General features: G+C 54.8%; 53 protein-coding genes (1 of these 53 running past the window's edge). 26 read left to right on the top strand and 27 right to left on the bottom strand.

Annotated elements, in window-relative coordinates; genetic code table 11:
• Positions 1-991 precede the first annotated feature (991 nt).
• Positions 992-1,711 carry a DUF1499 domain-containing protein gene (locus ACTUJZ_RS12080; protein WP_463636580.1) on the bottom strand — a complete coding sequence of 240 codons (720 nt, stop codon included), beginning with the start codon at positions 1,709-1,711 and terminating at the stop codon, positions 992-994.
• Positions 1,712-1,831: 120 nt separating this feature from the next.
• Here ACTUJZ_RS12080 and ACTUJZ_RS12085 point away from each other — a divergent pair, with 120 nt between their 5' ends.
• Complete coding sequence (locus ACTUJZ_RS12085; RefSeq protein WP_463636581.1) at positions 1,832-2,449, top strand: DNA-J related domain-containing protein; 618 nt, start codon at positions 1,832-1,834, stop codon at positions 2,447-2,449.
• On the opposite strand, the gene ACTUJZ_RS12090 is transcribed toward ACTUJZ_RS12085, so the two are convergent.
• A complete protein-coding gene (locus ACTUJZ_RS12090; RefSeq protein WP_463636582.1) occupies positions 2,446-3,066 on the bottom strand; it encodes a TetR family transcriptional regulator in 621 nt (206 codons plus the stop codon). The two genes, ACTUJZ_RS12085 and ACTUJZ_RS12090, sit on opposite strands and share 4 nt — an antisense overlap.
• 105 nt (positions 3,067-3,171) lie before the next feature.
• Here ACTUJZ_RS12090 and ACTUJZ_RS12095 point away from each other — a divergent pair, with 105 nt between their 5' ends.
• The 4 genes from ACTUJZ_RS12095 (at position 3,172) to ACTUJZ_RS12110 (ending at position 10,369) form a co-directional block, all read left to right on the top strand.
• Complete coding sequence (locus ACTUJZ_RS12095; protein WP_463636583.1) at positions 3,172-4,302, top strand: efflux RND transporter periplasmic adaptor subunit; 1,131 nt, start codon at positions 3,172-3,174, stop codon at positions 4,300-4,302.
• 32 nt (positions 4,303-4,334) lie between these two features.
• Complete coding sequence (locus ACTUJZ_RS12100; RefSeq protein WP_463636584.1) at positions 4,335-7,448, top strand: efflux RND transporter permease subunit; 3,114 nt, start codon at positions 4,335-4,337, stop codon at positions 7,446-7,448.
• Positions 7,449-7,586: 138 nt separating this feature from the next.
• The gene (locus ACTUJZ_RS12105) at positions 7,587-9,428 is read left to right on the top strand and encodes a GNAT family N-acetyltransferase (RefSeq protein WP_463636585.1); all 1,842 of its coding nucleotides are present in this window, start codon (positions 7,587-7,589) and stop codon (positions 9,426-9,428) included.
• Entirely contained in the window at positions 9,425-10,369 is a 945-nt protein-coding gene (locus ACTUJZ_RS12110; RefSeq protein WP_463636586.1) for a histone deacetylase family protein, read from the top strand. The genes ACTUJZ_RS12105 and ACTUJZ_RS12110 overlap by 4 nt, the downstream gene beginning before the upstream one ends.
• A gap of 46 nt (positions 10,370-10,415) precedes the next feature.
• Here ACTUJZ_RS12110 and ACTUJZ_RS12115 read toward each other — a convergent pair whose 3' ends face one another.
• On the bottom strand, positions 10,416-11,279 hold the full coding sequence (locus ACTUJZ_RS12115) for a mechanosensitive ion channel family protein (RefSeq protein ID WP_463636587.1): 864 nt from the start codon (positions 11,277-11,279) through the stop codon (positions 10,416-10,418).
• Between the two features lie 102 nt (positions 11,280-11,381).
• On the opposite strand from ACTUJZ_RS12115, the gene ACTUJZ_RS12120 reads away from it, so the two are divergent.
• Both ACTUJZ_RS12120 and ACTUJZ_RS12125 read left to right on the top strand, forming a co-directional pair.
• A complete protein-coding gene (locus ACTUJZ_RS12120; RefSeq protein WP_463636588.1) occupies positions 11,382-11,900 on the top strand; it encodes a hypothetical protein in 519 nt (172 codons plus the stop codon).
• A 9-nt stretch (positions 11,901-11,909) separates the two neighbouring features.
• Positions 11,910-12,764 (top strand): ATP-grasp domain-containing protein, encoded by an 855-nt coding sequence (locus ACTUJZ_RS12125; RefSeq protein WP_463636589.1) that lies wholly within the window; start codon positions 11,910-11,912, stop codon positions 12,762-12,764.
• A 6-nt stretch (positions 12,765-12,770) separates the two neighbouring features.
• Here the strand turns inward: ACTUJZ_RS12125 and ribA are convergent, their stop codons facing one another.
• The 4 genes from ribA to ACTUJZ_RS12145 form a co-directional block, all read right to left on the bottom strand.
• Positions 12,771-13,385 (bottom strand): GTP cyclohydrolase II, encoded by a 615-nt coding sequence (ribA, locus tag ACTUJZ_RS12130; RefSeq protein ID WP_463636590.1) that lies wholly within the window; start codon positions 13,383-13,385, stop codon positions 12,771-12,773.
• 83 nt (positions 13,386-13,468) lie between these two features.
• A complete protein-coding gene (locus ACTUJZ_RS12135) occupies positions 13,469-16,333 on the bottom strand; it encodes an EAL domain-containing protein (protein WP_463636591.1) in 2,865 nt (954 codons plus the stop codon).
• Positions 16,334-16,409: 76 nt separating this feature from the next.
• Complete coding sequence (locus tag ACTUJZ_RS12140) at positions 16,410-16,718, bottom strand: DUF3630 family protein (RefSeq protein ID WP_463636592.1); 309 nt, start codon at positions 16,716-16,718, stop codon at positions 16,410-16,412.
• Complete coding sequence (locus ACTUJZ_RS12145) at positions 16,706-18,142, bottom strand: protein adenylyltransferase SelO (RefSeq protein WP_463636593.1); 1,437 nt, start codon at positions 18,140-18,142, stop codon at positions 16,706-16,708. Before ACTUJZ_RS12145 ends, ACTUJZ_RS12140 begins: the two co-directional genes overlap by 13 nt.
• A 151-nt stretch (positions 18,143-18,293) precedes the next feature.
• Between ACTUJZ_RS12145 and ACTUJZ_RS12150 the strand changes: the two genes are divergently transcribed.
• Complete coding sequence (locus ACTUJZ_RS12150) at positions 18,294-18,956, top strand: glutathione S-transferase (protein ID WP_463636594.1); 663 nt, start codon at positions 18,294-18,296, stop codon at positions 18,954-18,956.
• A gap of 8 nt (positions 18,957-18,964) precedes the next feature.
• Here the strand turns inward: ACTUJZ_RS12150 and recQ are convergent, their stop codons facing one another.
• Positions 18,965-20,821 carry a DNA helicase RecQ gene (gene recQ / locus ACTUJZ_RS12155; RefSeq protein WP_463636595.1) on the bottom strand — a complete coding sequence of 619 codons (1,857 nt, stop codon included), beginning with the start codon at positions 20,819-20,821 and terminating at the stop codon, positions 18,965-18,967.
• A gap of 156 nt (positions 20,822-20,977) precedes the next feature.
• On the opposite strand from recQ, the gene ACTUJZ_RS12160 reads away from it, so the two are divergent.
• Both ACTUJZ_RS12160 and rarD read left to right on the top strand, forming a co-directional pair.
• A complete protein-coding gene (locus tag ACTUJZ_RS12160) occupies positions 20,978-22,315 on the top strand; it encodes a magnesium transporter (RefSeq protein WP_463636596.1) in 1,338 nt (445 codons plus the stop codon).
• A gap of 51 nt (positions 22,316-22,366) precedes the next feature.
• On the top strand, positions 22,367-23,296 hold the full coding sequence (gene rarD / locus ACTUJZ_RS12165; protein WP_463636597.1) for an EamA family transporter RarD: 930 nt from the start codon (positions 22,367-22,369) through the stop codon (positions 23,294-23,296).
• Here rarD and ACTUJZ_RS12170 read toward each other — a convergent pair.
• The 3 genes from ACTUJZ_RS12170 to ACTUJZ_RS12180 form a co-directional block, all read right to left on the bottom strand.
• On the bottom strand, positions 23,293-24,579 hold the full coding sequence (locus ACTUJZ_RS12170; protein ID WP_463636598.1) for a GGDEF domain-containing protein: 1,287 nt from the start codon (positions 24,577-24,579) through the stop codon (positions 23,293-23,295). The two genes, rarD and ACTUJZ_RS12170, sit on opposite strands and share 4 nt — an antisense overlap.
• Positions 24,580-24,632: 53 nt before the next feature.
• A complete protein-coding gene (gene uvrD / locus ACTUJZ_RS12175; RefSeq protein ID WP_463636599.1) occupies positions 24,633-26,804 on the bottom strand; it encodes a DNA helicase II in 2,172 nt (723 codons plus the stop codon).
• 130 nt (positions 26,805-26,934) lie between these two features.
• Positions 26,935-27,126 (bottom strand): CsbD family protein, encoded by a 192-nt coding sequence (locus ACTUJZ_RS12180; protein WP_463636600.1) that lies wholly within the window; start codon positions 27,124-27,126, stop codon positions 26,935-26,937.
• Positions 27,127-27,488: 362 nt separating this feature from the next.
• Here ACTUJZ_RS12180 and cysE point away from each other — a divergent pair, with 362 nt between their 5' ends.
• Positions 27,489-28,325: a serine O-acetyltransferase gene (gene cysE, locus ACTUJZ_RS12185; RefSeq protein ID WP_463636601.1), complete on the top strand. Its 837-nt coding sequence runs from the start codon at positions 27,489-27,491 to the stop codon at positions 28,323-28,325.
• On the opposite strand, the gene ACTUJZ_RS12190 is transcribed toward cysE, so the two are convergent.
• From ACTUJZ_RS12190 to ACTUJZ_RS12225, 8 genes are read right to left on the bottom strand one after another with little or no spacing between them, the layout of a single operon-like run.
• Positions 28,308-29,024 (bottom strand): HAD-IA family hydrolase, encoded by a 717-nt coding sequence (locus ACTUJZ_RS12190; protein WP_463636602.1) that lies wholly within the window; start codon positions 29,022-29,024, stop codon positions 28,308-28,310. The two genes, cysE and ACTUJZ_RS12190, sit on opposite strands and share 18 nt — an antisense overlap.
• A gap of 9 nt (positions 29,025-29,033) precedes the next feature.
• Positions 29,034-29,936 (bottom strand): tyrosine recombinase XerC, encoded by a 903-nt coding sequence (gene xerC, locus ACTUJZ_RS12195; protein ID WP_463636603.1) that lies wholly within the window; start codon positions 29,934-29,936, stop codon positions 29,034-29,036.
• Positions 29,936-30,637 (bottom strand): DUF484 family protein, encoded by a 702-nt coding sequence (locus ACTUJZ_RS12200; protein ID WP_463636604.1) that lies wholly within the window; start codon positions 30,635-30,637, stop codon positions 29,936-29,938. Before ACTUJZ_RS12200 ends, xerC begins: the two co-directional genes overlap by 1 nt.
• Complete coding sequence (dapF, locus tag ACTUJZ_RS12205) at positions 30,634-31,464, bottom strand: diaminopimelate epimerase (protein ID WP_463636605.1); 831 nt, start codon at positions 31,462-31,464, stop codon at positions 30,634-30,636. The genes ACTUJZ_RS12200 and dapF overlap by 4 nt, the downstream gene beginning before the upstream one ends.
• Positions 31,465-31,498: 34 nt before the next feature.
• The gene (gene lysA, locus ACTUJZ_RS12210; RefSeq protein ID WP_463636606.1) at positions 31,499-32,749 is read right to left on the bottom strand and encodes a diaminopimelate decarboxylase; all 1,251 of its coding nucleotides are present in this window, start codon (positions 32,747-32,749) and stop codon (positions 31,499-31,501) included.
• A complete protein-coding gene (gene lptM, locus ACTUJZ_RS12215; RefSeq protein ID WP_463636607.1) occupies positions 32,749-32,910 on the bottom strand; it encodes an LPS translocon maturation chaperone LptM in 162 nt (53 codons plus the stop codon). The genes lysA and lptM overlap by 1 nt, the downstream gene beginning before the upstream one ends.
• Positions 32,911-32,960: 50 nt before the next feature.
• On the bottom strand, positions 32,961-34,028 hold the full coding sequence (locus ACTUJZ_RS12220; protein ID WP_463636608.1) for an MJ1255/VC2487 family glycosyltransferase: 1,068 nt from the start codon (positions 34,026-34,028) through the stop codon (positions 32,961-32,963).
• Between the two features lies 1 nt (position 34,029).
• Positions 34,030-34,548 (bottom strand): phosphatase PAP2 family protein, encoded by a 519-nt coding sequence (locus tag ACTUJZ_RS12225; protein ID WP_463636609.1) that lies wholly within the window; start codon positions 34,546-34,548, stop codon positions 34,030-34,032.
• Positions 34,549-34,804: 256 nt separating this feature from the next.
• Here ACTUJZ_RS12225 and rraA point away from each other — a divergent pair, with 256 nt between their 5' ends.
• Positions 34,805-35,290, top strand: a complete 486-nt coding sequence (gene rraA / locus ACTUJZ_RS12230) for a ribonuclease E activity regulator RraA (protein ID WP_463636610.1) — start codon at positions 34,805-34,807, stop codon at positions 35,288-35,290.
• A gap of 6 nt (positions 35,291-35,296) precedes the next feature.
• On the opposite strand, the gene ACTUJZ_RS12235 is transcribed toward rraA, so the two are convergent.
• Genes ACTUJZ_RS12235 through mpl form a run of 3 tightly spaced genes read right to left on the bottom strand, consistent with a single transcriptional unit; the run spans position 35,297 to position 38,104 of the window.
• Complete coding sequence (locus ACTUJZ_RS12235; RefSeq protein ID WP_463636611.1) at positions 35,297-36,109, bottom strand: S1/P1 nuclease; 813 nt, start codon at positions 36,107-36,109, stop codon at positions 35,297-35,299.
• A 5-nt stretch (positions 36,110-36,114) separates the two neighbouring features.
• Positions 36,115-36,738, bottom strand: a complete 624-nt coding sequence (locus ACTUJZ_RS12240; protein ID WP_463636612.1) for a flavin prenyltransferase UbiX — start codon at positions 36,736-36,738, stop codon at positions 36,115-36,117.
• Positions 36,731-38,104, bottom strand: a complete 1,374-nt coding sequence (gene mpl, locus ACTUJZ_RS12245) for a UDP-N-acetylmuramate:L-alanyl-gamma-D-glutamyl-meso-diaminopimelate ligase (protein WP_463636613.1) — start codon at positions 38,102-38,104, stop codon at positions 36,731-36,733. The genes ACTUJZ_RS12240 and mpl overlap by 8 nt, the downstream gene beginning before the upstream one ends.
• Before the next feature lie 232 nt (positions 38,105-38,336).
• Between mpl and ACTUJZ_RS12250 the strand changes: the two genes are divergently transcribed.
• The 4 genes from ACTUJZ_RS12250 to ACTUJZ_RS12265 all read left to right on the top strand — a co-directional run bounded on the left by ACTUJZ_RS12250 (position 38,337) and on the right by ACTUJZ_RS12265 (position 41,586).
• Complete coding sequence (locus ACTUJZ_RS12250; RefSeq protein WP_463636614.1) at positions 38,337-39,314, top strand: class 1 fructose-bisphosphatase; 978 nt, start codon at positions 38,337-38,339, stop codon at positions 39,312-39,314.
• A gap of 168 nt (positions 39,315-39,482) precedes the next feature.
• On the top strand, positions 39,483-40,016 hold the full coding sequence (gene ppa, locus ACTUJZ_RS12255; RefSeq protein ID WP_463636615.1) for an inorganic diphosphatase: 534 nt from the start codon (positions 39,483-39,485) through the stop codon (positions 40,014-40,016).
• A 77-nt stretch (positions 40,017-40,093) separates the two neighbouring features.
• A complete protein-coding gene (locus ACTUJZ_RS12260) occupies positions 40,094-40,570 on the top strand; it encodes a DUF3299 domain-containing protein (protein ID WP_463636616.1) in 477 nt (158 codons plus the stop codon).
• Between the two features lie 179 nt (positions 40,571-40,749).
• The gene (locus ACTUJZ_RS12265; RefSeq protein WP_463636617.1) at positions 40,750-41,586 is read left to right on the top strand and encodes a patatin-like phospholipase family protein; all 837 of its coding nucleotides are present in this window, start codon (positions 40,750-40,752) and stop codon (positions 41,584-41,586) included.
• A 4-nt stretch (positions 41,587-41,590) separates the two neighbouring features.
• On the opposite strand, the gene ACTUJZ_RS12270 is transcribed toward ACTUJZ_RS12265, so the two are convergent.
• The 3 genes from ACTUJZ_RS12270 to uvrA form a co-directional block, all read right to left on the bottom strand.
• Complete coding sequence (locus tag ACTUJZ_RS12270) at positions 41,591-42,298, bottom strand: 2OG-Fe(II) oxygenase (RefSeq protein ID WP_463636618.1); 708 nt, start codon at positions 42,296-42,298, stop codon at positions 41,591-41,593.
• On the bottom strand, positions 42,291-42,710 hold the full coding sequence (locus tag ACTUJZ_RS12275) for an acyl-CoA thioesterase (protein WP_463636619.1): 420 nt from the start codon (positions 42,708-42,710) through the stop codon (positions 42,291-42,293). The genes ACTUJZ_RS12270 and ACTUJZ_RS12275 overlap by 8 nt, the downstream gene beginning before the upstream one ends.
• A gap of 77 nt (positions 42,711-42,787) precedes the next feature.
• Positions 42,788-45,619, bottom strand: a complete 2,832-nt coding sequence (uvrA, locus tag ACTUJZ_RS12280; protein WP_463636620.1) for an excinuclease ABC subunit UvrA — start codon at positions 45,617-45,619, stop codon at positions 42,788-42,790.
• Between the two features lie 171 nt (positions 45,620-45,790).
• On the opposite strand from uvrA, the gene ACTUJZ_RS12285 reads away from it, so the two are divergent.
• Genes ACTUJZ_RS12285 through ACTUJZ_RS12295 form a run of 3 tightly spaced genes read left to right on the top strand, consistent with a single transcriptional unit; the run spans position 45,791 to position 48,703 of the window.
• Complete coding sequence (locus ACTUJZ_RS12285) at positions 45,791-47,149, top strand: MFS transporter (RefSeq protein ID WP_463636621.1); 1,359 nt, start codon at positions 45,791-45,793, stop codon at positions 47,147-47,149.
• Positions 47,150-47,172: 23 nt separating this feature from the next.
• Complete coding sequence (locus ACTUJZ_RS12290; protein ID WP_463636622.1) at positions 47,173-47,781, top strand: HAD family hydrolase; 609 nt, start codon at positions 47,173-47,175, stop codon at positions 47,779-47,781.
• Between the two features lie 55 nt (positions 47,782-47,836).
• Positions 47,837-48,703 carry an alpha/beta hydrolase gene (locus ACTUJZ_RS12295; protein ID WP_463636623.1) on the top strand — a complete coding sequence of 289 codons (867 nt, stop codon included), beginning with the start codon at positions 47,837-47,839 and terminating at the stop codon, positions 48,701-48,703.
• A 9-nt stretch (positions 48,704-48,712) separates the two neighbouring features.
• On the opposite strand, the gene ACTUJZ_RS12300 is transcribed toward ACTUJZ_RS12295, so the two are convergent.
• On the bottom strand, positions 48,713-50,116 hold the full coding sequence (locus tag ACTUJZ_RS12300) for a M20/M25/M40 family metallo-hydrolase (protein ID WP_463636624.1): 1,404 nt from the start codon (positions 50,114-50,116) through the stop codon (positions 48,713-48,715).
• Positions 50,117-50,223: 107 nt separating this feature from the next.
• A complete protein-coding gene (locus ACTUJZ_RS12305; protein ID WP_463636625.1) occupies positions 50,224-50,823 on the bottom strand; it encodes an RDD family protein in 600 nt (199 codons plus the stop codon).
• Between the two features lie 130 nt (positions 50,824-50,953).
• Here ACTUJZ_RS12305 and ACTUJZ_RS12310 point away from each other — a divergent pair, with 130 nt between their 5' ends.
• The 7 genes from ACTUJZ_RS12310 to ACTUJZ_RS12340 form a co-directional block, all read left to right on the top strand.
• Positions 50,954-51,847 carry an SMP-30/gluconolactonase/LRE family protein gene (locus ACTUJZ_RS12310; RefSeq protein WP_463636626.1) on the top strand — a complete coding sequence of 298 codons (894 nt, stop codon included), beginning with the start codon at positions 50,954-50,956 and terminating at the stop codon, positions 51,845-51,847.
• 24 nt (positions 51,848-51,871) lie between these two features.
• Positions 51,872-52,939, top strand: a complete 1,068-nt coding sequence (locus ACTUJZ_RS12315) for an aldose epimerase family protein (RefSeq protein ID WP_463636627.1) — start codon at positions 51,872-51,874, stop codon at positions 52,937-52,939.
• 145 nt (positions 52,940-53,084) lie between these two features.
• The gene (locus ACTUJZ_RS12320; RefSeq protein WP_463636628.1) at positions 53,085-54,647 is read left to right on the top strand and encodes a sodium/sugar symporter; all 1,563 of its coding nucleotides are present in this window, start codon (positions 53,085-53,087) and stop codon (positions 54,645-54,647) included.
• A gap of 262 nt (positions 54,648-54,909) precedes the next feature.
• Positions 54,910-55,476 (top strand): single-stranded DNA-binding protein, encoded by a 567-nt coding sequence (gene ssb / locus ACTUJZ_RS12325; protein WP_463636629.1) that lies wholly within the window; start codon positions 54,910-54,912, stop codon positions 55,474-55,476.
• 251 nt (positions 55,477-55,727) lie between these two features.
• On the top strand, positions 55,728-57,128 hold the full coding sequence (locus ACTUJZ_RS12330; protein ID WP_463636763.1) for an alpha-amylase family protein: 1,401 nt from the start codon (positions 55,728-55,730) through the stop codon (positions 57,126-57,128).
• A gap of 130 nt (positions 57,129-57,258) precedes the next feature.
• A complete protein-coding gene (locus tag ACTUJZ_RS12335) occupies positions 57,259-57,447 on the top strand; it encodes a hypothetical protein (RefSeq protein ID WP_463636630.1) in 189 nt (62 codons plus the stop codon).
• Between the two features lie 66 nt (positions 57,448-57,513).
• Positions 57,514-57,671, top strand: partial view of a hypothetical protein gene (locus tag ACTUJZ_RS12340; RefSeq protein ID WP_463636631.1) — the 5' portion only. 7 nt of this gene lie beyond the right edge of the window; the window shows 158 of its 165 coding nt (coding positions 1-158); its start codon is at positions 57,514-57,516; the stop codon falls past the right edge of the window.

The raw sequence follows: 57,671 nt of genomic DNA on the forward strand, positions 1-57,671 counted from the left end.
CGGGTCGTTGAGTCAATGCATTCGGAAACATCCATGTTAGTTAGTGCCAGGGCGTACGTCCTGTACGCCCGTTCGTTCCTTTTAAGGTGACGTTAAGTCACCTTAAATTTGCGTTGCAAACCGGAGCCTCACCCATCCCTGGTGCATTGTCCAGCTCGGCATCCATGCCTCGCGCTCTTCACTTTATTCACCACATCCATGTGGTTCACCTGCTTACGCAGGCCAGCTAAAGCTGTTCAAACTGGTTCCAAACCAGTTTGTTAGCGTGCCACTGGCACCCCTCGCTCGCTACGCTCACCGCTCATCGCCCAGTGTGGGCCCAGCCCCATGTGAGAGCTTATCTGGCTTTATACTACTAAGTTTCATCCACAAATTAGGGCGGTCATCGCGGCGCAGGCCGCGATCTCCTACAGTACTTAGGGTGTTTAAAATATCCTCGTCATCGCGGTGAAAACCGCGATCTCCCTCAATACTTATGGTGTCTCAAATAACAAGAGGACAGGGTTGGTCATGGCAGTAGCCCAAGGAGATCCCGGCTGTTGCCGGAATCACGGAGCTGTACTTAGGGTGTTTTCAAGAATGGGAGGACTGGCGGGCCATGCTATTAAACGCAAGGAGATCCCGGCTGTTGCCGGAATGACGGAGCTGTACTTAGGGTGTTGTCAAGAATGGGAGGACTGGCGGGCCATGCTATTAAACGCAAGGAGATCCCGGCTATTGCCAGGATGGCAGAGCTGAACTTAGAGTGCTTTCAATAAGAAGAGGATGTAGCAGGTTATGCCTGCAACCCCAAGGAGGTCCCGGCCTGCGCCGGGACGACTAAAATTATAGCCGGAATGACAAACATCCTCGTCATCGCGGTGAAAACCACGATCTCCTGCAGTACTTAGGGTGCTTTTATTAACAAGTGGACGTGGCTAGTTATGCCTGCAACCCCAAGGAAGCCCCGGCGTCCGTCGGGATGACTAGCCTTTAAGCACATCTTCGCGGTTTAGTTGGCAATATCTGTGGCTTTGCGTAATTCGGTAAAGAAGATGTCGATGCGTTCGGCATTTTTACCTAAATCGCTTTTACCTACACGGGATTTGCTGCGTACATCCACCAGGGTGTCATCCTGTTTGGCGGTCAGGCGGATGACCACATCATCCTTAAAGCCAAACCAAAGGGTGGTGTCGGTGGCTTCTATTGTATTGCTTGAGGCATCGGCTTCAACCAGTTCCCAGCCTAAATCCTCAACCACATTTTTAGCTGCCTGATATACCTCGCCTACCGGCTTGGCAAATAATTGCGTTTTAATCTGCGGATAAGCTTCTAACTGTTGTTGGGTGATTTCACCACCAGCGTAGTTAATATCATTGGGCGCAGCTTCGCGCAGCGGAGCGATAGCCACAAACTTCGGTGGATTAGTCACATCGGTGGTGATGTCATGAATTGGTGGCACCGCAGAGGCTTTGCCCATCATACTTAGCGGCATAATTATCGCTACCAGTGAGAGCACGGTATATAGCAGGGTACTGCCCCACTGAACCGTCTTACGGGCCACTATCACTTGTAAAATTATCAAGATCAGCGCCGCGCCGCCGACATAGACCCCATAGCGAATGGTGGCAAAGGCCAGGCCTAAATCTAAACCAAAAAATTGATACAATGGGCCGGGCAATACCACCATCAAAAAGCCGACTAGGCTAAGCAAAGCAATAATGGGTCTCATGGGTGTTCCTTTGTTTATTGTTGTAAGTTAGTACACTATAAAGACTTAATCGGAACAGCGACAAGTTATCTTTGTTATCAGCCGCTGCGGATGATTCTTTATTATTAATCAGGAGCGCCAATGTGTGAGCCAGCCCACCCGTTGATAGACCAAATCCTCACCTGGCTGGAAGCCAATATTACATTGTTGAAGGAAGGTACCAGCGAATTTGCGCTGATCCAGCATTTGCAACGCCCGCCACAACCGGTATTCGGGGACCAGGTATTGCGTGAACCCCAGTCGCTGTTTCAGACTCATTTTGTGCTGTTTCATTGTCTGTACCGTCTGCGCAATCTCTGGCGCGCGCAGCAGGTCGGGGAGCTGGCTATCCATACCACTAGCATTCGGCTGGACTCCTGGCAGCCCGGTATTGCCAGCCTGACCCAGGCTGATCCGTTACAATCCTATTATCTGGACTGGTCGCACTTTGAGCAAACCGGCCTCGACGAAGTCAACCAACTCCTCGATAATTTTTGGGCATCCATGAGCGGTGTCAGCAGGGAGCCGGTGGCGCCAACGCAATTGAGCCAGGCGCGGCAGATTTTTGGCTGGGAAGCACCCATGCCCGATAGCCGACGCACACTTAAACAACGTTATCGGGAATTGCAGCATCAGCACCATCCTGACAAGGGCGGCGATCCAGCATTTTGTCAGCAAATTGGCTGGGCGTATCAGGTGTTGCAGACCACCCTGGCTTAAGCCTTGGGCGGCAACAATTGATTAAAGAACAACGCCATCATCGGTGGCACATCCGCGGTCAGATTAAATTCTTCCGGCGATTCAATAAACTCGGCCACCAGGCCGCGGATAAAGCAGTTAACTGACAGCGCCAGAATGCGTGGATCGGCCTGCGGTGGCAGGGTGTGATTCTCTATGGCTTTTTTGAAATAGGCTTCAAAAGCCCGCAGCTTTTCAAGCTTTTGTTTGTTGTGACGTTCTTTGCACTGCGCCAGCTCTCCGGCATAGTCACATTTGAACATAAACAGGCGGATAGCTTTACACAGTTGCGGGTCCTGGTCTAACGCCAGAATTAAATTGGTACAAATCGACTGCAGCTGGTCGACAGGATTAGGGTGTTCAACTTCCAGTCCCTCTACAATTCGCTGAATAAAGGGGGTATGCAAATTCTCATGTAGCGCATCGAAAATTTCGATCTTATTCTTAAAGTGCCAGTATACAGCGCCACGGGTCACATCCGCTGCCTGCGCGACCTGCGCAAGGGTTGCCCGGGCTACACCATGCTCCGAAAACACATCCACAGCAGCGCTCAGAATGGCTTGTTTGGTTTGTTCCGCTTCTTCTTTAGTGCGTCGCATGGCTAAATCCTGGGTAGTTTGACAGCATACATACAAGAACGTATCTTTAAAACGGTATCGGTTTATACATATTTTGTCCAGCGCATATTTGGGATCACAACTGTTATGAAGCAACTTTTTTTTGTATTTGCGGCGACCTTGGTGCTGCTTGGTCTAATCGGCTGTTCAGACTCATCAGATAGTGCGTCAGCGCAGTCAGGCCAGCGTCCGCCCACCACAGTCTCAGTGATGACACTAACGCCCACCCAGGTGCCGGATATTCTCTCGCTGCCGGGCCGGGTGACCCCGTATCGTCAGTCGCAGGTGCGCCCGCAGGTGGCCGGTGTGATCACCGAGCGCCTATACGAAGAAGGCGCCGTGGTCGAAAAGGGCCAGCAGTTGTACCAAATCGATGATGCTCGATACAAAGCTGAACTGGCCAGCGCCAAGGCCGACAAAAAAAGTGCCGAGGCCAATGTCAAAACCCTGCGCGCCAAACAGCAGCGCTATGAAGGGTTGCTCGCCAAAAATTCAATCAGTGAACAGGAATACGACGATGTGGTCGCCCAGACCGAACAGGCCGAAGCGCAAATCAGTGTAGCCCAGGCGGCTATCGATTTGGCCGAAGTCAATCTTGAATACACCAAAGTGTATGCGCCCATCAGTGGACAGATCAGCCGCTCTTATATCACGGTCGGGGCCCTGGTGACCGCTAATCAAAGCCAGGAGCTGGCCACCATCACCCAGCTCGATCCGGTGTTTGTGGATATGCAAAATTCCGGCAAAGCCATTGTGGATCTGCGCCGTGCCATGGCTGGCAAGCGGGCGATGCCGGTGGAGGTGGTGCTGGATGCCTCCACCAACGCGGTGTACGAGCAGCGCGGCGAGCTCAAATTTTCGGAAGTGACTGTGGATGAAACCACCGGCAGTGTCACCCTGCGTGCGGTGGTACCCAATCCTGACAGTATTTTGATGCCTGGGCTGTTTGTAAAGGCCAATGTCATCCGCGCCGAAGAGGAAGGCCTGCTGGTGCCCAAGCGGGCGACTATGCGTCAGCCTGATGGCTCGATAGTGGTGTATGTGGTCAACGCCGACAACCAGGTCGAAGCCCGCACGATCACTGCCTCGCGCAGCTACCAAAGCAATTATCTGGTTAAAGACGGGGTGCAGGCCAACGAACGTATCATCATGGCCGGCTACCAAAAAGTGCAGCCGGGCGCGACTGTTACTGTGCAGCAATACCAACCGGCTCAATAACCCACCTTTAACCCTGGCAGGAATCATTTCTTATGGCTCGTTTTTTTATTGACCGCCCTGTGTTTGCGTGGGTGCTGGCAATTATCACCATGCTGGCCGGTATGCTGGCAATTTTAAACCTCCCGGTGGAACAATATCCCAAGGTGGCGCCGCCGTCGGTGGCGATTAGTGCTTCCTACCCGGGCGCCTCGGCCAAAAGTGTCGAGAACTCGGTCACTCAGGTTATCGAGCAAAATCTCAACGGCATCGATAATCTGCGTTATTTTTCCTCCAGCAGCCAAAGCGGTGGTATGTCCATTAACCTGACCTTTGAGCCGGGCACCGACCCGGATACCGCCCAGGTGCAAACGCAAAATAAAGTGCAGCGCGCGGTGTCGCTGCTGCCCGCCTCGGTACAGCAGCAAGGGGTGACGGTCACTAAATCCAACGACAGCTTTGCACTGGTGATCGGCTTTTATTCCTCCGATGGCCAGCAAAGCCAGTTTGCGTTAAGCGATTTGCTGGTGTCTGATTTTCGCGATCCGATATCACGGGTTAACGGCGTGGGCAGTGTGCGTGTGTTTGGTGCCCAGCGTGCCATGCGTATCTGGCTGAACCCTGACAAGCTGTACAGCTTTAATCTGACGCCGGTGGATGTGCAGGCCGCGGTGCAAACCCAGAACACCGATGTGTCGGCTGGTCAGCTTGGCGGCATGCCTGCGGTGGAAGGCCAGGCCATCAATGCCACCATTCAGGCGCAGTCGCTGCTGCAAACGGTGGAAGATTTTGAAAATATTGTGCTGCGGGTGAATACCGATGGCTCGCAGGTGCGCTTAAAAGATGTGGCCCGCGTTGAACTGGGCTCGCAGGATTATGGCTATATCACGCGCTACAAACGTCAGCCGGCCTCGGGCATGGCGGTCAGCCTGGCCAGCGGGGCCAATGCGCTGGATACCATCGAGCGGGTTAAACAGCGGGTCGAACAGTTGAAAGGCCAGTTACCGCCTGGCGTCAAAGTCGTCTACCCGGTGGACTCGTCACCCTTTATCGAATTATCCATCAAATCCGTGGTACAAACCCTGATTGAAGCCGTCATTCTGGTCTTCTTGGTGATGCTGCTGTTTTTACAAAACTGGCGCGCCACCCTGGTGCCCACCATCGCGGTGCCAGTGGTGCTGCTGGGTACCTTTGCGGTGCTCTATGCCTTTGGGTTTAGCGTCAATGTGCTGACCATGTTTGCCATGGTATTGGCCATCGGTTTGTTGGTGGATGATGCCATCGTGGTGGTGGAAAATGTTGAGCGCATCATGGAAGAAGAGGGCCTGTCGCCCAAAGAAGCCACCAAAAAATCCATGCGCCAGATCACCAGTGCTCTGGTGGGCATTGCCGCGGTGTTATCCACAGTGTTTGTGCCCATGGCGTTTTTCAGTGGTTCGGCAGGCTCTATCTATCGGCAGTTTTCAATCACCATTGTGTCGGCCATGGCCTTTTCGGTACTGGTCGCCATTATCTTATCGCCGTCGCTGTGCGCCACCTTGCTGAAAAAGCACGATCCGAATAAAGATAAAAACAGCGGTTTTGCTGGCTGGTTTAACCGCAACTTTAATAAAGGTCGCGATCGCTATCAGCAGGCTGCAACCCATATTGCCGGGCGCTTTAAGCGTTACCTGGTGGTGTACGGCGCGCTGGTCGCCGGCCTGGTGGTGATTTTTATGCGCCTGCCGGGCGCGTTTTTACCTGACGAAGACCAGGGCAGTATCATGGTGATCTTAAGCACTCCGCCCGGGGCCACCGCCCAGCGCACACTGGAGTCGGTTAAAGAAGTGGAAGATTTTTTCCTAGAGGATAACAAGGAAGCGGTGCACGATCTGTTTACCGTGGTGGGCTTTAGCTTTGCCGGCTCGGCGCAAAATGCGGCGATGGGCTTTGTGCATCTGAATGACTGGGATGAGCGGGATGAAAAGCAAAGTGCTTTTGCCATCATCGAACGCGCGTTTGGCAAATTCAGCCAGCTGCAGGATGCCTCGGCCTTTCCTATCCTGCCGCCGCCTATCCGTGAGTTAGGCAACGCTACCGGCTTCAGCTTTCAGTTGCTGGATCGCGGCAGTAGAGGTCACGAAGCCTTGATGGAGGCGCGTAACCAATTGTTGGGCATGGCTGCGCAAAACCCGCAACTGGCCGGGGTGCGCCCTAACGGCTTATCCGATGTACCGCAGTTTGAAATAAAAATCGACAGTGAGAAAGCCTCGGCGCTGGGTGTGTCGCTCAGTGAGATAAACCGGTCGCTGCAAATTGCCTGGGGGTCTGCCTACGTAAACGACTTTATCGACGACGGGCGCATCAAGCGGGTATACATGCAGGCCGACGCGCCCTACCGGATGGATCCGGAAGATTTGGACGACTGGTTTGTGCGCAATAACGAAGGTGAAATGGTGGCCTTCAGTGCCTTTTCCTCGTTTGAGTGGGAATATGGCTCGCCCAAGCTGGAACGCTTCAATGGGATTTCGTCGGTAAATATTCAGGGCAACCCGGCGGCCGGGATCTCCACCGGTCAGGCCATGGTCGAGATGCAAAAGCTGGTGCAACAATTACCCGATGGCTTTGATTTAGCCTGGTCGGGGATCTCCTATGAAGAAAAAGAAGCTGGCTCCCAGGCACCGATGCTGTACGCGCTGTCGATTTTGATCGTGTTTTTATGTCTGGCTGCGTTGTATGAAAGCTGGTCGGTGCCCTTTGCGGTGATGTTGGTGGTGCCCCTGGGCGTATTAGGCTCGGTGGTCGCTGCCTATCTGTTCAACCTGCCGAATGATGTGTATTTGCAGGTGGCCTTTTTAACCACTGTGGGGCTGGCTGCCAAAAATGCCATCCTGATTGTGGAATTTGCCAAAGAACAGGTGGAGCACGGCGTGGATCTGATGACTGCGGTGTCCACCGCAGCCAAGCAGCGTTTCCGGCCTATTCTGATGACCTCCATGGCCTTTGTGCTGGGGGTCACGCCGCTGGCGCTCGCCAGTGGGGCTGGGGCCACCAGCCAAAATGCCATCGGTATTGCGGTAATGGGCGGCATGCTGGCCGCGACTTTCCTGGCCATCTTCTTTGTGCCGATGTTTTATGTGTTTGTGGAAAGCCTGTTTCGCAAAAAAGCCATCGATACCCACAACGATTAAGCCTGCCACACACAACACCGCTGCCGGTTAGGTAGCGGTGTCTAAGACCAATCGCTTAAGGGCAGGTCCCCGAACTGTACTCGCACCGGCCACAATTTGTGGCATAGTGGGGAATACGCATAGTGGCGGGAGAACCCCATGGATATCACATTGCCTGATCCACCCGACTGGCCGCGCCTGCTTAAATCCGGTAGCCGGGTATTTGTTGGCGGGCATGCTTCGGTGCCCTACGCACTGGTTCAGCATCTTATTGATCACAGCCAGGGCTTTAGCGACATTGAATTGGTGCACGGCCTGGCTCTGGGAGATACCCGCTGGGCGCGGCCTGAACATCGCCGGCTATTTAAGGTAAACACCTTTTTTATCGGTGGTGAGGAGGTGCGCCAGGCGGTGGATGAAGGCCGCGCCGATTACACACCGTGTTTTTTATCCGAAATATCCAGTTTATTCTCTGACGGCACACTGGCGCTGGATGCCGTGCTGATCAATGTCAGTCCGCCGGATGAATTTGGCTACTGCTCACTGGGCGCCTCGGTGGACATCTGCATGTCGGCGATACGTCATACCCGGCTTATTATCGCCCAAATCAACCGCCATGTGCCGCGCACTGCCGGTCACTCCTATGTACACATCAGCGAATTTAGTGCCTGTATCGAAGCCGATGAGCCATTGAGCGAATCACCGCCTCCGGCTATCGACAGCCAGGCCGAGCGGATAGGCCAGTATGTGGCGATGCTGGTGGAAGATGGCGCCACCCTGCAGTTTGGTATTGGTAAAATTCCCAGCGCCACGCTCAAATATTTGTGTAAGCACAAAGACCTGGGGATCCACAGTGAGATGCTAACCGACAGCATCATTGAGCTGATTGAATCCGGTGCGGTCACCAATCGGGCCAAAACCTTTCACCCAGGCAAGGTGGTAACCAGCTTTGCGATTGGCACACAAAAACTGTACGACTTTATCGACCAGAATCCGCATATCGAATTTTATGCCAGCAGCTATGTGAACAAGCCCACCAACATTGCCAAAAATGACAATATGGTGGCGATTAACAGCGCGTTAGAAGTCGATTTGACCGGTCAGGTGGTGGCCGACTCCATCGGCCATGATTTTTATTCCGGTATTGGTGGGCAGGTCGACTTTGTTTCTGGTGCGTCTATTAGCAAAGGCGGTAAACCCATCATCGCTTTACCCTCCACCGCCAAAAACGAGAGCGTGTCGCGCATCGTGCCCAGTATCAGTGATGGGGCTGGGGTGGTGACCTCGCGCGGGAATGTGCACTATGTGGTTACCGAATACGGGGTGGCCTCGCTGCGCGGCAAAAGTATCCGCGAACGGGCGCTGGAACTGATCAGGGTGGCCCATCCTAAGTTTCGTGCGCAGCTGCTGAAGCAGGTCCGCCAGCATTACTGGGTGCCGCATTATCAGGAAAAATACCCCACTGATATTCCTGAGCTTGGCGTCATTCAGCTGCAAAAACTCGCCATTCAGGGCGAAACCTTTTATCTTCGGCCCTTGAACCCGGCAGATGAGCGCCGCCTGCAGGAATTTTTTTACTCCCATACCAAAGAAACCCTGCGGTTGCGCTATAACTATGATCCCAAGCAGATGTCGCGGGAAAAATCCTGCAACCTGGTCAGCGTGGACCAAAGCACCGATGCCGCCTTATGCATCGTGCGTCAGGATGGCTCACGCATTGCCATCCATGCGGTAGGTCGCTTTTACTATTACCCGCAGGACAATGTGTGCGAAGCCGCGTTTGTCACCCGTGAAACTCATCAGGGCAAAGGCATGGCCAGCCGATTACTGGCACGCCTGATTGATATAGCCCGGCAGCGCAAGATCAGCGCCATGCTGGCGTTTGTACGAGCCGACAACAAGCCGATGATCACGATTTTTGAGCAGCACGGGTTTTCGCGCCGACGCGGCGATGACCCCAGCGAAGTGGAACTGGTATTACCGTTAGAGGATAAAGTGTGAGCCTGTGTATTTTTCGTGGCAGCCAATGTTTGTCACATGATTTAGGGCCGGCCCATCCGGAAAATCCGGACCGGCTATATGCCATCGAAGACCAGCTGCTGGCTTCCGGGGTAGATTTGCTATGCCAGCATGCCGAGGCCCCCGCCATCAGTCAGCAGGCACTGGCTCGAGTGCATGATGCAGAGTATGTGCAGCAGCTGTTTGAACGCGGCCAGTTGAAAAACGGTATCGACTGGCTGGATGAAGATACCGGCCTGATGGCTCATACCCTGCAAGCTGCCCGTCAGGCCGCTGGCGCGTGCTGCGCCGCAGTAGATTATGTAATGGCCGAGCCCGGTCGTCAGGGCTTTTGTCTGGTGCGCCCACCGGGTCATCATGCTGAGCATGGTCAGGCCATGGGCTTTTGCATGTTTAATAACATTGTGCTGGCGGCCCAGCGTGCCATCGACAAATATCAGTTGAAGCGCATTGCTATTGTGGATTTTGATGTGCACCACGGCAATGGTACTGAACAGCTGGTGGCAGGGCGGCCCGAAGTGCTGCTGTTTTCCTCCTTTGAGCATCCGCTGTATCCGCATAGTGGCTGCGAGCCGCAAGCAGACAATATCATTACCGCACCTTTGCCGGCAGGAGCCGATGGCGATGCCTTTCGGGCAGCGGTGTCGCCCTGGCTGGATAAGCTGGAAGCATTTGCGCCCCAGCTGATCTTAATCAGCGCCGGCTTTGATGGCCATGCGGAAGATCCCATGGCGCATCTGCGCCTGACTGAAGATGATTATAAATGGATAAGTTATGAACTGCGGCAGCTGGCCGACCGCCATTGCCAGGGACGCATTGTCAGCAGCCTGGAGGGCGGCTATGATTCCAGCGCGTTGGGCCGTAGCGTAGTAGCCCATCTAAAGGGCTTAAGTGGCGATGGCAATGAAACCGGTGGAGCTTAAGTAACTGGCGATGCTTACGTAACTGGCGGTGCCGGTAAGCCCCCGCCTAGCGGGGATCCTGCTTGATATGCAGGGTGCCATCCAAATGCACATCGCGCTGCGGGAAGGCAATCACCACCTCGGCATTACGAAAGGCCTGGTCGATGCTAAAGCGTAAATCACTGCGGATCACCCGCAGGTCACGCTCCACCGTGGCGTTGACCCAGAAAAACACCTCAAAGACTAACGCGTTGTCGCCAAAATTATCAAAAATCACCAGCGGTTCCGGATCCTGCAAAATATTGTTCTGAGCCACCGCCGCTTCTTTGATAAGCCGAGCCACCATCTGGCAGTCAGAACCGTAGGCCACACCCACGGTTACCGATGTGCGGGTCAGATAATCAATCAGGGTCCAGTTGATCACCGTATTTTCCAGCAGTTTACTGTTGGGAATCAGCATATGTACGCCATCGACGCGGCGGATGCGGGTGGAGCGGGTATTGATGGCTTCCACCCGGCCGCGGGCATTGTCCACTTCTAAAAAATCGCCAATACGGATGGGCCGCTCCCACATCAGGATCCAGCCACTGATAAAATTATTAATGATGTTTTGCGCGCCAAAACCAAAACCGATGGCGATGGCCCCGGATAAAAAGGCAAAGGCGGTGAGCGGCACATTAAGAATTTCCAGCGTGGTGATCACCAATACTGCCAGCGCAATAAAATAAAAGATGCGTTTAAACAGATGCACGGTGTCGGCACTGGCGCCGCTTTTGCGTAACCGAAAGGTAGCCAGATGGGCCAGCTTGCCAATCAGCCACCAGCCACCGATGACCAATAGCGGAAGCAACAATAATTCGGCGACAGAAATAGCCCGGTCAGCCACAGTAAACAGATTGGTTTTTAAAAAAGCAGAAAAAGAATCCCACATAAAGGTTGGGCGATGTCCGTAAAAAGGCCCGGCAGGCAGCTTGCCGCTGGCAGTGATAAGTGTGATAAAGTGGGTTATAGCATGAATAGGAAGCAGAACAAAATGGCGCAACCACGGTTTTTCTCAGTTCTCTGGCTGGTCTGGCTGACCGCTCTGGCGGGCCAGGCCCAAGCCTTTACCATGCGGCTGTCGCAAGCCGATTTAAACGAGCTGGCGCAGGCGGCATTTCCGCAGACCCAGTACTTTAACAATATTGAAGCGGTGTTCACGCAGCCACAGATCATGCTCAAAGACAACAACGGGCTGGCCATGGAAGTGACCCTAACCGCCCAGCGCGGCGAACAAAAGCTGGTGGCCCGGGCCGGATTGGATGGTACCTTGCGCTATTCGCGGGAGGAAAAAACCATTCAATTGATCAAGCCGCAGCTGACCAAATTTGATGTGCTGGAACAAAATTTAGGGCGCGATGCAGCGCTGCTTGACCAGGTGAAGCAACTGACCAACCAACCGGCCCCGCTAATTATGTTATTTGATTTTTCCGATAGTCAGCTGCCTTTATTGGGTAATCAGTTGCCGCGCACTGTGCATATTAGCAATCAGCAGCTGGTCATTGAGCTGTAAGGAGTAAGCATGGGGCGCGTGGCGTTTTTATCCACCGATAAGCTGGAAGATTTTTGCGTTTACGACGACTTGCTGGAAGCGCCCCTTGCGGCACGCGGCTGGCAGGTGGATACCGTCCCCTGGCGCGCCAGCAAGGTCGACTGGTGCCAGTATGACAAGGTGGTGGTGCGCAGCACCTGGGATTATCAGCAGGATCCCGAGGCCTTTTTGGCCTGCCTGGCCACCATCGACCAACAAACTCGTCTCTACAACAGCCTGGCGCTGATGCAATGGAATGTGGACAAACGCTATCTGCAGGCACTGGCCGCGCAGGGCGTGGCCATTGTGCCCAGTGTGTGGGGTGAGCAGCTGGATGTGAGTGCGTTACCAGCCTTGTTTGACCATTTTGCTACCCGGCAACTGGTGATCAAGCCCACTATCAGTGCCAATGCCGATGATACCTTCTGGCTTGACCAGGCAACGCTGCCAGCCCAGCTGGATAGCCTCAAACAGGTGTTTGCCCAGCGCAGCCATATCATCCAGCCGTTTGTGCCGGCCATCACCGAGCAAGGTGAGTACTCACTGTTTTATTTTGGCGGTAAGCTCAGCCACACCATCTTAAAAACTCCGGCGCAGGGTGATTTTCGGGTGCAGGAAGAACACGGCGGGCGTTTGCAAAGCCTGGCCGCCAGCGAGCCGATGCAGCAGATGGCCGAGCAGGTGCTTTCAGCCTTGCCGGAGCCGGCCTTGTATGCCCGTATTGATGTGGTCTGGCATCAGCAGCAATGGCAGCTAATGGAAGTGGAACTGATTGAGCCGTCGCTGTATTTTAACTTAGACCCGGCATCGCCAGGCCGTTTTGTGGATGCACTGCTGGCCAGCTAGGCTGGGTTATTTAAACAGATGCGGGTCAAACACATGGCCCAGCTTTTCGGTCTTTGTTTTTAAATAATGCTTGTTGTCTTTGGTGATGCCATGGTCAATGGGTTTACGTGATACTACGTCCACGCCCAGGTTTTTCAGCGCGGCCAACTTTTTGGGATTGTTGGTCATCAGCTCAACTTTGGTCACCTGCAGGGTATCGAGCATCAGCTTACATATATCATAGCTGCGCAGGTCGGCATCAAAGCCCAAATGTTCGTTGGCTTCTACGGTATCCATGCCGCTGTCCTGTAGATTATAAGCGCGGATTTTATTTAGCAGGCCGATGCCACGGCCTTCCTGGCGCAAATACAGCAATACGCCCTGGCCCCGCTCGACAATATTTTGCAGGGCTTTTTCTAACTGAAAGCCACAGTCACAGCGAGTGGAAAACAGCGCATCGCCGGTCAGGCATTCAGAATGAATACGGATGGGAATCACATCGCCAGGCGCCCACTGCCCATAGGACAGGGCGACATGCTCCTGGCCGCTGGCTTCCACAAAGCCGTGGATCTGAAAATCGCCATGGCGGGTAGGCAGGCGGGCAGAGCTGACATATTCGTATTTGGGTTGCTTGCTGGTCATAGCACTTCTTAACCGGTCACTGACAGAAAGCCCTCAATGGGGGCTTTCTGCAAAAAATCCAATATTAGTGTGATAATATAACACTAATGCGACATCCCGCCTAGCGCTTTGAATTCCTCCAACGGCGCCGGCGCGGCAATAGCATTGCCCTGGGCAAAATCGATCCCCATCTTACCCAATTGAGCCATGGTCGCTTTATCTTCTACGCATTCGGCGATGGTTTGTATCTGGCGGGCCAGCGCAATTTCCCGGATAGAGGTAACAATCGCCATATCTACCGGATCGTGCAGCATATTGCGGGTCACACTGGCATCAATTTTCAGGCTATGTACCGGCAGCGATTTAACAAAATTGTACGACGAAAAACCACTGCCAAAGTCATCAATGGCAAAACGACAGCCCGACTCGGTCAGCGCGTCAATAAATGCCACACTGGTGTCATGATGCGCCATGGCGGTATTTTCGGTGATCTCAAAACAAATTTTGGCGTGTGGAATACTGTGCTGGTGAAACGCATTAAGCAAAAAGCGCCGCAGATCCGCATCGGCCACCGACTGGCTATGCAGGTTTAAATTGCAGCTGTGCAGGCACGATAACCGCTCCGGATTGCGTTTGAGCCAGGCAAAGGTGGCTTCAGCTACCCAGCGGTCAATGCGGGCGGTCAGATTATAGCGCTGGGCAGTAGGCATAAATTCGGCCGGGGAGGCCAGCCGACCATCCGGCAAACGCAGACGCAACAACACTTCATAACAGTCGCCTTCAATGGTTTTACTTAACGGCATAAAGTGTTGGTAGTACAGGGTAAAGCCATCTTCAGCCAGCGCTTCATTGAGTCGCTGGACCCATTGGCGCTCTTGCTCGTAGGCTTTTAACTGCGGATTATCGGCCACATACTCGGCCACCTGGCCACGGCCTTGTTGCTTGGCTACATGGCATGCTGCAGCGGCCATATCCAGCAGGGTATCGGCATTATGCTGGTGGGCGCTGGCATTGAGTAGGCCAATGCTCATGCTCAGCTCAAACACCCGTTGCTGCCACACAAACCGGTAGGCCTCCACCGCTTCCAGCAGCTTATGCGCCAGTCGCTGGGCCGAGGCCACGGTATCCTGGGTTAGCAGCAGGCCAAAACTGTCCGCCCCCAGCCGTGCCAGTAAGCCACGCTCGCCGATTTTTTGCGATAGGAGCACCGCCAGTTCTTTTAGCAGCCGGTCACCGGCTTTGTGTCCGCAGCTGTCGTTGATGACCTTGAAGTGATCAAGGTTCAGGTGCAGCAACAGCACGGGGTAGCTGGTTTCCTGGTCGGCCATGGCCTCGGTCAGATGGGTTTCCAGTTCCTGACGGTTGGCCGCGCCGGTCAGCGGATCGTGGGAAGCCATAAAGTTGAGGCTATGGTCTGACAGTTTGCGTTTGGTGATATCGATGACCGAGCCGGATAAAAAGGTCTGGCCATGTTCGGTATGCAGCTGGCACGAGCTGGCAAACCAGAATTCGCTGCCATCGGCGCGCCGGCCCTGAAACTCCCGGCCCATCACGGCCTTTTTCTCCAGCAGTTCGCCTACCAGTAAATCGCGGTCGTTGGGATCAGCATACAGGCCCTTGGTGTTAGGCACCTGGGCTAGCATGGTGTCTTCATCCGGGTAGCCGAACACCGTACACATGGCCGGATTAATGGAGCGCAGTTCGCCATCTAAGGTCGAGGTATACAGACCTTCGGCAGAGTTACGGAATAAATCATAAAACACATTTAAGCTGCTGATAGTGCGCTCATGAGTGTGGATCTGCTGGCGACTCTGGTCGCGCTCGGTCAGCAGTACACACAACGCCAGGGTACAATAGGCCAGTAACAAGGCCGCTGCAGCGGTGATGTTGGAGCTTAATAAGGCCACCAGCTGCGGATTGTAACTGCCCAGGGCGAGCACATAGCTTAGGCTTAATAGCAGCCAGCCCAGCGCCAGCAGCCGGTGCAGTGCCATATTGCGGCGGTCACGAAAGCCAATGGCCAGCAAGGTTTGCAGTAACGCATAGCCAGGCACCACCTGTAGCAGCCACAGGCCTTGCTGCTCACCGACAAACAATAGCGCCACGGGTACCGCAGCCAGCGCCAGATTGGCCAGGCGCAGTACCAGCGGGATGCGGCGAAATAAACTGTGGCCAAATTTGGCCAGGCAGAACAACAAAATGGCCAGCAGGATCGGCAGAATAATGTGACCATAATGCATAAACTGCAGTTGGCGGGCGACCGGCTCTAATGAGCAGGCCAGTAAAATCAGCACCACGGCGGCACTGGCAGCCAGCCAAAAGCGTGCCGGGGTTTTCTGGTACAGATAGCTTAAGAAAAAATACGCCATCAGCATCATCAGCGCGCCGCCCACAATGCCCAGTAACAGCAGATGCTGCTGGGTTTTTTGTTCATAACGCTGACGCGAGTCGAGCACCAGCGGGAAAAAAGCGGGTTTGTCGCCGGCCACGCCGATGAGCAGGGTCACCGCGCTGGTGGGCGCCAGAGTCAGCGGCACGGTAAAGCCGCTGTGCAGGCGGCTGGGCAGGTCGTAATCATTGTGATTATAGCTGATCACGTCCACCATGCGGCCGCGCTCATCCACTTTGTAAATCAGGGTGGGCTGGGCAATCAGCCGGGGGTTTTGCAGGTAGACTTGCTGGCGGTCAAAGCCGGTATTTTGCAGATTAATGCGATACCAATGACGGGCCGGGCCGGCGCCGGGGGCCGGCGCATTGCCGGATAACACCTGTCGGTACCCCGCGCGCAGCGAGGTAGTCAGCGGAGTGGGCGACAGCTCTGTGCTGGTAAAACTGTCATTTAAGGTAATCTGGGTAGCTGCCTGGCTTGCTGGGACCAGCGCCAGATTGAGCATGATGATGCTCAGCAGATATACCCAGAAACCAGACCGGATAGGTTGTGTGGCTCCCGCCCCATGATTGTTATGCACATACATTCCTTTTTGCTGCTAGGCCGGTAAGGCGGCGTACGGCTGTGCAAAACAGGGCAGGGTCACGCTGCATGCGTCAGGCCTGCGTCTGGCTCAGCCACCGCCACAACCCGGCCAGGTCAGTGGTGCCGGTGGGCTCCAGCCAAATGGCTTCGCACAGCCATTCTATACATAATACACACCGCATTTGTTGATTACTTAAACAAACCTGAAAACGATCTGCGCCCCAGTCGGGCGTACTGCTGTTCATAGCCAGCGCAGCGCCAATCTGACCGGCCAGCTGCTGGGCTTTTAGCGGTGTAGTCGGCAGTGGCAGGGAAAGCTGGATGCTGTCTGCAGTTTGGCTGGCCACTGCCTGCAGATCGGCGCGACTTAACTGCTGCATGATAAACTCACCGGGCTAGCGTCTACCGGTGGGCAAGCCCAGCGACTGGTTTGCCCGGCCTCCTCAAACGGCCGTTGCAGCGCCTGTAACAGATCCTGCGCGGTGCGGTAGTCGCCGTGCTCAGCATCGTCGATGGCCGCCTGCAAATGGTGGGTTCGTGCTACCACCGCGGGGTTGACACTGCGCATCAATGCCTGCTGCGCTGCGGTATCACCATTGGCCTGACGGGCCTGCCGATAGGCCTGCCACCAGCTATCAAACTGGCCGCGGTCGATAAAGCTGTCGCGTAATGGCACCGTTGCCTGCTGCACATCCATATCACCGAGCTGGCGAAACAGCAGATGCGCATCGCGCTGTTCGTTGGCCAGTAAGGTCAGCCAGCGATGCAGCAGATCTATACCGGCTTCATCCACCTGTGCAAAGCCCAGCCGGTGCATCATGCGCTGCTGATAATGCTGCATAAAAGTCGGTTCGTAGCGCATCAGTGCCTGCTTGATTTGTTCAATGCTACAATGGCCGGAAAATGCCTGGGCCAGCGCGTTCAGATTCCACAAGGCGATGCCGGGCTGTTGGTCAAAGGCGTAGCGGCCCTGATGATCGGTGTGGTTAAACACGGCATTGCTGACAAAATTATCCATAAACGCATACGGGCCATAATCAAAGGTGATGCCGTGGATGGACATATTGTCAGTGTTCATCACCCCATGTACAAACCCATACGCCTGCCACAATGCCACCAACCGGGCTGTACGTAAGACAATGGTTTCCAGTAACGCCAGATGTGGATTGCGCTGCTCCAGGCAGGCCGGGAAATGATGAATAAAAACATGCTCGAACAACTGCTTAAGCGCTGCCTCATCACCCTGGTAATAATAATATTCAAAATGGCCAAAGCGGATATGGCTGGGCGCGGTGCGGATCATGGCCGCAGCGGGTTCAAAGGTTTCGCGGGCCACCGGTTCTGGGCTGTCAAACAGGCACAAGCTGCGGCTGGTGGGAATGCCTAAATGATGCAAGGCCTCGCTGCCAATGTATTCGCGCAGGGTAGAGCGCAACACTGCGCGGCCATCGCCCTGGCGGGAATACGGAGTTTGTCCGGCGCCTTTTAAATGCAGATCCAGCCGTTGACCCCGGCGGTCTTCCACCTCGCCTAACAATAGGCCACGGCCATCGCCCAGCATCGGGTTCCACTGGCCAAACTGATGCCCCCCGTATTTTTGTGCCACTGAACGGCGCGATAGGGCAAACTCAGGCTCGCTGAGCTGTTTGCCTAAATAGTTGTCTTGCCACCAATTTTGCGGCAGGCTAAGGTCATTGGCCAGGTCGCGGTTGACCATTTGTAAGGTCAGGCCCTGCGGTAATTGCGGGGCCACCGGGGTCACCAGCCCGGCCAGTTCTGTGGCGTACAGATGGGTTAATTTCAAGGTTGTGTTCCACGTTTACAAAGCTGCAGGTACGCTAGCAAAACCCGTGCAGGCTGAAAAGCCTGTTGGGTGTCTAATCCAGCCGCCTGGCCCGGCGGTATCAAGACCCAGTGCGAACGTCATTTTCACGATCCCTAACACAGAGACAATTATGCTTACTGTTCATCATTTAAATAATTCGCGGTCCCAGCGTATCTTATGGTTACTGGAAGAGTTGGGGGTGGAGTACCAAATCCAGAAACACCAGCGTGACCCGCAAACCAGCCTGGCGCCGTCGTCGCTCAAAGCTGTGCACCCGTTAGGCCATGCGCCAGTGCTGGAAAGCGAAGATACCAAGCTGGCTGAATCCGGTGCAATCGTCCAGTACCTTGTTGATCAGTATGGCAAAGACAGCTTTAAAGTGCCAAGCGAAAACGCCACCTATCAGCAGTATCTGTTCTGGTGTCATTTTGCTGAAGGCTCGCTGATGCCGCCCCTGGTGGCTACCCTGGTGATGAATAAGGCCAAGCAAAAAGTCCCGGGGCTGGTGCGTCCGCTGGCCAAAAAGATCCTGAATGGCATCATGGACAATTATTACGGCCCTAATCTGGATGCCAGTCTGCGCTATGTGGAGGCGTATCTGGCCAAACATGACTGGTTTGCCGGTGAGGGCCCGGGCGGCGCGGATGTGATGATGATCTTTCCGTTAGAAGCCGCGCTGGCCCGCAGCCAGGATCAACGCTGGACCGCCATCAGCAGCTTTGTAAAACGGGTGCACAACCGCCCGGCTTATCAGCGTGCGCTGGAAAAAGGCGGCCCCTACGATTATGCCTGAGCGGGCTGCTAAAAGTCGTTGTTGACGGTGCTTTCCAGATAATCTTTGATCAGCTGCAAAAAGGCCTCACCATAGCGTTCCATCTTGGTGCGGCCCACCCCGCTGACATCCAGCATGTCGTTACGGGTGGTGGGGGTGCGGGCGGCCATGTCCACTAAGGTAGCATCGGAAAACACCACATACGGCGGCACGGCATGCTCTTCGGCCAGTGATTTACGCAAATGTTTAAGGCGTTTAAACAACGCTTTATCGTACACCGCCGGTGTCTGTTTGCCTTTTTTATCGGCCTTGAACGACAACCGGGGCACCGCCAGTTTAACCGCCACCTCACTTTTTAATACCGGGCGGGCAGCTTCGGTTAGCCGCAGCACAGCCCCGGCAGTGAGGTCTACCCGGATCATGCCCTGGTGAATAAGCTGATTGATCATACTGTGCCAGTAGCTGTCAGATTCATCTTTACCGATACCGTAGACTGACAGATGTTGATGGCCGGCTTCCATCAACCGGCGCAGCTGCTTGCCGCGCAGTACATCAATCACATGCTGGGTACCCGCCTGCTGTTCCAGGCGCAAAATACATGACAGAATTTTTTGGCTGATCACCAGCCCGTCAATCAGCCGCGGCGGGTCCAGGCAAATATCACAATTGCCGCAGGCTTCATCACTGAACTGGGAAAAATAGTTGAGTAACACCTGCCGCCGGCAGGTCTGGGCTTCGGCAAAGGCTTCCATGGCGGCAAATTTTTGCACTTCCACCTGATTGCGCTCGGGCTTATCGCCCTGCTCAATCCACTGACGCACGCGGGCTGCATCTTTTTCATCAAACAGCAGCAAAGCCTCGGCATCCAGACCATCCCGCCCGGCGCGGCCGGTTTCCTGATAATAACTTTCGATACTGCGCGGCACATCATGGTGCACCACAAAGCGCACATTGGACTTGTTGATGCCCATGCCAAAGGCCACCGTGGCCACCACAATGTCCACCTGGTCGTTCAAAAACCGGCGCTGCACATGCTCACGCTCATCGGCATCGAGCCCGGCATGATAGGCGGCACTGCGAATACCGGCGCGGTGTAGCTTGGCATACAGATCATCGACCTTGGCCCGGCTATTACAATAGATAATGCCGCTGTTGCCATCCTGCTTTTTGACATAGTCGAGCACCTGGTCAAAGGCTTTGTATTTTTGCATCACCCGGTAGCGGATATTGGGTCGGTCAAAACTGCCTTTAAACACAAACGGCTCGTTGAGCCGCAGCTGCAGCAAAATATCAGACTGGGTGGCGGCATCGGCGGTGGCGGTCAGGCCCACCACCGGAATATCCGGGTAACGGGCTTTGATGGTGCCTAGCGCCCGGTAGTCGTGACGAAAATCGTGCCCCCAGTGGCTGACACAATGCGCTTCATCGATGGCAAACAAAGCCACAGTGAGCTGGCTGAGCAGATTCTGAAAATACGGCTGTAGCAAGCGCTCGGGCGAGACATACAGCAAGTCATACTGGCCCTGTAACAAGTCTTGTTGGATTTGCTGTTGGGTCTCGGGGTCCAGACTGGAATTAAGATACGCCGCGCGCACCCCTAAAGCCTGCACCTGCTCCACCTGATCCTGCATTAAGGAGATCAGCGGTGACACCACAATGGCGGTACCGGGGCGCACCAGCGCCGGGATCTGATAGCACAGCGATTTGCCGCCGCCGGTGGGCAATAGCACCAGGGTGTCCTGGCCGTCGACAATGGCCTCTATGACCTGTTGCTGGCCGGTACGAAAGGTGTCATAACCAAACACCCGCTTGAGTACCTGCTGGGCACTGTCGCTGGGCGTGTCTGGCTGCTCTGCATTAGCTGAGGGGGGTGAAGTCATGGTCATCGCGGCAGGATTTTACGCATAATCGGCGTCAGGTTCACGGCAAATTCGAAAATTCTTTACTCACAGCGGCTAAGCTACTGTTATTCTATGGCCTTCTGCACCGGGGCGTACGCTCGCCCCGGCCACAAGATTAATTGCAACACAAGGAGACCGCGCGTGGCAGAACCCTTACCGGATCTTATTCAGGAAATTGTCTCAGACACCAGCCCCGAAGATGGCAGCGGGGTGCTCAACGCCATCGCCGCCCAGGATGATGCCTCGGTTGCCACGCTGCTTGAATCGTTACCGGTAGACCCACGGGTCACGGTGTGGCAGGACCTGCCGGCGGAACGTAAGCTGGACGTATTGGTGGAGATGCGTTCGGATCCGCGTGAAATCTTGATTGATGCCACCGACGATGACCAGTGGGTGGCGCTGTTTGCCGATATTGAAGCCGAAGATCTGCTGGAACTGATGGACTCGCTGCCCAACCGGCTGGTGGATTTGGCCTATGCCGAGCTGGACGCACAGCAGCAAACCTTTTTTCGCGAGGCCACCCAGTTTGATGATGACAAGGTGGGCCACTGGCTGACCCATGAGTTGCTGGTGTTACCGCTCAATGCCAAGGTACGCGACGGCTTGCGCTTGATCCGGCGCAATGTGCCAGCCCACTGCGACACCATCTTTTTGGTTAACCGGTCCGGTCAGTTTTCCGCCGCGGTGCGCCTGACCCGCATTTTTGGCGCGCCCGAGCATGTGCCATTGGTGGAGTTAATTGAGGACAATATCCCGGTGCTTAAAGGCGAAGATGAATCCACCAATGCGTCTTTGCAGGTGCAGCGCTCTGGGTATGCGGCGCTGCCGGTGGTGGATGACGCCAACAAGCTGCTGGGACGGCTGGATATCACCTCGGCCAGCGAATTGATCAACGAGTTTTATGAGCGCCAGGTGATGGCTACGGCGGGGATGGACGAAGACGAGGATTTGTTCTCGCCGGTGGCCAAAAGTGCCCGCAACCGTGCGGTGTGGCTGGGGATTAACCTGTTAACCGCATTTTTAGCCTCCTGGTTTATCGGCCTGTTTGAAGCCACCCTGCAGCAGGTAGTGGCGCTGGCGGTGCTGATGCCGATTGTGGCCAGCATGGGCGGTATTGCCGGCAGCCAGACCCTGACCCTGATTGTGCGCGGCCTGGCGCTGGGCCAGGTTAGCAGTGCTAACTTCAAGGCGCTGTTGAGTAAAGAGCTCAAAGTAGGTGGGGTTAACGGCGTCATCTGGGCAGTGATCATTGGTGTGGTGGCCTATTTATGGTTTGCCGATGTGCTCATCGGGCTGGTGATTTGCCTGGCCATTTTGTTCAATATTGTGGCTGCTGCCATCGCCGGGGTGCTGGTGCCGGTGATGCTGGACAAATTTAAAATTGACCCGGCCTTGTCCGGCTCGGTGATTTTAACCACCGTCACCGACATTGTTGGCTTTGTGGCCTTTTTGGGGCTGGGTACCTTGCTGCTGGTATAGTAAACTGGCGCCTTTTTACACCCCCGGGTTGGCTGATGCCGGTCAGGGGTTATGAGTAGTGAACCGATGCAGCAAAGCGAGACCGATGTAAAACGCACCCAGATGGGCGTGGTAAGTGCCATAGCCGCTTACTCCATGTGGGGTGTGGCGCCAATGTATTTTAAACAATTGCAGATGATGCCGGCGCTGGAGGTGTTGATGCACCGGGTGGTGTGGTCGGTAGTGGTGCTGCTGATCCTGGTCAGTGCCCTGCGCCAGTGGCCCAAGGTGCGGTATGCCCTAAGCTCGGGGCGGGTGCTTAAAACTCTGGCGGTGGCCGGGGTGCTGCTGGCCGCCAACTGGCTGTTGTTTATCTGGGCCATCAACAATAATCATATTCTGGATGCCAGCCTCGGTTACTACATCAACCCGCTGTTTAATGTCTTTTTAGGCCGCATGTTTTTAGGCGAAAAGCTGCGCCCTATGCAACGTTTTGCGGTGGTGCTGGCATTAATTGGCGTCAGTATTCTGGTGTTTTCGTATGGTCAGTTGCCGTGGATCGCATTGGTACTGGCTGGCACTTTCGGCATTTACGGGCTGCTGCGTAAGCAGGTCGCCGTGGATTCCATGCCAGGGCTGTTTATTGAAACCCTGATCATGCTGCCGGTGGCGCTGGTGTACTGGGCCTGGTTTGGCTCTGAACATTCAAATATGCTGACCAATGAGGCAAGCCTGAATGGCTGGTTACTGGCCGCCGGCATTGTCACCACCGCGCCGTTATTGTGCTTTACCGCGGCTGCCCGCCGACTGATGTATTCCACGCTAGGCTTTTTTCAGTATATCGGCCCGTCACTGATGTTTGTGCTGGCGGTGTATCTATACGATGAGCCGCTGGAACCCGCGCGCTTGCTTACCTTTGGATTTGTGTGGCTGGCACTGATGATTTTCAGTCTGGACTCGCTCAAAGCCTATCGCCTGCAGCGCAAATCACGCGCAGCTTAAACCCGGCTCGGCGCGCTGCTGCCGGCCAGGGTTTGACTGAACAATAAATCTGACACTACCCGGTTGCGGCCGCCGGCTTTGGCCTGATACAGCAGCTTATCTGCTCGGCTGATGCTGTTGGTCAGGTTGCTGGCCCGCACGGTAAGCAGGCCCACACTCAAGCTGACGGGTACCTGATGCGGGCCAATACAAAGTGGCGCGCTGGCCAACTTTTCGCGAAAAGCTTCAAAGCGGCTGGTGGCGATAGCCGCCGGTTCCTGCGACAGGTAGACACAAAATTCTTCACCGCCGAACCGTGCGATGATTCCATCACTGAAATTTTGCTGCAGGGCACGGGCAACCTCCACTAATACCGCATCGCCGGTGTCATGGCCAAACTTATCATTGATTTGTTTGAAATGATCCAGGTCAAGCATGGCCAGAGCGTAGGTTTCCTGGCGACTGGCTGCCCGGGCGGTGAGCCGGTCGAAAAAATAGCGGCGGTTGAACAAGCCGGTCAGGTAGTCGGTGTGGGCCAGGGTGGTAAGCGCTTCAACATGTTCCAGTAATTCCACATTCTGGTTAATGCGGCATAAAAATTCTTCGTGGCAGACCGGCAAAGGCATAAAGTCATTGGCGCCGGATTTAATAAAGTGCGCCGAATTAAGTTCGCTGTGCTGGTCGCAGGCGCTGATGATGGCCAGCCGCTCTTTTGGGTAATCCTGGCGCAGATTAGCGATGAGGGTGGGGCTGGACTCGTCGGTCAGGCTGGTGCCGGTGATGACCATTTTGATATGTGGGTGTTCACGCAATAAGCGGTAGGTTTCAGTACTATCCTGCGCTTCGTAGGTGACAAAATTGTGCCGTTGCAGCAGTGATAACATGGCCTGGGCGGCGCGCCGCTGGTGGCCGGCTACCAGTACCGCGGTGTGTTTATTGCGCTGCAACCTGACCAACAGACGGGCCAGATAATCGTAGGTTTGGGCGTTGTCTTTGGGAATGTAGTCCACCACATCGCGGCGCAGCACATCTTCGCGAGTATGGCGGTTGACCTGGCCGGTGATGACGATGGTGGGCAAAACACTACCTAAGCAAAAATCGATGGCTTCGCCGTGGGCAGCATCCGGCAGGTTGTAGTCGACGATGGCACACAAAAAGGATTCTGGCAGGGCATTGGCAAATAAGTGGCGAGCCTGGGTTAGGCTGTAGGCTGTGACTGCCTGCAAACCGGCTTTTTCCACCAGCCGGGTCACGATACTCATCGCTGTCCGGCTGTCATCGATCACTAATACTTTGTTTTGCACGCCACTGACCCATCTACCCACTGTAACTTATTGTGGGCGATTGGGGCAGGGCGTCAATTAGCCTTTAGTTTAGCATACGCCAGCACCAGCCATTTGGCGCCAAATTCATCGAAGCTGACCTGGACCCGGGCATGATCACCCGATCCCTCATAATTAAGCACCACGCCTTCACCAAATTTAGGGTGTGTGACCCGCTGGCCCAGCTCAAAGCCACTGCTCTCAAACGCTTCATGCGAGGCGGCCCGGCTAAAGCGATTATGCACCGGTCGCGAGATCTGGCTTTTCAGGCGTACTTCTTCCACATGTTCGGCCGGGATTTCGCGGATAAAGCGCGAGGCCGTGTGAAATTTATCCTGGCCGTAGACCCGGCGGCTCTCGGCATAGGTGATAAACAATTTTTGCATGGCCCGGGTCATGCCCACATAGCACAGACGGCGCTCTTCTTCTAAGCGGCCCGGTTCGTCATTGGTCATCTGCGACGGGAACATGCCTTCTTCAACCCCGGCCAAAAAGACCAGCGGAAATTCCAGCCCTTTGGCACTGTGAATGGTCATCATCTGCACCGCATCCTGCTCAGTATCAGCCTGGGTTTCACCGGCCTCCAGCGACGCATGGGCTAGAAAGGCACCCAGCGGGGTCATGTCCTCGGCTTCTTCGGGGGCCACATACTGCTTACAGGCGGTAACCAGTTCTTCTAAGTTTTCCAGCCGGGCTTGAGCTTTTTCCCCGCGTTCGGCCTGGTACATGGCATACAGCCCGGAGGTTTTGATCACCTTGTCGGCCTGTTCTTCCAGCGGTAAGTCCAGTACTGCCTGTTCTAATTCGCTAACCAGGCTGGTGAAGCTTTTTAGCGCATTGGCAGCGCGCCCCTTGAGACTGCCTTCCATCAACAACAGCTGGCTGGCCTGCCACATAGAGCACTGTTGCTCACGCGCGGTGAGACGCACCTGTGTCACAGTTTTTTCACCAATGCCACGACTGGGCGTATTCACCACCCGCTCAAAAGCGGCATCATCATGGGGGTGGTTAATCATGCGCAGATAACCTAAGGCATCTTTGATTTCCTGGCGCTCGAAAAAGCGCAGACCGCCATAAATACGATAAGCGATTGCTTCGTGCAAGAGGGCTTCTTCGAGCACCCGCGACTGGGCATTATTACGGTACAGGATGGCACATTCACTCAGTGACTGGCCCTTATCGAGCCAGCTTTTAATTTGCGACACAATAAAGCGTGCTTCATCCAGCTCATTAAAACCGGCATACACCGAAATCAGTTCGCCCTCACTGTCTTCAGTCCACAAATCTTTGCCCAGCCGGCCGGAATTATTGTCTATCACCGCATTGGCGGCATTGAGGATATTGCCGGTGGAGCGATAATTTTGCTCAAGGCGAATGGTAGCGGTCTCGTCAAAGTCTTTTAAAAACTTATGGATATTATCCACATTGGCGCCACGCCAGCCGTAGATTGACTGATCGTCATCGCCCACAATCATGATGTTATTGGTGCCGCTGCCGCACAGCATGCGCAGCCAGGCATACTGGATATTGTTGGTATCCTGAAATTCGTCCACCAGTACGGCTTTAAAGCGGCGCTGGTAGTGGGCCAGCAGGTCTGGGTTTTTGACCCACAATTCGTGGGCGCGCAGCAACAGCTCGGCAAAATCTACCAGCCCGGAGCGGTCGCAGGCTTCCTGATAGGCTGCATAAATTTCACGCATCTTTTGCGCCACCGCATCATTGTGGGTGTCGATATGCTGTGGACGCAGGCCTTCATCCTTATTGCCGTTGATGTACCACTGTACTTGCTTGGGGGCCCAATGTTTTTCGTCCAGGTTCATGGCGCGCAGAATCCGCCGCACCAGACGGTACTGATCATCCGAGTCAAGGATCTGAAAGTTTTCCGGCAGGCCGGCTTCAGCATGATGCGCGCGCAGTAAGCGGTGCGCCAAACCGTGAAAGGTGCCTATCCACATGCTGTGCAGATTGCGCCGCATTAGGGCTTCGGTACGCCCGCGCATCTCGCGCGCAGCTTTGTTGGTAAAGGTGACAGCCAGAATGGAAAAAGGCGTGATATTTTCCACTTCCATCAGCCAGGCAATGCGGTGCACCAGCACCCGGGTTTTACCGCTGCCAGCTCCGGCGAGCACCAACATGTTAGACAGCGGCGCGGCCACTGCCTCGCGTTGTTTGTCGTTCAGACTGTCCAGCAGTAAAGAGACATCCATAATTGCGATTACCTGTTTGATTGAAACTAAATGCTCGCAATTATGCCAGCGAACTGTGCGTTTATACAGGCCAGTTCGTAAATCAGTGTGGATAAAAAAACGCTACCCGGGGTGGGTAGCGTGAGGGGGGTTATTTGTTGAAGTTGTCCACTTCACGTTCGGCTTCTTCGCGACTCTTGCCATAGCGTTGCTGAATTTTTCCGACAAGCTCTTCGCGTTTGCCATCTACCACATCCAGGTCGTCGTCGGTCAGTTTGCCCCATTTTTGCTTGGCTTTGCCTTTCATTTCTTTCCAGTTGCCTTCCATTTTATCGTTATTCATAGAATTGCTCCTTGGTTTGAGTTAAACGAAACAACATACGGCTCAAAGATTCTGCAACCATCAGACCAATTAGCAATATGTTTTTATAATATTGATTTTTATTGTCTTTTTAAGACAGGGTGGCGTGTTCACAGCCGGTGTTGAAGGCTGGCTCTGCGTTATCTACAGGCCGCTGTGCAGCAATTACAGCCTGACAGGTGAAACATTGCACAAACTTAACCTGCCCGGGGTGATCAAGCCGGCTATGCCGGTGGTACAAACCAGCCATCAGTCAGCCTGTCTTTTCGTTTACCGCATCTTGAATTTTGCTACATGCAATACCACAGTGGCAGTCTGCAAATTTGTTGCTCAGGAACTCGTTTATGCTCGCATTCTCAACCCCCGCCAAGGCCACCGCTGCTAAGGCATTCTGGCCGGCGCTCAAAGCCGAAGCAAAAGCCATCGCTGATAATGAGCCGTTACTGGCTAGCTATATTCATGCCTGTATCCTGACGCATCATAATTTTGAGTCGTGCCTGAGTTTTATCCTGTCCAACAAGGTGGCCGATGATGTGATGCCGGCGATGGCCGTTCGCGAAGTGTTTGTTGAAGCCTACCTGATGGCCCCGGAGATGGTGGAAGCAGCCATTGAAGACATTAAAGCGGTGTTTGAACGCGATGCGGCGGTCAACGACTATCTGACCCCGCTGCTCTACTTCAAAGGGTTTCAGGCGGTGCAGGTGCATCGCATGGCCCATTATCTGTGGCAAAAAGAGCGCCATCAGCTGGCACTGTTTTTTCAAAGCCGCAGTGCCGAAGCCTTTGGGGTGGATATTCACCCGGCTGCACAGATTGGCAAAGGGGTGATGTTTGACCATGCCACTGGCATCGTAGTAGGTGAAACCGCGGTGATCGAAGATTATGTGTCACTGCTGCAAAGTGTCACCCTGGGTGGTACTGGCAATGAGTCCGGTGATCGCCATCCTAAGATCCGTCAGGGCGTGCTGGTGGGCGCGGGCGCCAAAATCTTAGGTAATATTGAGGTAGGCCGGGGCTCCAAGGTGGGGGCCGGCAGTGTGGTGCTTAATGATGTGCCGCCCCATACGACCGTGGTGGGAGTACCGGCCAAGGTGGTGGGTCGGCCGGCCTGCCAGCGGCCATGCGATTCGATGAAACAAAATGTGTTGGAAGATAATGGCCAGCTAGACCAGTGCCAGTAATTCACTGAAACTGTCAATCTGCACATGAGGCAACACACCCACCCGCTCACCGCGTAAATCCATGGGCCGGTTGCAGGCAAACCAGGCGGCCTGTTTGCCGGCGGCAATGGCCCCGGTCACATCTTTGGTCAGGCTGTCGCCCACATGCAAAATATTGGCGGCTGGCAGCTGTAAGTGGGCCACCGCTTCATCAAACATTTTGCGGTGCGGCTTCATCGGCCGGCGAACGCTGGCATGCAAAAAGGCTTCAAAATACGGCGCGATGCCGATTTTTTGCGGGTCCACATTGCCATTGGTGATGGCCACCAGCGGCACCCGCTGAGCCAGGGCGGCCAACGTCTGGTGCATTTCATCCGTTAAGGTCAGCTCGCTACGCGCGTCGTAAAAACACTCAAAACACGCCTGGGCGGCCTCAGCCAGCGCGCTGTCATCGTCAATATCCGCCTGCAACGCTGCGCTTAAGGTGCGAAGTCGCAACTGGCCCATATCTGAAGCCAGTGCCGGGGTCTGGCTAAGCAACTGCTGACGAATGCGCTGCCAGTCAGTACGGGCAAGACGGGCAGTCTGCGGGTAATGGCGGGCAATATGCTTCTGCAACGCGGTCTCGGCCTGACGGATCACCGGGCCGTTGTCATATAGGGTATCGTCTAAATCAAAGGTCATGGCACGAACCGGGGCCAGGGGCCGGAAAAAGCGCATGCAGGCTCCTTATTTTTTGCGGGCCCGAGGATGGGCCGAGTCATACACTTTGGCCAGATGCTGAAAATCCAGATGGGTGTATACCTGAGTGGTAGATAAATTGGCATGCCCGAGTAACTCCTGCACCCCGCGTAAATCGCCACTGGACTCCAATACGTGGGTGGCAAACGAATGGCGCAGTTTGTGCGGGCTGAGCTTGTCCGGTAAGTCCCGGGTTTGCGCCAGAGTATCCAGCCGGTTGGCCACCTGGCGGTTGGACAGGCGATTTTTTTGTTTACTCACAAACACCGCTGGTTGGTCCGGCCCGGCCAGGGCCGGCCGTACCTTGAGCCAGGCTTGCAGTGCCTGGCTGGCCTGGCGGCCCAACGGCAACAGGCGTTCTTTATTGCCTTTGCCGCGTACCCGCAGCAGGCCATCGGGCAAGCAGTCGGTAAGGTTTAGCCCGGTCAGCTCGCTTAAGCGCAGCCCGCACCCGTACAACAGCTCAAACATGGCGTGATCGCGACAGCCCAGCAGGTCGTCGGGCTTGCCGTCGAGCAGCTGTTGCATAGCATCCACCGACACCTGACGTGGCAGCGGCCGGCCCTGTTTGGGCGCCTGAATGCCTTCCATGGGGTTACTGAACAGCTGACCCTGGTCAATCAGGTAACGGCAAAAGGTGCGCAGGGCGGATAGTTGCAACGCGATGGAGCGGGCATGTTTGCCTTGTTGTTTGGCCTGGCTCATCACCCGTTTGATATCGCCGGGGGTCAGTCCGGCCCAGTCGGGCAATGCAAGACTACGCGCCACCTGGCTAAGCTGGCGTTCATAATTGGCCAGAGTATGGGCAGAAAGACCGCGTTCGGCCTGCAGATGGCGTAAAAATTGGTGCAACCAGTGGGCGCAACGGGGCGACAGCGCGGTGTCGTTCATCAGTAATGCAGCAGACCCGGTAACACAAAGCCCAGCACCTGGCGCAACTGTTTGAGCAGCAGGGTATCCATATCGGGGGTAAAATGGCTGGCATCGCGGCTGCCAATGGCCACAATGCCTAACGGCGCATGGTCTTCCACCAGGATCAACGCCGCCGACTCGGCGATGGCATCACCAAACAACAACTGGCGCTCGTGCTGGCTTAAGCGGCCAAAAAAGAATGGATCCTGTTTAAAGCGTTTTTCCACAAACAAGCGGCGCTGCAGTTCGGGCAGCGCGTGGGGGCCTTTAAACAATTTCAGGGTTACCGAGGCCAGATCCAGTTTGTCCTGCAACACTTCTTCCAACCGTAGCTGGATTTCGGCCACACTCTGGCAGGTAAGCAGCTGTACATTCAGATCGGTATAGACCCGATAGATTTTTTCATTTTGCTTGGCAATGCTGACCAGCTGGCTGAGTTTGTAATTTTGCTGGCGGACTTTTTTGCGCAGCTGTTCGCTTTGGATCTCTACCAGCGACACACTGCCTTTTTGCACATGTGGCACTTTGAGCTCTTCGAGCAGCTCCGGGTGGCGGGCAAAAAAATCCGGATGGTCGCGCAGATACTGCATCACATCGCGGGCATTCACCGCGCTGTCCTGCGCAATGGTATCACTGCCAGGCGCCGTGGCTGGCGGGCGATTCCCTGTGACCTTGTTCATAATGTTATGTGTCCGTCAAAAATATGTTCGGCCGGGCCGGTCATTTTCAGTACTGAGCCCGGGCCCTGCCAGCGGATCCGTAAGTGGCCGCCGGGTAAGTCCACCCGAACATCCTTACCCAGTTTTTCCTGCATATGGCCAATGGCCACCGCCGCACAGGCACCACTGCCACAGGCCAGGGTTTCACCGGCACCGCGCTCGTACACCCGCAGTTTAATGTGGTCGCTGCTGCAGATTTGCATAAAGCCGACATTGACACCCTGCGGAAAGCGCTCATGTTGTTCTAACAAGGGGCCGATGGCGGCCACGTCGGCCTGCTGCACATCATCCACTTCCAGCACACAGTGCGGGTTGCCCATGGACACCGCACCATAAAACAGGGTGTGGTTGCCTTCGCGGGTCAGATAGATTTTTTCCTGCTTGTTAGCTTTAAGCGGAATGCGGGCCGGATCAAATTCCGGTTTGCCCATGTTAACCGTCACCTGGCCGTCTTTTTCAAGGTACAAAACCATGTTGCCGGCTTTGGTGCTGACCAGAATTTTATTCTTATTGACCAGCCCTTTAAGCTTTACAAAGCGGGCAAAACAACGCGCACCATTGCCGCATTGTGACACTTCCGTGCCATCAGCATTGAAGATCCGATAATGAAAATCCTGGTCAGGATCATAAGGCGGCTCCACCATGAGCAGCTGATCAAAGCCCACACCAAAATGCCGGTCCGCCAGCTGGCGGATTTTCTCCGGGGAAAAAAAGACATTCTGGGTCACATTGTCAATCACCATGAAGTCATTGCCTAACCCGTGCATTTTGGAAAACTGAATTTGCATGAAGCGCTTATTGCTCTTATTTGATATCGCTAGTTTACGGAAGTTTGTGCTCGCCTTGCCAGAGATCTTTGCGTTTTTCTCGTTCGCGCACCACCACCACAGTGTCACCGTCCACCATGATCTCGGCCGGGCGACAGCGGCTGTTGTAATTTGAAGCCATGGTAAAACCATAGGCGCCGGCGCTGCGCACGGCCAGTAAATCGCCGGCGTCTACCGCCAGTTCACGGTCACGGCCCAGAAAATCACCGGTTTCACATACCGGCCCGACCACATCGTACACCCGGGGTACGGCGCTGCTGATGGAATTCACCGGGATGATATTTTGCCAGGCCGAGTACAGTGCCGGGCGCAACAAATCGTTCATGGCGGCATCCACGATGGCAAAGCTTTTTTCTTCGCCCTGTTTGATGTATTCCACCCGGGTCACCAGAATGCCGGCATTGGCAGCAATCGCCCGGCCGGGTTCTAAAATCAATGACAACTGCTCACGACCAGCCATCCGCTGAGCCAGTGCCGCGGCATATTCTTTCGGGTGGGGCGGGGTTTCGCGGTCGTACGGTACGCCCAGACCGCCGCCTAAATCCAGGTGCTTAATGTGAATGTCTTTGTCGGCCAGCTCGTCAATCAGGCTAAGCAAGCGGTCCAGCGCATCCACAAACGGGCTTAAGCTGGTTAGCTGCGAGCCAATATGGCAATCCATACCGATGATATTCAGATTAGGCAGGCTGGCGGCCAGCTCATAGGTGGCCAGTGCCTGCTCCCGGGCAATCCCGAATTTGTTGGCTTTTAAGCCGGTAGAAATGTACGGATGGGTATTGGCATCCACATCCGGGTTGATGCGCAGCGAAATCGGTGCGGTGCGGCCCAGCCGTTCGGCCACCTCGCTGATGCGGTGCAGCTCCGGCTCAGACTCCACGTTAAAGCACATGATGTTTTGCTGTAGCGCGTATTCAATTTCTTCGACAGTTTTGCCCACCCCGGAAAACACCACTTTTTGCGGGTCGCCGCCGGCTTCAATGACCCGCGCCAGCTCACCGGCCGAGACAATGTCAAAGCCTGATCCCAGCCGGGCCAGCACATTAAGCACGCCTAAGTTGGAGTTGGCCTTGACCGCATAGCAAATCAGATGCGGGTGCGCGCCAATGGCATCATCAAAAGCATGCCAGTGGCGCTCTAAGGTGGCACGCGAATAAATGTAGGCGGGGGTGCCATGGGCCTGGGCAATCTGGCTGACCGGCACTTCTTCGGCATGCAGCTGTTGCCCGCGGTATCCAAAATGATCCATCAGAGATCTCCTTCCTGGGCGGCATCCGGGGTGTTGACCTCGGCGGGCGTCTGGTTTTGGCTATCCTCTTCAGGGAGATAGAGCGCACCCCGGTAGCCGCAACCGGCGACAACCAGGCAGACCAGTAACGTGGCCCAACAACGAGATGAAATTTTTGGCACGATGAAACCGCTGAAAAAACATGATTTGCCGCTATCATCGCATTGCGCAATTAAATTGCAAGAGACAAAAGTTTTTGGCGGGTTTTCTCACCGTATCGGACCTGCTGCCACAGGGTCTGGCACAGGGTGTAAGGGTCATCAAAATTACCCGCTTTCAGCCAGTCGATAAGCACCTCAGGGTTGTCTGGAAAGGTGATGGCCTCGTTGGCCGGAGCCTTCAGCCAGTATTTCACCACAGCGGTATCCAGGCAAGACAGGGTATCACATAACCCCAGTTGGCTCAGGGTAGCTACGTTGGATAACTGTTCAAACTGTCCGTGTAACGGTTTGATGAGCAATTTTTTGCCCAGATGCAAGGCTTCGCTGGATAATTCAAAGCCGCCATTGGCAATCACGCCCTGGCATTGTTGCAGCGTACAGGCAAAGCCTGCCCTGGAGGGCGGATACCAGTGCACATGCCCGCTTTGCAACGGTTGGTTAATGGCCGGGTGATAGCACTTAAAGACCTGATTGCTTAATGGTTCCAGCATCTGCTTGATATCATCAAGATCTTCAAATGGCAGGTACACCAGCACATGGCCCGGGCTAGCCTGCGGCGCCGGCCTGTCGCTGATAAAAGGCGGAAGGATCGGCTGATTAAAATGATACCAATGCACGCCCAGACACATATCAGCCGGTGCAAAAAAGCGTATCAGCAAGCGGTCCAGCAAGGTTTCGCCGGATTTGGGCACCTTGTAGGCAAATGCTGCCTGATGAGAGATAGAGATAGCGGTAAGCCCCTGACGCTTGGCGGCCCAGGCGGTGACCGGCTCGAAATCATTGATCAGTAAATCGTAACCGCTGACATCTAGCTGTCTGACATCGCGCATAAACTGGCAAAACTGGTTATGACGCAGTGTCGCCAGTTTATCAACCCGGCCATGGCGGGTGACAAAGCTGAGCCCCGGCAGGGTGCGATACTGACCAAAAATGTCCATGTCGAAATACTGTTCAGGCGAGCGCCCGGAAAACACAAAATCCACCTGAATATCGTCGCGTTGAGCCAATGCGGCCGCCATGATACGAGCCCGGGCGATATGCCCGTTACCGGTTCCCTGTACACCGTACAATATTTTCATATTACCCCAATATGGCCAGGCTGGCCGTGGCGATGGTGATGCCCAACGCAGCACCGGCCAGCACATCAGAAGGATAGTGCACTCCCAGCAGGATGCGCGATAAGCCGATTAATATGGCCCAGCTGCAGCCCAGCCAGGCAAAAGACGGATAAAAATACGCCACCATACTGGCCATCAGGCAGGCTGCTGCGGTATGTCCGGAAGGTAGGCTGAATTTGTCAGAGGGCGTAACATGGGCTGTCAGGTTATTGAGTAAATCGCACGGGCGGGGACGCTTTACGCTGTTTTTTAAGAGCAGGTACAGGGGTAGCTCCAGCGCGTACGCCATCAACGCGGTATATGCAAACAATTCGCCATGCTCTTGCTCAAAGCTCCACAGGCAGGTGGCCAGCAGCAGGTACAGATGACCGTCACCGGTGCGCGACAACCAGATAATTGCCGCGCAATTGCGCTTGCTGGTCAGGTTGTGTAACCAATAAAACGCACTGATATCGCATTTAGCCAGGGATTTTGTCAGCACCTGTGTATCTTCCCTATACAAAACGGTTGATCAGCAGACTAAAAACCCCGTGTGACTGTGCGGTGACAGAAAAAAGAAACCTTTGTGACACAGCACCCGTAATGCCCCCCATAACCACCAGTATAATTGTCGGGCAGGATCAGCCAATTGCAGCGTTTTGTTTCGCCCAAATGATGCTATGCTAGAGCCAGTTTGAGCCCAGCAACGGTCTTGCCGCGGCTGCACCTAAGTAAGTCAACAACCAAAAGGCTTTGTGATGGACTATAACACCTCTGAATTATGCGATTTGTTTGCCGACAGTGTCGATGTTGTCGATCCCATGTTTGTCAGCTATGGCGGGCGCTATTCTTTTGGCGGCGAGATTACCACGGTAAAATGCTTTGAAGACCGCGGCCTGATTGATCGGGTGCTGGCCCAGCCCGGTAGCGGCAAAGTGTTACTGATTGACGGCGGCGGTTCCACCCGGCGAGCGCTGCTGGATGCCAACTCGGCCCAGCTGGCCATCGACAACGACTGGGAAGGCATTGTGTGCTACGGCAGTGTGCGCGATGTGGATAGTTTAAGTGATTTTGATTTAGGCATTCTGGCGGTGGCGGCCATTCCGGTCAATGCCGACAGCGAAAGCATTGGCGATGTGGACGTGCCGGTGAATTTTGGCGGGGTGACCTTCTTACCCGAAGATCACCTGTATGCCGACAGCACCGGTGTCATCCTGTCGCCGGAGCCGCTGGATATCGATTAAGTCAGCCTAGCGCGTGGCCGACGGGGCAAACACCTCGTTTAAGTACAGCGCCATGCGGACCCCGGCTTGTTGCAGCCGCTGTTTGGCCACCGGCAGGTGGTCATACACATATTCATAGGCCATATCATTGGCATCTTCCGGATAGAGGCTATCGCGGATCTCGGTGCTCTCGGCAATCCAGGTCAGCGGGTCGGTGGCCTGCCAGCGAGTAATGTCGTCGGCGGTGATCTTGCTTTGCAGCCAGTCGGTCCACTCGGTATACGACAAACGCTTTTGCTCCAGCATTTCGGTATCCCAGACCCGGTGCAGATTCGAATCTTCCCAGAAAAACCGCACTTTCACATCATTACCACCGCGATCGGTGCCGTTGCCGGCGTGCAGCGGCTGATGCAGATCGCCGATGATATGCACTAAAAAGCGCAGCGCCAGTTGTTTTTCGTCGCGGCTGGCCTGCGTATCTTTTAACGTATTGGTGAAGCGGGTCAGCGCGGTCATGGCGTCGCCCTGTTCCGGTGCGCCCACCTGCGGGTAGCTTTTGCCTTCTGGCACTGTCACATAATGCAGTGGCGGCGATACCTTTTGCCAGAAGGGCGACGGGTTAGAGCGCATTTCATCGGCATAGGTGGATGCTTCGGCCAGGCTTTCGTTAGGCAGCAACTGATCGATGGCGGCCTGCGCATGGGGGCTTAGGTAATGCTCGGCGATGGCGCCGGTGACCCGGTGGCCGGTCTGGCCCCAAGCGTGGGCCTGGTCGGCGGGTAGCAGGCTGGCCAGCAAGCCGGCGCCGGCAATAAGCGAGGTTTTGGCAAATGCATACATGCAGATTATTCCTTGGCAGTGGTCGGCTGGTAGCCCCAGCGGGGCATCAGCGACTGGTCGATGTCGAGATGATCTAAAATGCGCGCGACCACAAAATCAATCAGGTCGGCAATGGTTTGTGGCTGATGATAAAAGCCAGGCGCCGCCGGCATCATGGTCACGCCCATGCGGCTCAATTTGAGCATATTTTCTAAATGCAGCGGCGATAGCGGCATTTCGCGGGGCACCATGATCAGCTGGCCGCGTTCTTTTAATACCACATCGGCAGCCCGCTCAATCAGATTATCACTGGCCCCGCAGGCTACTGCCGACAAGGTGCCGGTGGAACAAGGGCAGATCACCATCTGCTTGGGGGCGGCGGAGCCGGAGGCTACTGGTGAAAACCATTCTTCTTTACCGCAGACTGTGATTTGATCAGGCCGGGCGTTGAAACGCTGGCGAAAAAACTCTGCTGCCGCCTCCGGTTTGGCCGGGATTTTAAGATCTTCTTCGGTGGCAAATACCACCTTGGCGGCCGACGAAATCAGCACAAACACGTTGTAATCGGCAGCCACTAAACATTCAAGCAGGCGCAGCGCATAAGGTGCCCCGGAGGCACCGGTAATACCTAGTGTAATGGATTTAGCCATGCTGTTTCCTGGAGTTGGTAGACGTATCTAATGCCTGTAGCAGACGCTCATGAATACCGCCAAAGCCGCCGTTGCTCATCACCACGATGTGATCGCCGGGCCGGGCTAGCTCGGAGGCAGCGGCAATGACCGCTTCCACACTGCTTAACACCTGCGTGGGCGTGCCACTGCTGGCGGCGGCCTCGGCCAGTGACCAGCTCATGCCGGCTGGCTCATAAATCAGTGCCGCATCGGCTTGTTGCCAGGAGGCGGCCAGGGTGGCCTGATGTACACCCATTTTCATGGTGTTGGAGCGTGGCTCCAGTACCGCAATGATCCGCGCATCAGCCACTTTATGACGTAAGCCTGCTAAGGTGGTGGCAATGGCAGTGGGGTGGTGAGCAAAATCGTCATACACAGTGATGTCATTCACCGTGCCTTTATGCTCCATGCGCCGCTTCACATTTTGAAAGCGACACAGCGCAGCGATGGCATCATCAATGTGTACGCCGGCATGATGCGCGGCAGCGATGGCCATCAGGGCATTGTCTACATTGTGCTGGCCCAGCAATGACCAGGTCACGGTGCCGTAGCGGGTGCCCTGATAGATGACTTCAAACACACTGCCGTCGGCAGCGGCCAGCCGGGCCTGCCAGTCGCGGCCTAAATGCTGCTGGTTACTCCAGCAACCGCGCGCCAGGGTATCCTGGATGGCTGAGCTGCTATCCGGGGAAATGATCAGGCCGGTTTGCGGCACCATTCGCACCAGATGATGAAACTGGGTTTGGATGGCTGCCAGATCAGCAAAAATATCGGCATGATCAAATTCTAAATTGTTGATGACCAACGTATTAGGCCGGTAATGCACAAACTTGGAGCGCTTATCAAAAAAGGCACTGTCATATTCATCGGCTTCAATGACAAAAAACGGGCTGTCGCCGGTGCGTGCTGAAACACCAAAATTTTGTGGGATGCCGCCAATTAAAAAACCCGGATTAAGGCCGGTGGCTTCTAATATCCAGGCCACCATACTGCTGGTGGTGGTTTTGCCGTGGGTACCGGCAATGGCGATGACCCAGCGGTCGGTCAGCAGATTTTCCAGCAGCCACTGTGGGCCACTGGTATACGGCAATTTGCGGTTTAACACATATTCCACTGCCGGATTACCGCGCGACAGCGCATTGCCGATAATCACCATGTCCGGCTGCGGGGAAAACTGTGCCGGATCGAAGCCTTCGGTCAGGGTGATGCCTAACGCTTCCAGCTGGGTGCTCATGGGTGGGTAAACATTGGCATCCGAACCGGTTACCGTGTGGCCCAGCGACTTGGCAATGGCGGCAATCCCGCCCATAAAGCTGCCGCAGATGCCCAGAATGTGTACGTGCATAATCAATGAGTCCTGGTTGGGATGGCCGATACTGTATCAGAAGGGACTGCGTAATCGAATAACTCATTTCGCTGGGCTGCAATCGCAGGTACAATCGGCCACAACCGGTCAAAAAAGAAGCGCAGCAGTGCGGCGGCCAGTATCGTCTGCCTGCGATAAAAAACAGCCCGGCTAGCCAGGCTATCGCTCATCCGGTATAACAAAACCCTACATCAAAAAGGCAATTGCACACATGAAACGACTTAATTCCCAGCTGCAGCATGACGGTGCGCCGTTAGAACTGATTTTATTAATTCGAACCTTACTGGCCGGCTGTAAGGAAATTTCTTTCCGGGTCAGCCAGGGAGCCCTGGCCGGAGTGTTGGGCTCAACCTTGAGTGAAAATGTGCAGGGTGAGACGCAAAAAAAACTGGATGTGATCTCAAACCAGATCCTCAAAGACACCCTGCGTGACTCTGGCTATGTCAAAGCCATCTCTTCAGAAGAAGAAGACACCGTGGTGCCGTGCAACCCGGAAGGCAACTATCTGGTCAGCTTTGACCCGCTGGACGGGTCATCCAACACCGAAATCAACAGCCTGATTGGCACCATCTTTTCCATCACCCATGCGCCGCAGTGGATGGACGCCGATGATCCGTCAGCCTTTTTGCAGCCGGGCACTCAGATGGTCGCCGCCGGCTATGTGCTGTATGGCCCGTCCACCATGCTGGCCATGACCACCGGCCGCGGCACGCATCTGTACACTCTGGATAAAACCCATGGTGGTTTTCTGCTGACCCATCCAAATATCAGTGTGCCCACCCATACTGCTGAGTTTGCGATTAATACCTCCAACCAGCGGCACTGGGAAGCGCCGATTCAAAACTATGTGGCCGACTTGCTGGCTGGCAAAGAAGGGCCGCGGGAAAAAGATTATAATATGCGTTGGGTGGCGGCCATGGTGGGTGATATCCACCGGGTGTTATGCCGCGGCGGCATTTTTATGTATCCGTTTGATAAGCGTAATCCGTCCAAGCCGGGCAAACTGCGCTTATTGTATGAAGCCAACCCCATGGCCTTTTTGATGGAGCAGGCTGGTGGCCTGGCCAATACCGGGCATGGTCGCATTATGGAAGTGATGCCCACCGAAATTCACCAGCGGGTGCCGGTATTGCTGGGCTCGAAAGAAGAAATTGAAACCTGCCTGAGTTATTATCAGCAGGGCGAGTAGCGCTTAATCTGCGCGTAAAATAAGCAGCCAGGCTGCAAAGCCCGGCCTGGCAGTTTTTATTTTGCGGCGCGCACCGTATACTTGCAGCCGTTTCGCCAGCTAAATGCACCTGGGTCAGGTGTGGTTACCTGGCAAAATTGGCACATCATTAAATCAAAGGAACCATTCATGAGTCTGAACTCTGTTTCCGCAGGTAAAAATGTACCTGATGAAGTAAATGTGATTATCGAAATCCCGGCAAACGCAAACCCGGTGAAATACGAAGTTGATAAAGATTCCGGTGCGATGTTTGTTGACCGCTTCATGGCCACCTGCATGCACTATCCGGTTAACTATGGCTATGTAAACAACACATTGTCAGAAGACGGTGACCCGGTAGATGTGCTGGTAATGACGCCGTTCCCAATTATCAGCGGCTCAGTGATCAAATGCCGCCCGGTAGGCGTGTTGAACATGACTGACGAGTCAGGCAAAGATGCCAAGGTACTGGCGGTACCGGTAGACAAGCTGTCGACCATCTACCGTGACGTAAAAGAAATTGATGATGTGCCTGAGCTGACCAAACAGCAAATTGAGCACTTCTTTACTCATTATAAAGACCTGGAGCCAGGCAAATGGGTGAAAATTGACGGCTGGGCCAACGCCCAGGCAGCCAAAGATGAAATTACCGGCAGCATTAAACGGTTTGACCAAAACCAGTAAGCAGCAGGTAAAATACTAAGGGGCCCGGGTGGCCCCTTTTTTGATTGCCGGTCACCCGGCCAAATAGGAGGATCCCTATGCTGATAAAATCATTACAAGCCGGCATGCTGCTGGTCAGTGTGTTATTCGCGCCGATTACCCTGGCCCAGGAGGCCAAAGAAGTCTACTGGGAAGATATGGTGCCGCCAGGATTTAACGAACTGGATGCGCCGGCGGTATCCCATGATGGCCAGATGACCCAGTTGCAGCCTAATGCGCCGGTGGTCGAGGCGCTGAATGGTCAGTTGGTAAAAATCCCCGGCTTTGTGGTGCCGCTTGAAGGCACAGCCGAGCTGACCACTGAGTTTTTGCTGGTGCCGTATTTTGGTGCCTGTATCCATGTGCCGCCGCCACCATCCAACCAGATTGTGTATGTGACCTTTAAAGACGGCGTGGCCATCGAAGATTTGTATGATGCTATCTGGGTTACCGGTACCTTATCCACCGCTGGCTGGAAAGGCGATATTGCCTCGGTGGCGTATAAACTCGAAGGGCAGGCCGTCGCGCCATTCTAAGTCGTCAGCCATGCTCGCCTCGCTCTGGCCGGGTTTTTGAATAGCTATATAGGTGATCCATGCTGTGTGCAGCGTGTGCTGGCCTAACCCCTTGATATCCAGATTACGCGTGGCTCCCGGGCCCTGTCTTATGTGCACACTACTGGGAAAGTTTTACCTGGCAAGACAGGGTGAGCGAGATGCACAAAGCACTGGTTGTAGAAGGCGGCGCCATGCGCGGTATATTTGCCGCCGGCGTATTAGACATTTTTCAGCAAAGTCAGCAAACCTTTGATTTTGCTATTGGGGTGTCGGCAGGGGCCACCAACCTGTCGACTTTTGTGGCCGGCATACCTGGCCTGAGCAAACAAATCATCACCGATTACGCCACCCGGCGTGAATTTTTCAGCCCACTGCGTTTTATTCGCGGCGGCCATATGACCGATGTGCACTGGTTATGGCAGCAATGCCGGCTGCAGCTGAACCAGCGTATCAGTGAGTTTGGCCATACCACGCCTTTGTATGTGGGGGTCACCAATGTGGATACCGGCCAGTGTGACTATGTGCAGGCCACGGCAGAGAATATCGATGCGCTGATGGTGGCCTCGTGTTCGATTCCGGTGGCCTATCGCGACCAGCCCAAGATTGGCACGCATCGCTATGTGGACGGCGGGGTGGCCGATGCTATTCCGGTGCGCCAGGCCTATGCCATGGGCGCCCGGGATATCACGGTGATTTTGTCGCAGCCACTGGGCTTTTCCAAACCCACCATTACCTCACCCTGGCTGTTTGAGCGCCTGTACGGCCATCAGCCGGCACTCCTTAATACCTTGTTGCAACGCAGTGCCACCTACAATGCCACCCTGGACTTTTTACGCGAGCCGCCATCAGATGTACGCCTGAGACTGGTGGCACCGCCGGAGGGCTTTAATGTGAAGCGGCTGACCATGAACCGGGCCAAACTGGAGCGCGGCTATAAGCTGGGCAAGATTGCGGCGCGGCAGATGCTGCGCCAGCAGCGCCAGGCGGTGGCCTAGACGCTTATTGCGGAGTGTAAATATGCTCAGCGCGGCTAAATAGCAGCCACGAGGTGAGGATATATTTATCGTTACTTTTGGGGATCTGGCCGCGATGGGTATGGGTAAAATAGGCCGGAGCTATCACCATGCGCCCGGCTTTGGGGGAAACCGACCGATTTTGATAGTAAAAGTCGGTCTGGCCGCCTTCTTGCACATCGTTTAAGTAAAACATAAACAACAGTACCCGATGCAGCGCATCATTGTGCGGTAATTGCGGATACACTTCGGAATGCCAGTACGGATAGCCGCCTTCCTGCGCGGTATAGCGCTGTGCATTGATCTCGCCAATCCGAAACAGATAATTGAGCAGATTAGCCAGGTTGGGTTTGCCCACTTCCTCAAAATTGTCATGGGTCAGTTTGACCGGCTCGCCGGTTTTAGGGTGGCGCACTGTCAGGCCAATGGGACCGACCAGGGCAAAAAAATATTTTTCGATGTAACGCAGCAATTGCTGACCGGTTTTTTCCATCACCGGTTTAAACAGTGCCGAAAACTCGGCTTGTTCGCTGAACGACACATCGACGCTGCGCTTTTTATCCAAATCCACACCGCCGCCGGTGCGCCCGGGGGCCAGATGCGGACTGGCCTCAAACTGGGTGATGATTTGCTGACACAAGTCTGCAGGCAACACATCATCGATCACTTCGATAAAATCAGACTGTTCATGCATGCTCGGGCTCCAGAAGATGCTGGCTCAAAGTGGTTTTAACTGCGTCCGGAATGGGCGCGGCGCGCTGCGCCTGATAATCAAAGTGGACCATGGTGGTGGTGCCGGTGGCGCAATGTTTACCGGCCTGCCAGACCTGCTGGACCGTGGTAAACGAGCTGTTGCCGATGCGCCCGATATACGTTTTGATGGTGACCGGCTGGCCGTAAAACATCTGCTGATGAAAATCCACCTGATAGCCAGCCAGGATCAGCGGCCAGTGGGCCAGGTCCAGTTCCGGAGTAAACATGCGAAATACCGGGTCGCGGGCGGCCTCAAACCATTGCACCAGCACCGTGTTGCTGACGTGGCCTAACGCATCGGTTTCGCAAAAGCGCACCTCGTAGGTGGCTTCCAAAGGCTGTGTGGTATGCATAACCGTGTACATCTTATTGTGTCTGTAGGGGCCTTCACCATAGCATGGTGACAGCCCCAGGCAAATACAGCCCTCGGTCAGGCTTTGTTGAGCAGCGGTTTAAGAAAGTGGCCGGTATGCGAGGCTTCAAACTCACACAATTGTTCCGGGGTCCCTTCGGCGATGATCTGGCCGCCGCCAGAGCCGCCTTCTGGCCCTAAATCCACAACCCAGTCTGCCGTTTTGATCACATCCAGATTATGCTCAATCACCACCACGGTGTTGCCGTGGTCGCGCAGCCGGTGCAGTACCGCCAGCAGCTGGCGAATATCGTGAAAATGCAGGCCGGTGGTGGGCTCATCCAGAATATACAGGGTCTGGCCGGTATCACGCTTGGACAACTCACGAGCCAGCTTGACGCGCTGAGCTTCACCACCGGATAGGGTGGTGGCTGCCTGGCCTAATCGAATATAGCCTAAGCCGACATCCATCAGGGTTTGCAATTTGCGGGCGATAGCCGGGATGGGGTCGAAAAACTCGCGCGCTTCTTCCACCGTCATATCCAGCACTTCGTTGATATTTTTGCCTTTGTAATGCACTTCTAAGGTTTCGCGGTTATAGCGCTTGCCCTTACACACATCACATGACACATAAATATCCGGCAAGAAGTGCATTTCGACTTTGATCATGCCATCGCCCTGACAGGCTTCACAGCGCCCGCCTTTGACATTGAAGCTGAACCGGCCGGGCTTATAACCGCGCGAACGGGCTTCCTGGGTACCGGCAAACAGCTCGCGTATGGGGGTGAAGATACCTGCATACGTGGCCGGGTTAGACCGCGGGGTGCGGCCAATCGGGCTTTGGTCGATATCCACCACCTTGTCCAGATTATCCAACCCGTGCATGGCGGTATACGGGGCCGGCTCATTGGCGGTGGCATTATTGAGCTCACGCTGGGCAATGCGATAAAAAGTATCATTGATCAGGGTAGATTTGCCCGAGCCGGACACACCGGTGACACAGGTCATCAGGCCCACCGGAATTTTCAGGGTAACTGATTGCAAGTTATTGCCGGTGGCGCCTTCCAGTACCAGCCACTGGTCATTTTTGGCCGGGTTGCGTACCTCGGGCACGGCAATGGCTTCGCGGCCAGACAGATATTTTCCGGTAAGTGAGTCTTCACTGTCTAAGATATCCTGCAATGAGCCGGCGGCGATGATTTCCCCGCCGTGGACGCCAGCGCCCGGGCCGATATCAATGATATAATCGGCTTCGCGAATAGCATCTTCATCGTGTTCCACCACCAATACGGTGTTACCCAGATCGCGCAGGCGGGTCAGGGTGCCGAGTAGACGTTCATTATCGCGCTGATGCAAGCCGATGGAGGGCTCATCCAGCACATACATGACGCCCACTAGGCCGGCGCCGATTTGGCTGGCCAGCCGGATACGCTGGGCTTCACCACCGGACAGGGTATCCGCGCTGCGTGACAGATTCAGATAGTTAAGCCCTACATTGACCAAAAAGCCCAGGCGGTCCTGGATCTCTTTTAAGATCTTATCGGCAATCTCAGCTTTCTGGCCCTGCAGGCCCAGATTTTCAAAAAAATCGAAGGCGTTGGCAATAGACATCTCGGCAATGGCCGGCAGGTTGGTCTGGCCGATAAACACATTACGCGCTTCTTCGCGCAGTCGCGACCCGCCACAACTGGTGCACGGCTGCTGGCTAAGATATTTGGCTAATTCTTCACGTACTGCGTTGGATTCAGTTTCCCGGTAGCGCCGCTCCATGTTGGGGATAACTCCCTCAAACGGATGCTTACGCTCCATGATATCGCCACGGTCATTGATGTATTTAAACTTCAGCGACTTACCTTTGGAGCCGTAGAGCACGACATCGCGATCTTTTTGGCTCAGCTCGGCAAAGGGTTTGGTCAAATCAAAGTCATAATGGTCAGCCACCGCCTGCAGCATCTGAAAATAATAATAACTGCGTTTGTCCCAGCCGCGGATCACACCGCCAGACAGACTAAGCTCGTCATTGACTATAATGCGCGAGGGGTCGAAAAACTGACGGGTGCCCAGGCCATCACAGGTGGGGCAGGCACCGGCCGGGTTGTTAAACGAAAACAACCGCGGCTCCAGCTCGCTCAAGCTGTACCCACAATGAGGACAGGCAAAGTTAGCCGAAAAAATCACGGGCTCGGCATCCGGGTTGTCCATGTCCACCACTTTGGCATTGCCACCGGACAGCTCCAACGCGGTTTCGAAGGACTCGGCCAGACGCAGCTGTAAATCGTCACGCACCTTGAAGCGGTCAACCACCACTTCGATGGTGTGTTTTTTGTGTAAATCCAGCTCTGGCGGATCCGACAGGTCGCAGACCTCGCCATCGATGCGCGCCCGGATGTAGCCCTGCGCAGCCAGATTCTGCAGCATTTTGACATGCTCACCCTTACGGTCGGAGACCACCGGGGCCAGCAGCATCAGCTTGCTGCCTTCGGGCATGGCGAGGACTTTGTCGACCATTTGGCTGATGGTTTGGGCATCCAGCGGCTCATCGTGAGTGGGGCAGCGCGGCGTACCCACGCGGGCAAACATTAAGCGCAGATAGTCGTAGATTTCGGTGATGGTACCCACCGTTGAGCGCGGGTTATGTGAGGTGGATTTTTGCTCGATGGAGATGGCCGGCGACAAGCCTTCGATATGATCTACATCGGGCTTTTCCATCATTGACAAAAATTGCCGTGCATAGGCTGACAGCGACTCCACATAACGGCGCTGCCCTTCGGCGTACAAGGTGTCAAACGCCAGTGATGATTTGCCTGAGCCAGACAGCCCTGTGATGACCACCAGTTTGTCCCGGGGAATTGATAAATCGATGTTTTTAAGGTTATGGGTGCGGGCACCCTGTATGTCGATTTTGTCCATTGAGACCCATCATTTGCCAAAAGATCCAGTATGCCACAGCGGCACTGAAAAATAATGATTAGTTACCGCTGGCGCTGTATAGCAGATCATTGATTAAAATCGTGTCATGGGCAAAAAACCATATTGTGATACACTCGCAGGCACTTTTTTGCTACAGGAAACCGTGAGATTTTGAACGCCTTAGAGTTACGCGCAGCATTATCATTAGCTTTAGTTTATGTGTTGCGCATGATGGGATTGTTTATGGTGATGCCGGTGCTTGCGGTGGCTGCCTTGGACTACCCGGATTACTCGCCTTTTTTGGTCGGCCTGGCCATTGGCGGGTATGGCCTGACGCAGGCGGCGTTACAGATTCCCATGGGCATGTTATCCGACCGCTGGGGTCGCAAGCCGGTGATCTTACTGGGCCTGGCAGTGTTTGCTGGTGGCAGTCTGATTGCCGCGCTGGCCGACAGCTTAAGCTTGATGGTGGTGGGGCGCATCTTACAGGGCGCTGGCGCCATTGCCGGGGCCATCATGGCGCTGGCCACCGATGTCAGCCGTGAAGCCCAGCGCGCTAAAGTGATGGCCATCATCGGCATTGCCATCGGTTTTTCTTTTTATCTGGCGGTGCTGGTGGGTCCGTTGATTGCCCAGTACGGCGGCTTAAGCGGCATTTTTGCCCTAACCGGCATACTGGCGCTGTGCTGCATGCCGCTCATTTATTGGGTGGTACCGGCAGCACCACCTAGTGCCAGTGCTGATGTGTTGCCGCGGCCCGGCCAGGTGGCCCGGCTGTTGCGTGCGCCGCAATTGTGGCGGCTCAATGTTAGTGTGTTGCTGCTACACATGATGATCACCCTGTTATTTGTCAATCTGCCGGTGACCCTGCTAGCCCTGGATTTTACCCTGGAGGTGCAGTGGCAGCTGTATTTACCGGTGTTGGTGGCGTCTATCGTGGGGCTCACCGGGCTGATGGCCTGGGGCCGCGGCCGCACCTTACGCAAGATTGTGTTATCGGCTGCCGGCCTGATGGCACTGGGCTTCGTGGGGCTTGGCCTGGAACCGGCCAGCCTGGCCTGGGTAGTGGTGGCGTTGGTGCTGTTTTTCACCGGCTTTAATTATTTAGAAGCCAGCTTTCCGGCATTGGTATCCACCCTGGCCCCGGCCGGTCAGAAGGGCACCGCCATGGGCATTTATGCTAGCTTTCAATTTTTTGGGGCATTTGCCGGCGGCATGCTGGCCGGGCTGGTGGCAGAGCTGTCCAGCCCCACCGGCGCCTATCTGACCGGTGCTGCCGTGGCGGTGGCCTGGCTGGCGCTGCTCAGCGGGCTGAACAATATGCACATACTAAAACGTGTAGCGCTGCCGTTTAGCGGCCCACCAGCCCGGTCCGGTGAGCTGGATGCGGCTCTGGGGCAGATCCCGGGAGTTCAGGAAACCGCCGTATCCGCTGAAGACGGCATGGTGTATCTTAAAGTCAATCAGCACTTCGACCAGGCGCAGGCGCATCAGGTCATTGCGCTACACACCAGTCAGGCCCGGGCATAACAGCAGGCACACAAGGGGGAAACATGATTGATTTGCAGGCCTACCGCGGCATTGTGTTTGATATGGATGGCACCTTGCTGGATTCCATGGGCGCACACCTGAACGCCTGGCAGCAAACCTGCGAGCAGTTTGGGCTGCCTTTCGATCGCCCTTTCATGTACAGCCTGGGCGGCGTACCAACCACCGAAACAGTGCGGCTGCTCAGTGAACATTATCAACAGCCGCTGGATGTGCCTGCGGTGGCCCGTTTTAAAGAGGCGGCTTATCAGGCGAGGGACCATGCACCCACCCTTATTGCCTCGACCCTGGCGGTATTTGAACACTATCGGCCCAGCCATGCCATTGGTGTGGGCACCGGCGCCGGGCGCCATTATGCCAGTCAGCTTCTAGCCCATCACGGCCTGCTGGAACGGCTGGATACCCTGGTCACAGCCAGTGATGTGCTGCAGGGTAAACCCCATCCGGAAACCTTTTTGACTGTGGCTAGCCAGATGCAGGTAGCGCCGCACCAGTGTGTGGTGTTTGAAGACACCGAAATTGGTGTGCAGGCTGCCGGTCGCGCTGGCATGGACTGCTTTTTGGTCAGTGCTGGGGAGATCCAGCCCGATGTGATCAAAGCGCCGGGCAACTAACCAACAAATACTTCTTTTTTTAATCGTTAACCATCAGTAATAACAGGAACAACACATGTGGTATCGCGTAGCATTGGTATTGGCGAGTTTGGTTTGCAGTAGTTGCGCCATCGATGTCAGTTCGGGGTCTTTTGTGCATCAGGACAACACCATTTCAGCGCTGGATACCACACAGTTGCATCAGCGGGTTAATGAAGCCCGGGCCAAGGTGTCGATCACCACGGTTGAGCTGACCAACGCGCAGGGGCTGGCGCTAAAAGGCATCGCGGTGTCTTACCCTAACCCTGTGGTTAACATTGTATTTTTTGCTGGCAATGGCATGCGTATCGCCAAATCTTCCGGCCTGGTGCATCAGTTTGGCCAGATCCCGGCCAATATTTTGTGGCTGGATTATCAGGGCGTCGGGGCCAGCGAAAAAGCGCCTATCATGCGCATGGCTAACTTAAAAGCTGATGCGCTGCAGGTTTACGATTATGGCAAAAGCGTGTTTCCCGACCATCTGCCCACGGTAGCTCACGGGATCTCCATCGGCAGCATTCTGGCCAGCTATGTGGCCTCGGTGCGTGAGGTGGATGGCCTGGTATTGGACGGCCCAATCAATCGGGTGACTGATGTGGCGCAAAATATGGTGCCTGAGTGGACCAAATATTTTACTTATTTGGAAGTGTCGGCGGATTTGGCGCTGGTGGATAATGCTGATTATATCCGCCATTACCAGGGCCCGCTGATGATCCTGACCGGGCGGGAAGATCAGCTCACACCGACCCGTTTTGGCCGTGAGCTGTACGATATCTCGCCCAGCATGAACAAAGAAATTATTGTGGTACCCGGCGCCCGCCATGGTGAAACCATGGAAAACCGCCGGGTGATCCCGAAATACCGGGAATTTATCAATTCGTTTGAACAATTCCCGGGATACTGAGGCTAAAACTTAACGGCGAAAATCTGTGTCGGTGCTGGTGGCAAACAGCGCAAACATGCTGTAAATCGCGGTATTGAACTGCAATGCCTCCCGGTCCACTTTGTCCAGCGTGTCGTTGCGGGTATGGTGATAGTCAAAATAGTCGCTGCCATCAGGATTAAAGTTTACCGCCGGCTGGCCGGCATGGCCCAGCGCGCTCATATCTGACTGGCCTTTGGCCGTGTTGGTATCTGCCAGACTCACTCCCAGCGGTGCCAGTTGCTCGGCAAAAGCTTCAATAGCCGGTAAGGCCTTTGGCCCGACTCCTGGCTCCAGCTGGTAGATTTTACCGTTACCAAAATCCCATTCGGCGCCAATCATGTGCTGCGGCATCTCCTCGGTATGTTGCTCTACATAGTCTTTGGCGCCCAGCAGGCCCACTTCTTCGGCAGCAAATAAAATCACCCGTAAGGTGCGTGCCGGGCGCTCTTCACGCTGAGCCAAATAATGGCCGGCAGCCAGGGTAATGCCCACACCGATACCATCATCGATAGCGCCGGTGCCCACATCCCAGCTGTCCAAATGCGCGCCCAGCGTGACGATCTCGTCGGGCCGGCTGGCCCCGGTGACCTCGCCAATCACATTGGCAATTGTAGTGGGTTGGGGCGCCAGACCGGTGCCGGACAGGGTTAATGAAAATACCACCGGCTCGGGCCGGCGCAGCATGTTTTCCAGCAGATCTGCATCCGGGTTAGAGATGGCCACCGCCGGAATTTTTTTCACACCGTCGGCATAGCGTGATACGCCGGTGTGGGCAAAGCGATGAGTGTCGGTTCCTACCGAGCGCATGATGAAGGCTACTGCGCCTTTTTGTGCGGCCACCGAGGCACCAGTGACCCGCGCGCCCACTGCCGCGCCATAGCCATGGCCATCCCGGTGGCGTTCCATTTTGTAGGTTACAAAGGCGATTTTGCCCTCCAGACTACCCGCCGGCGCGGCTTCCAGAGCTGCCAGATCGGCAAATGCCACCAGCGGGGCGCTAACCGGTTCACCATGGGTGCCAACACTGTTGCCCAGTGCCAGTGCAGTGATAGGATGTTTGTAAGGGCTTACTACTGAAGCACTTAATTCGCCGCGCTGCCACAATGTGGCGTCGCTTTCTTCTACCCAGACCTTGTCAAACCCCAGCGCCTGCATCTTGGCCACCGCCCAGGCGACCGATGCACGCTCACCGGGGGTGCCTACCATACGTGCGCCCACCTCGGTGGTCAGCGATTCGATGATGGTATACGACAGCTCATCCTGAGCTGCCTGCTGCTGCAGAGCCGACAAGGCCTGCATGTGGTCATCCGGCAGCGAAGCGACTGCGGAAGTCAGTGGGGCAAATAACGCCAGGCTCAGGGCACTGGCACGCAACAGCGTCAAACAAGTCATGCAATATCCTACATATATAGAAAGCGACGGCGGCTGGCCGCCATGCAATTCAGCCGCCTGGTTTGGCGGCACAAACGGGGCATTAAAAAATTAAACGGGTCAGACCATCAGGACCGGGGTGCCGGGTGATAGCCGACCCGGGTACCCGCAATATGGTCGTGCACACAGCGGCGGTCGCCGCGAAAGATAAACATAATATCCGCCAGGGCCAGCAGTGCCCCTAAAAAGGGCAGATTGTAGGCCAGCAGCACCGGCAGATAGCGGGCCAGATAGCAACGGCTGAACGTGGCCGGCCGCCCATCCAGGGTTTCGATGCGGATGTTGAGAAAATATTTACCCACTGTCTGGGCCCGGGTGGCCAGATAATAGCCATGGATTAGCGCGAACATAATGGCCTGGTAGGCGAGCACCAGACCTAAGGCACTCCACCAAGTGCTGGTGGCCAGATAGTTGGACCACACGATCATCAGCGGCAGGCTGGCCAGAATACCAATGACACTGTCGATCAAAAAAGCCGCAAAGCGTTCGCGCCGCCGGGCCAGGGGAGGATGTTCGATATCATTAATAGCATCCACTTCGGCTTCATCGCGCGCTTTGATAAGCTCAGCTAAAAAAGCCGCCTGTTTGGGATGGGCTTGCGCATCCAGTTCCCGGTAAGCCTGCCGAAGCTGCTCGAGGCTGTGATCCTGATAATCAGAAGAGTGCACGTATTCAGTCGTCAAAATATGAACGTAGCTTCAGTGTAACGGCTTGGCGACAAAACACCAACCATCATTGAAAACCATCGGAATATACGCTATACCATCAATAATAACAGCAAGATAGAACATTTGAGGTATGCCCGACAACTCGTTAGCGCTGCATTCGGCCTTAGAGTGGATAATTCCCACCCAGTGCGCGTATGCCAGTGGCGCTTACTACAATTTGTTTGATCATTGTCTATGGTGGACAGATAGTCGTAATTCAGCCCATTACCAGCTGGATTTGCACACCTTCAGCGTCACCCATTCACTCTTACCCAGGCCTTTTTTGTGGCTAAAAAAAACCTTAAGCGGACAGGTGGTAGGGGCAGATCCGAATCAGGTGTATTTGCTGGATAACGAGCACACCGAAGCCAGCCCGTTTTTTACTCTGAACGAGCATGCGCCGGCGCGCCAGATTTCTCCGGCCACGGTGACGCCGGCCGGCCAGTTATATGTGGCCACCAGCCATCGCCGTGGCAGCTTTCAACAGCGCACTGTGAGTGGTGTGCAACCGGGCCAGACCAGCCGCTATCAGGAGCCGGGCCAACAATTACATGGTTTAGCCAGCCGCGCTGCCGGCGATGTGTTGTTTGCCAGTGACTTTGACCAGAGCAAAATTTACCAGTATTTGCTGCATCAGGACGGCCAGATTGTGGGCCGCCAACCCTTTGTCACCTTATCCGACAAACTGGGCGCGCCCAGCGGCCTGGCGGTGGATGCCGATGGCCATGTGTGGGTGGCTTGCTGGGGCAGCGGACTGGTGTGTGAGTTTTGCCCCAATGGCAGTCTGTTGCAACAGATTGGGTTGCCAGCCACTCAGCTAACCAGTATCAGCTTTACCGGGCCGGGCTCCTCCTTCCTGGTGGTGACCAGTGCGCGACTGGGGCTGGAGCTAGAGGAATTGCACCAGCAACCGCACAGTGGCGCGACCTTTATTCTGGATGTGGGTAATAAAGGCTATTGCGAACCGCCGGCCCAGCTGATGTAACGATGATGATTCCCTGGAGAGATTATGCCGCCTTCTGAAACAGGCTGCCGGGTCGAGCAAACTCCCTTCGGCGAACATGCCGGTCAGCCAGTCACTTTGTTTACCCTGAGCAATCCGGGCGGAATGCAGGTGCAAATTATCAATTATGGCGCGATTGTGCGTGCGGTGTCTCTGCCGGATGCCGCCGGCGGGTATACCAATGTGGTGGTGGGCTATGCCAGCCTGGCAGATTATGTGGCCGATAGAGCCTGCAGCGGGGCGATTGTGGGACGCTATGCTAACCGCATCCGGCAAGGTTTTTCACTCGATCATACCTATTATCCACTGACCACCAATGAGCAGGACAATGTGCTGCACGGCGGGCCCGGCGGGCTGCATAAACAGGTGTGGCAGGCCCGGCCGTTGCATGAGGGTGATACCTGCGGTGTCCGCCTGACCACCACCAGCGCCGATGGCGACAATGGCTTTCCAGGCAATCTGACTATTGAGGCTGAGTATCGCCTCGACAGCCAGCACCGCCTGACCCTGACCCTGTCTGCCAGCACCGACCAACCCACAGTGCTCAGCCTGACCAATCACAGTTACTTTAATCTGGCCGGCCATGGAGAGGTGCTCAACCATAGCCTGCAGCTAGCCAGCGGGCACATTACCGAAGTGGATGAGACCCTCATCCCCACCGGGCGGCAACTGCCGGTGGCTGCCACTCCGTTCGATTTTCGCCAGCCCAAGCCATTGGGGCAGGACATTGACAGTGCCCACCCGCAGCTGCAACTAGGTCACGGCTACGATCATAATTTTGTATTGGCAGAAGCATGTCGGGCCGGTCAGCAGCCGGCCGCTACGCTCACTGATCCTGTCAGCCAGCGCAGCCTGCACATCTTTACTGACGCCCCAGGATTACAGCTGTATTCGGGCAATTTTTTATCTGACACCGCCGCCAGTATCAGCGGCCAGCCACATTGCGACCGCGGGGCGGTGGCGCTGGAGCCGCAGGCATTTCCTGACGCGCCCAATCAACCCGCGTTTCCATCGGCCAGGATCAGCCCCACGCAGCCTTACCAGCATACGATTTGTTATCAGTTTGGCTTTTAATGGTTAAAAAGTTACCAACAACAGGTGACTAATGCTGTAAATAAATCTTATGATGGCTGCTGGCACAGGCAGCATCCTGGCAATCAGTGCATTACTGCAGCGCCGGCCATCATCCTGATAAAAAAGACAAAGTGGTTGGGAACTTATGAATATTGAAACACTCGATTTGGCGATTTTTGTTATCTATGTCATCGCCCTGATTGGTATCGCCTGGTGGGTGTCCAGAGAAAAAGAAGGCCACACCAAAGATACCAATGATTACTTTTTGGCTGGCTCCAGCCTGCCCTGGTGGGCCATCGGTGCCTCTTTGATTGCCGCCAACATCTCTGCTGAACAAATCATTGGTATGTCCGGCTCCGGTTATCAGCTGGGCCTGGCCATTGCTTCCTACGAGTGGATGGCGGCGCTGACCCTGATCATCGTGGGTAAGTTTTTTCTGCCGATATTTTTGAAGCACAAAATTTACACCATGCCGCAGTTTTTAGAACAGCGCTACGACCATCGGGTACGCATTGTCATGGCCATCTTCTGGCTGGCGGTATATGTGTTTGTTAATCTGACCGCGGTATTGTGGCTGGGCGCGCTGGCAATCAATACCATTGCCGGGGTAGAGCTGATGCACGGCATGATTTTTCTGGCATTGTTCTCGCTGGCGTATTCGCTGTACGGCGGGCTAAAAGCGGTGGCCATGACCGATATTATCCAGGTGGTGCTACTGGTCATTGGCGGGCTGTTTTTATCCTATACGGCGCTGAATATGATCAGCGGCGGTGCTGGCGCCTGGCAGGGCTTTGTGGACATTACTCAGCGTCTGCCGGAAAAATTCGACATGATCTTAGCGCCTGACAGCCCGCATTATGATGACCTGCCGGGGATCTCGGTGCTCATCGGCGGCATGTGGATCATGAACCTGTCCTACTGGGGCTTTAACCAGTACATCATTCAGCGCACCCTGGCAGCCAAGAGCATCCACGAAGCGCAAAAAGGCATTGTGTTTGCGGCGTTTTTAAAGCTGATCATGCCGCTGATTGTGGTGCTGCCGGGCATCGCCGCCGTGATTTTATCGCCTGATTTGGATAAACCTGACCAGGCATATCCGTCATTGATGACGCTGATGCCGGTAGGCTTTAAAGGCCTTATCTTTGCCGCGTTGGTGGCCGCCATCGTGTCGTCGCTTGCCTCCATGACCAACAGTGTGTCGACCATCTTCACTATGGACCTGTACAAGGATCGTAACCCCAACAAAGATCAGCAGCATTATGTGATGGTGGGCCGGGTAGTGAGCCTGTTGTCCCTGATTATCGCCATGCTAGTGGCCAAGCCGTTACTGGGTAACTTTGACCAGGCTTTCCAGTATATTCAAGAGTTTACCGGCTTTTTCACCCCCGGTATTGTGACGCTGTTTGCGCTGGGCATGTTTTGGAAAAAAACCACTGCAACCGCCGGCCTGATGGCCGCGCTGGGGTCGTTTGTATTCAGCCTGGTGTTTTGGCTGTTCTGGCCTGAGCTGCCGTTTATCGACCGGGTGGGGCTGGTGTTTATCATGTGTACTGCGCTGGCCATCATTATTTCGGTGGTGCAGGGCCATGGCGACCATCCGCAGGCAGTGAATCTGGACGAAGTGCAGTTTGCCACCAAGCGCAGTTTTAATATCGCCTCACTGGCAGTGGCTGCTGTTCTGATTGCTTTTTACACTACCTGGTGGTGATCTCCGCCGGCCGCAATCATCTTGTCTGTGGCCGGCTGGTGCGCGCATCTTCTGGCCCAAAGGCCAGCAGACACCGGCACAAAAAACGAATACCGTAGGCAAATCAACCGGCTATTTACAGTGTGAGAATTTTCCACGCAATAGCATGAATTTTCGTTATAATAATACGCTTTGGTTCGCTTGAAGGGCCGCTAAAATTTCCGCTACCATAGCACGCTACGGCTATACAGCCTGGCAGTAACAGATTTAACAGGAGACATCGATGGCAAGTAGAGGCGTGAACAAGGTAATCCTGGTTGGAAACCTTGGAACTGATCCTGAAGTGAGATACATGCCCAATGGTAATGCCGTTGCCAACCTTAGTCTGGCCACCAGTGAAAGCTGGAAAGACCAACAAGGCCAGGTGCAGGAACGCACGGAGTGGCATCGGTTAACCATGTATCGCCGGCTGGCAGAAGTGGCTGGTGAGTATCTGAAAAAAGGTTCGCAGATTTATGTTGAAGGTAAACTGCAAACCCGTAAATGGCAGGACCAGCAAGGGCAGGATCGCTACACCACAGAAGTGATTGTTGATCAGATGCAAATGCTGGGCGGCCGCAATGAAGGCGGCAACCAGGGCGGTGGTGGTTTCCAGCGCCAGCAGCCAAATAACCCGGGCGGCTATCAGCAACAAGGCCAGGGCCAGGGTGGATACCAGCAGCAAAATCAGAATCAGGGCAACCCTAACCAGGGGGGTAACCCGAATCAAAATCAAAACCAGGGCGGACAGGGCAATAAGCCCCCAATGGCCGAGCCAGATTTTGACTTTGATGATGATATTCCGTTTTAAGGAATACCTGATTAATCCTATTTAAAAGCCGCATTTGATGCGGCTTTTTTGTATGCGATGACTCATCAAATAATTAACTGCTATTGTTTTCAGATTCCCGCCTGCCACTAAAGCTTTTCGAATTCCAATTAGCGCAATTAATGAATACGTATGCATGATGTTTAAATGTTGTGAGTAAAATGTAAATCTAATGTTTTTATTGTTCACACCTTCAGGACAAAGCTATGCGTTTACCTTACACTCATTCTCCCATGCGCCGCATGCTACTTAGTGCTCTAGTGGCCGGCTCACTGGCCTCGCCGGCTCACGCTGATGTTATTTTACACGCGTTTAACTGGCAATATGACGAAGTGGCCGCCAAGGCAGCAGAAATTGCCTCACTAGGTTACACCAAGGTGCTGGTCTCACCCGCCTACAAATCTACCGGCGACCAGTGGTGGGCCCGCTATCAACCCCAGGACTACCGGGTTATTGATAACCCGCTAGGCGATACAGACGATTTTGCTCAGATGGTGCAGGCATTGGAGTCTCAAGGGGTTGAAACCTATGCCGATATTGTGTTCAACCATATGGCAAACGAAGCGCACAAGCGGAGCGATCTCAATTATCCAGGCAGTGAAGTGCTCAACCAGTACGCGGCCAACAGCAGTTATTACAACAGTATCACCTTGTTTGGCGATGTCAGTAACGGGCTGTTCGGCGGTGGCGATTTTCACGGCACTTATGATGCCGGCGGGCCCAAGTGTATCAGTGACTACAGCAATGTAGGCGATGTCCAGTATAACCGTTTATGTGGCGCGCCACCGGATCCAGGCCTGCCGGATTTGGATAACAACAACTGGGTGGTAGAGCAGCAAAAAAGTTACCTGCGCGCACTAAAACAACTCGGGGTGTCCGGCTTTCGGGTGGATGCTGCCAAACATATGACTAATTATCATATGAATCAGGTGTTTGATGCGGGTATCAAACAGGGAATGCATATCTTTGGTGAAATCATCACCACCGGCGGCGCTGGTACGGTGGAGTACGATAACTTTTTAAGTCCGTATCTAAGCCAGACCGGCCACAGCGCCTATGATTTTCCGCTGTTTGCCCAGATCCGCAGTGCATTTAGCTACAGCGGCTCCATGGATGTACTGGTTGACCCGGGGGCTTATGGCCAGGCGCTGGCACCGGCTAAAGCCATCACTTTTAGTGTGACCCATGATATTCCGCTCAATGACGGCTTTCGCTATCAGTTGCTGGACCCCACCGACGAAACCCTGGCCAACGCGTATATCTTAGGCCGCGATGGCGGCGTACCGCTAATGTATTCGGATCATAATGAAAGTGGCGATAACCGCTGGCAGGATCTGTACAAACGCGCCGACATAGCCGGCATGATCGAATTTCACAACAGCACCCAGGGCCGTTCCATGCGGGTGCTCAACAGCAACAACTGTATCTTGCTGTTTCAGCGCGAGCATATTGGGGTAGTGGGAATTAATAAATGCGGCGACGGCCAGGATGTGTGGGTGGATACCTCAGATGCCGGGCTGTGGTGGTACCGCACCTATCAGGATACCTTGAGCGGCAATAGCCAGACCATCTCCAGCCAGTGGCATAACTTTTATGTGCCGGCGCGCAGTGCGCGCATGTGGCTGATGCAATAATCCTTGGCCAGCCTGTGCAGGGCTGGTCTGACAGTTTTGCTCACCGTCGGCTGCCCTTGGCATCTCCAGGTAGCCGGCTGGGTTTTTCTACACTAAGCTGACTGGCCTGTTTGCTGTCACGGCCGATGCCATGCGCTACGCGATTATTACCCCATTGTTAGTTATCTTATTGTATTTTTGTGCGCTGAGCTGGTGGGGTACCTCGCAACACCATTTCACCGGCTCGCCGCACAGCCTGCAGCAACAGCATGCCTCGCGCGCACTGTGGCATCCGCAGACCCCCTTCAATATTGCCTATCCTATCGAACAGGCAAAATAAGGATTTTCTAGCTGCGTTACTTACCGCTATACCATTGACCGTCAGGGGCAGGCGGAAGCGATTACTATGCTCAAGGGCGATGAGGTGTTTATGGCCGCCGGCAAACACGCCTTGCAAGCGATGCGCTGGCAGCCCACCCTGGCCAACCCGGCGCGCCAGCCTCATACTACGGAGGTACAACTAGACTGGCAGGGAGTGCCGGTGTCCACCCACTTTCGCACTCA

Source organism: Alteromonas sp. WD8-37 (genome assembly GCF_055326825.1).

Bases quoted from the DNA above. Each gene is read 5' to 3' on its own strand.
- ACTUJZ_RS12080 (WP_463636580.1), bottom strand. From the start codon at position 1,711: ATGAGACCCATTATTGCTTTGCTTAGCCTAGTCGGCTTTTTGATGGTG.
- ACTUJZ_RS12085 (WP_463636581.1), top strand. From the start codon at position 1,832: ATGTGTGAGCCAGCCCACCCGTTGATAGACCAAATCCTCACCTGGCTG.
- ACTUJZ_RS12090 (WP_463636582.1), bottom strand. From the start codon at position 3,066: ATGCGACGCACTAAAGAAGAAGCGGAACAAACCAAACAAGCCATTCTG.
- ACTUJZ_RS12095 (WP_463636583.1), top strand. From the start codon at position 3,172: ATGAAGCAACTTTTTTTTGTATTTGCGGCGACCTTGGTGCTGCTTGGT.
- ACTUJZ_RS12100 (WP_463636584.1), top strand. From the start codon at position 4,335: ATGGCTCGTTTTTTTATTGACCGCCCTGTGTTTGCGTGGGTGCTGGCA.
- ACTUJZ_RS12105 (WP_463636585.1), top strand. From the start codon at position 7,587: ATGGATATCACATTGCCTGATCCACCCGACTGGCCGCGCCTGCTTAAA.
- ACTUJZ_RS12115 (WP_463636587.1), bottom strand. From the start codon at position 11,279: ATGTGGGATTCTTTTTCTGCTTTTTTAAAAACCAATCTGTTTACTGTG.
- ACTUJZ_RS12120 (WP_463636588.1), top strand. From the start codon at position 11,382: ATGGCGCAACCACGGTTTTTCTCAGTTCTCTGGCTGGTCTGGCTGACC.
- ACTUJZ_RS12125 (WP_463636589.1), top strand. From the start codon at position 11,910: ATGGGGCGCGTGGCGTTTTTATCCACCGATAAGCTGGAAGATTTTTGC.
- ribA (WP_463636590.1), bottom strand. From the start codon at position 13,385: ATGACCAGCAAGCAACCCAAATACGAATATGTCAGCTCTGCCCGCCTG.
- ACTUJZ_RS12140 (WP_463636592.1), bottom strand. From the start codon at position 16,718: ATGCAGCAGTTAAGTCGCGCCGATCTGCAGGCAGTGGCCAGCCAAACT.
- ACTUJZ_RS12150 (WP_463636594.1), top strand. From the start codon at position 18,294: ATGCTTACTGTTCATCATTTAAATAATTCGCGGTCCCAGCGTATCTTA.
- recQ (WP_463636595.1), bottom strand. From the start codon at position 20,821: ATGACCATGACTTCACCCCCCTCAGCTAATGCAGAGCAGCCAGACACG.
- rarD (WP_463636597.1), top strand. From the start codon at position 22,367: ATGAGTAGTGAACCGATGCAGCAAAGCGAGACCGATGTAAAACGCACC.
- uvrD (WP_463636599.1), bottom strand. From the start codon at position 26,804: ATGGATGTCTCTTTACTGCTGGACAGTCTGAACGACAAACAACGCGAG.
- ACTUJZ_RS12180 (WP_463636600.1), bottom strand. From the start codon at position 27,126: ATGAATAACGATAAAATGGAAGGCAACTGGAAAGAAATGAAAGGCAAA.
- cysE (WP_463636601.1), top strand. From the start codon at position 27,489: ATGCTCGCATTCTCAACCCCCGCCAAGGCCACCGCTGCTAAGGCATTC.
- ACTUJZ_RS12190 (WP_463636602.1), bottom strand. From the start codon at position 29,024: ATGCGCTTTTTCCGGCCCCTGGCCCCGGTTCGTGCCATGACCTTTGAT.
- xerC (WP_463636603.1), bottom strand. From the start codon at position 29,936: ATGAACGACACCGCGCTGTCGCCCCGTTGCGCCCACTGGTTGCACCAA.
- ACTUJZ_RS12200 (WP_463636604.1), bottom strand. From the start codon at position 30,637: ATGAACAAGGTCACAGGGAATCGCCCGCCAGCCACGGCGCCTGGCAGT.
- dapF (WP_463636605.1), bottom strand. From the start codon at position 31,464: ATGCAAATTCAGTTTTCCAAAATGCACGGGTTAGGCAATGACTTCATG.
- lysA (WP_463636606.1), bottom strand. From the start codon at position 32,749: ATGGATCATTTTGGATACCGCGGGCAACAGCTGCATGCCGAAGAAGTG.
- ACTUJZ_RS12220 (WP_463636608.1), bottom strand. From the start codon at position 34,028: ATGAAAATATTGTACGGTGTACAGGGAACCGGTAACGGGCATATCGCC.
- rraA (WP_463636610.1), top strand. From the start codon at position 34,805: ATGGACTATAACACCTCTGAATTATGCGATTTGTTTGCCGACAGTGTC.
- ACTUJZ_RS12235 (WP_463636611.1), bottom strand. From the start codon at position 36,109: ATGTATGCATTTGCCAAAACCTCGCTTATTGCCGGCGCCGGCTTGCTG.
- ACTUJZ_RS12240 (WP_463636612.1), bottom strand. From the start codon at position 36,738: ATGGCTAAATCCATTACACTAGGTATTACCGGTGCCTCCGGGGCACCT.
- mpl (WP_463636613.1), bottom strand. From the start codon at position 38,104: ATGCACGTACACATTCTGGGCATCTGCGGCAGCTTTATGGGCGGGATT.
- ACTUJZ_RS12250 (WP_463636614.1), top strand. From the start codon at position 38,337: ATGAAACGACTTAATTCCCAGCTGCAGCATGACGGTGCGCCGTTAGAA.
- ppa (WP_463636615.1), top strand. From the start codon at position 39,483: ATGAGTCTGAACTCTGTTTCCGCAGGTAAAAATGTACCTGATGAAGTA.
- ACTUJZ_RS12260 (WP_463636616.1), top strand. From the start codon at position 40,094: ATGCTGATAAAATCATTACAAGCCGGCATGCTGCTGGTCAGTGTGTTA.
- ACTUJZ_RS12265 (WP_463636617.1), top strand. From the start codon at position 40,750: ATGCACAAAGCACTGGTTGTAGAAGGCGGCGCCATGCGCGGTATATTT.
- ACTUJZ_RS12270 (WP_463636618.1), bottom strand. From the start codon at position 42,298: ATGCATGAACAGTCTGATTTTATCGAAGTGATCGATGATGTGTTGCCT.
- ACTUJZ_RS12275 (WP_463636619.1), bottom strand. From the start codon at position 42,710: ATGCATACCACACAGCCTTTGGAAGCCACCTACGAGGTGCGCTTTTGC.
- uvrA (WP_463636620.1), bottom strand. From the start codon at position 45,619: ATGGACAAAATCGACATACAGGGTGCCCGCACCCATAACCTTAAAAAC.
- ACTUJZ_RS12290 (WP_463636622.1), top strand. From the start codon at position 47,173: ATGATTGATTTGCAGGCCTACCGCGGCATTGTGTTTGATATGGATGGC.
- ACTUJZ_RS12295 (WP_463636623.1), top strand. From the start codon at position 47,837: ATGTGGTATCGCGTAGCATTGGTATTGGCGAGTTTGGTTTGCAGTAGT.
- ACTUJZ_RS12300 (WP_463636624.1), bottom strand. From the start codon at position 50,116: ATGACTTGTTTGACGCTGTTGCGTGCCAGTGCCCTGAGCCTGGCGTTA.
- ACTUJZ_RS12310 (WP_463636626.1), top strand. From the start codon at position 50,954: ATGCCCGACAACTCGTTAGCGCTGCATTCGGCCTTAGAGTGGATAATT.
- ACTUJZ_RS12315 (WP_463636627.1), top strand. From the start codon at position 51,872: ATGCCGCCTTCTGAAACAGGCTGCCGGGTCGAGCAAACTCCCTTCGGC.
- ACTUJZ_RS12320 (WP_463636628.1), top strand. From the start codon at position 53,085: ATGAATATTGAAACACTCGATTTGGCGATTTTTGTTATCTATGTCATC.
- ssb (WP_463636629.1), top strand. From the start codon at position 54,910: ATGGCAAGTAGAGGCGTGAACAAGGTAATCCTGGTTGGAAACCTTGGA.
- ACTUJZ_RS12330 (WP_463636763.1), top strand. From the start codon at position 55,728: ATGCGCCGCATGCTACTTAGTGCTCTAGTGGCCGGCTCACTGGCCTCG.
- ACTUJZ_RS12335 (WP_463636630.1), top strand. From the start codon at position 57,259: ATGCGCTACGCGATTATTACCCCATTGTTAGTTATCTTATTGTATTTT.